General features: G+C 43.3%; 46 protein-coding genes (1 of these 46 running past the window's edge). 45 read left to right on the top strand and 1 reads right to left on the bottom strand.

The genetic code is table 11. From position 1 onward, the window contains the following. The 13 genes from NCY57_RS07025 to NCY57_RS06965 all read left to right on the top strand — a co-directional run. Positions 1–203: the 3' portion of a TIGR04086 family membrane protein gene (locus tag NCY57_RS07025; protein WP_021650373.1), read on the top strand. 148 nt of this gene lie to the left of the window's left edge; only the last 203 of its 351 coding nucleotides appear in the window; the start codon falls outside the window, past its left edge; its stop codon occupies positions 201–203. 82 nt (positions 204–285) lie between these two features. Then, positions 286–426 (top strand): six-cysteine ranthipeptide SCIFF, encoded by a 141-nt coding sequence (scfA, locus tag NCY57_RS07020; RefSeq protein WP_015524633.1) that lies wholly within the window; start codon positions 286–288, stop codon positions 424–426. A gap of 143 nt (positions 427–569) precedes the next feature. Then, complete coding sequence (gene scfB / locus NCY57_RS07015; protein ID WP_129975275.1) at positions 570–1934, top strand: thioether cross-link-forming SCIFF peptide maturase; 1365 nt, start codon at positions 570–572, stop codon at positions 1932–1934. Positions 1935–1949: 15 nt separating this feature from the next. Next, positions 1950–4373, top strand: coding sequence for a protein translocase subunit SecD (gene secD, locus NCY57_RS07010; protein ID WP_147603082.1), 2424 nt, complete (start codon positions 1950–1952; stop codon positions 4371–4373). A gap of 168 nt (positions 4374–4541) precedes the next feature. After that, positions 4542–6260, top strand: a complete 1719-nt coding sequence (recJ, locus tag NCY57_RS07005; RefSeq protein WP_173739885.1) for a single-stranded-DNA-specific exonuclease RecJ — start codon at positions 4542–4544, stop codon at positions 6258–6260. A gap of 202 nt (positions 6261–6462) precedes the next feature. Then, the gene (locus tag NCY57_RS07000; RefSeq protein WP_173739886.1) at positions 6463–6987 is read left to right on the top strand and encodes an adenine phosphoribosyltransferase; all 525 of its coding nucleotides are present in this window, start codon (positions 6463–6465) and stop codon (positions 6985–6987) included. 78 nt (positions 6988–7065) lie between these two features. Further along, complete coding sequence (locus NCY57_RS06995; protein WP_015524639.1) at positions 7066–9390, top strand: RelA/SpoT family protein; 2325 nt, start codon at positions 7066–7068, stop codon at positions 9388–9390. Positions 9391–9412: 22 nt separating this feature from the next. Next, the gene (locus NCY57_RS06990) at positions 9413–10042 is read left to right on the top strand and encodes an MBL fold metallo-hydrolase (RefSeq protein WP_114002781.1); all 630 of its coding nucleotides are present in this window, start codon (positions 9413–9415) and stop codon (positions 10040–10042) included. Further along, entirely contained in the window at positions 10014–11543 is a 1530-nt protein-coding gene (gene hemZ, locus NCY57_RS06985; RefSeq protein WP_173739887.1) for a coproporphyrinogen dehydrogenase HemZ, read from the top strand. Before NCY57_RS06990 ends, hemZ begins: the two co-directional genes overlap by 29 nt. A 21-nt stretch (positions 11544–11564) precedes the next feature. Continuing rightward, complete coding sequence (locus NCY57_RS06980; protein ID WP_021650382.1) at positions 11565–12200, top strand: HD-GYP domain-containing protein; 636 nt, start codon at positions 11565–11567, stop codon at positions 12198–12200. After that, positions 12133–13386 carry a histidine--tRNA ligase gene (hisS, locus tag NCY57_RS06975; RefSeq protein WP_114002783.1) on the top strand — a complete coding sequence of 418 codons (1254 nt, stop codon included), beginning with the start codon at positions 12133–12135 and terminating at the stop codon, positions 13384–13386. The genes NCY57_RS06980 and hisS overlap by 68 nt, the downstream gene beginning before the upstream one ends. A 77-nt stretch (positions 13387–13463) precedes the next feature. Further along, a complete protein-coding gene (gene aspS, locus NCY57_RS06970; RefSeq protein ID WP_173739888.1) occupies positions 13464–15263 on the top strand; it encodes an aspartate--tRNA ligase in 1800 nt (599 codons plus the stop codon). 6 nt (positions 15264–15269) lie between these two features. Continuing rightward, positions 15270–16025 (top strand): sulfite exporter TauE/SafE family protein, encoded by a 756-nt coding sequence (locus tag NCY57_RS06965; protein WP_021650384.1) that lies wholly within the window; start codon positions 15270–15272, stop codon positions 16023–16025. A gap of 84 nt (positions 16026–16109) precedes the next feature. Here the strand turns inward: NCY57_RS06965 and NCY57_RS06960 are convergent, their stop codons facing one another. Then, the gene (locus NCY57_RS06960; protein WP_022427125.1) at positions 16110–17243 is read right to left on the bottom strand and encodes a hypothetical protein; all 1134 of its coding nucleotides are present in this window, start codon (positions 17241–17243) and stop codon (positions 16110–16112) included. A gap of 443 nt (positions 17244–17686) precedes the next feature. Between NCY57_RS06960 and NCY57_RS06955 the strand changes: the two genes are divergently transcribed. The 32 genes from NCY57_RS06955 (at position 17687) to NCY57_RS06800 (ending at position 57574) form a co-directional block, all read left to right on the top strand. After that, positions 17687–18655, top strand: a complete 969-nt coding sequence (locus tag NCY57_RS06955; RefSeq protein ID WP_173739889.1) for an LCP family protein — start codon at positions 17687–17689, stop codon at positions 18653–18655. A 54-nt stretch (positions 18656–18709) separates the two neighbouring features. Continuing rightward, entirely contained in the window at positions 18710–19459 is a 750-nt protein-coding gene (locus tag NCY57_RS06950; protein WP_015524649.1) for a YveK family protein, read from the top strand. Next, positions 19452–20180 carry a CpsD/CapB family tyrosine-protein kinase gene (locus tag NCY57_RS06945; RefSeq protein ID WP_015524650.1) on the top strand — a complete coding sequence of 243 codons (729 nt, stop codon included), beginning with the start codon at positions 19452–19454 and terminating at the stop codon, positions 20178–20180. Before NCY57_RS06950 ends, NCY57_RS06945 begins: the two co-directional genes overlap by 8 nt. Before the next feature lie 111 nt (positions 20181–20291). Continuing rightward, a complete protein-coding gene (locus NCY57_RS06940; RefSeq protein WP_015524651.1) occupies positions 20292–20885 on the top strand; it encodes a hypothetical protein in 594 nt (197 codons plus the stop codon). 167 nt (positions 20886–21052) lie between these two features. Next, positions 21053–22495: an efflux RND transporter periplasmic adaptor subunit gene (locus tag NCY57_RS06935; RefSeq protein ID WP_015524652.1), complete on the top strand. Its 1443-nt coding sequence runs from the start codon at positions 21053–21055 to the stop codon at positions 22493–22495. Beyond that, the gene (locus NCY57_RS06930) at positions 22492–23163 is read left to right on the top strand and encodes an ABC transporter ATP-binding protein (RefSeq protein ID WP_015524653.1); all 672 of its coding nucleotides are present in this window, start codon (positions 22492–22494) and stop codon (positions 23161–23163) included. Before NCY57_RS06935 ends, NCY57_RS06930 begins: the two co-directional genes overlap by 4 nt. Positions 23164–23167: 4 nt before the next feature. Then, positions 23168–25249, top strand: coding sequence for a hypothetical protein (locus tag NCY57_RS06925; RefSeq protein ID WP_250789580.1), 2082 nt, complete (start codon positions 23168–23170; stop codon positions 25247–25249). Positions 25250–25270: 21 nt separating this feature from the next. Further along, positions 25271–26533 carry an ABC transporter permease gene (locus NCY57_RS06920; RefSeq protein WP_021650388.1) on the top strand — a complete coding sequence of 421 codons (1263 nt, stop codon included), beginning with the start codon at positions 25271–25273 and terminating at the stop codon, positions 26531–26533. 269 nt (positions 26534–26802) lie between these two features. Continuing rightward, positions 26803–28419 (top strand): phosphoenolpyruvate--protein phosphotransferase, encoded by a 1617-nt coding sequence (gene ptsP, locus NCY57_RS06915; RefSeq protein ID WP_015524657.1) that lies wholly within the window; start codon positions 26803–26805, stop codon positions 28417–28419. Positions 28420–28715: 296 nt separating this feature from the next. After that, a complete protein-coding gene (locus NCY57_RS06910; protein WP_015524658.1) occupies positions 28716–29585 on the top strand; it encodes a DegV family protein in 870 nt (289 codons plus the stop codon). Between the two features lie 39 nt (positions 29586–29624). Next, positions 29625–31391: an arginine--tRNA ligase gene (gene argS, locus NCY57_RS06905; RefSeq protein WP_059085563.1), complete on the top strand. Its 1767-nt coding sequence runs from the start codon at positions 29625–29627 to the stop codon at positions 31389–31391. Positions 31392–31642: 251 nt separating this feature from the next. Continuing rightward, the gene (locus NCY57_RS06900; protein ID WP_250789579.1) at positions 31643–32908 is read left to right on the top strand and encodes a serine/threonine protein kinase; all 1266 of its coding nucleotides are present in this window, start codon (positions 31643–31645) and stop codon (positions 32906–32908) included. Beyond that, complete coding sequence (locus NCY57_RS06895; protein WP_173739894.1) at positions 32886–33794, top strand: hypothetical protein; 909 nt, start codon at positions 32886–32888, stop codon at positions 33792–33794. The genes NCY57_RS06900 and NCY57_RS06895 overlap by 23 nt, the downstream gene beginning before the upstream one ends. A gap of 46 nt (positions 33795–33840) precedes the next feature. Further along, complete coding sequence (locus tag NCY57_RS06890; RefSeq protein ID WP_059085566.1) at positions 33841–34488, top strand: HAD family hydrolase; 648 nt, start codon at positions 33841–33843, stop codon at positions 34486–34488. Between the two features lie 32 nt (positions 34489–34520). After that, positions 34521–35315, top strand: a complete 795-nt coding sequence (locus tag NCY57_RS06885; RefSeq protein ID WP_242872534.1) for a CPBP family intramembrane glutamic endopeptidase — start codon at positions 34521–34523, stop codon at positions 35313–35315. 279 nt (positions 35316–35594) lie between these two features. Next, on the top strand, positions 35595–35969 hold the full coding sequence (locus NCY57_RS06880; protein WP_015524662.1) for a GntR family transcriptional regulator: 375 nt from the start codon (positions 35595–35597) through the stop codon (positions 35967–35969). Continuing rightward, the gene (locus NCY57_RS06875) at positions 35962–36864 is read left to right on the top strand and encodes an ABC transporter ATP-binding protein (RefSeq protein WP_021650396.1); all 903 of its coding nucleotides are present in this window, start codon (positions 35962–35964) and stop codon (positions 36862–36864) included. Before NCY57_RS06880 ends, NCY57_RS06875 begins: the two co-directional genes overlap by 8 nt. Next, positions 36839–39022: a DUF6449 domain-containing protein gene (locus NCY57_RS06870; protein WP_118752945.1), complete on the top strand. Its 2184-nt coding sequence runs from the start codon at positions 36839–36841 to the stop codon at positions 39020–39022. Before NCY57_RS06875 ends, NCY57_RS06870 begins: the two co-directional genes overlap by 26 nt. Further along, complete coding sequence (locus NCY57_RS06865; RefSeq protein ID WP_110102466.1) at positions 39022–39789, top strand: pseudouridine synthase; 768 nt, start codon at positions 39022–39024, stop codon at positions 39787–39789. The genes NCY57_RS06870 and NCY57_RS06865 overlap by 1 nt, the downstream gene beginning before the upstream one ends. Positions 39790–39968: 179 nt before the next feature. Then, on the top strand, positions 39969–40712 hold the full coding sequence (rpsB, locus tag NCY57_RS06860; RefSeq protein WP_044960678.1) for a 30S ribosomal protein S2: 744 nt from the start codon (positions 39969–39971) through the stop codon (positions 40710–40712). Between the two features lie 36 nt (positions 40713–40748). After that, the gene (gene tsf / locus NCY57_RS06855; protein WP_092068893.1) at positions 40749–41687 is read left to right on the top strand and encodes a translation elongation factor Ts; all 939 of its coding nucleotides are present in this window, start codon (positions 40749–40751) and stop codon (positions 41685–41687) included. Positions 41688–42141: 454 nt separating this feature from the next. Further along, complete coding sequence (locus tag NCY57_RS06850; RefSeq protein ID WP_173739895.1) at positions 42142–42807, top strand: hypothetical protein; 666 nt, start codon at positions 42142–42144, stop codon at positions 42805–42807. Positions 42808–42918: 111 nt separating this feature from the next. Beyond that, positions 42919–43746, top strand: coding sequence for a ParA family protein (locus NCY57_RS06845; RefSeq protein ID WP_064786785.1), 828 nt, complete (start codon positions 42919–42921; stop codon positions 43744–43746). Next, positions 43700–44635 (top strand): ParB/RepB/Spo0J family partition protein, encoded by a 936-nt coding sequence (locus NCY57_RS06840; protein ID WP_173739896.1) that lies wholly within the window; start codon positions 43700–43702, stop codon positions 44633–44635. Before NCY57_RS06845 ends, NCY57_RS06840 begins: the two co-directional genes overlap by 47 nt. A 264-nt stretch (positions 44636–44899) precedes the next feature. Continuing rightward, positions 44900–47974 carry a VaFE repeat-containing surface-anchored protein gene (locus tag NCY57_RS06835; RefSeq protein WP_250789578.1) on the top strand — a complete coding sequence of 1025 codons (3075 nt, stop codon included), beginning with the start codon at positions 44900–44902 and terminating at the stop codon, positions 47972–47974. 62 nt (positions 47975–48036) lie between these two features. Beyond that, complete coding sequence (locus tag NCY57_RS06830) at positions 48037–48243, top strand: hypothetical protein (protein ID WP_129900414.1); 207 nt, start codon at positions 48037–48039, stop codon at positions 48241–48243. Further along, positions 48240–48581: an LPD28 domain-containing protein gene (locus NCY57_RS06825; protein WP_005340070.1), complete on the top strand. Its 342-nt coding sequence runs from the start codon at positions 48240–48242 to the stop codon at positions 48579–48581. Before NCY57_RS06830 ends, NCY57_RS06825 begins: the two co-directional genes overlap by 4 nt. An 822-nt stretch (positions 48582–49403) precedes the next feature. After that, a complete protein-coding gene (locus NCY57_RS17015) occupies positions 49404–49802 on the top strand; it encodes a TnpV protein (protein WP_334303671.1) in 399 nt (132 codons plus the stop codon). A gap of 569 nt (positions 49803–50371) precedes the next feature. Next, positions 50372–55888, top strand: a complete 5517-nt coding sequence (locus NCY57_RS06815) for a DUF6908 domain-containing protein (RefSeq protein WP_420314165.1) — start codon at positions 50372–50374, stop codon at positions 55886–55888. Positions 55889–56001: 113 nt separating this feature from the next. Next, positions 56002–56352 (top strand): DUF6664 family protein, encoded by a 351-nt coding sequence (locus NCY57_RS06810; RefSeq protein WP_173739899.1) that lies wholly within the window; start codon positions 56002–56004, stop codon positions 56350–56352. Then, positions 56339–56677 (top strand): hypothetical protein, encoded by a 339-nt coding sequence (locus NCY57_RS06805; RefSeq protein WP_173739900.1) that lies wholly within the window; start codon positions 56339–56341, stop codon positions 56675–56677. The genes NCY57_RS06810 and NCY57_RS06805 overlap by 14 nt, the downstream gene beginning before the upstream one ends. Before the next feature lie 96 nt (positions 56678–56773). Further along, positions 56774–57574 carry an Rpn family recombination-promoting nuclease/putative transposase gene (locus NCY57_RS06800; RefSeq protein WP_173739917.1) on the top strand — a complete coding sequence of 267 codons (801 nt, stop codon included), beginning with the start codon at positions 56774–56776 and terminating at the stop codon, positions 57572–57574. Positions 57575–57671: the final 97 nt, after the last annotated feature.

Genomic DNA, 57671 nt, shown 5'->3' with positions numbered 1-57671 from the left:
GCCTGGTCGGAGGTTTTATGGCGGGAAAGATCATACGGAAAGACCGATATATATGGGGGATCGTTACCGGGCTTTCCTATTATGTTCTGCTGCTTCTGGTATCTTTTCTGGCACAGGGGAAATGGGATATGACCTTTGCCCATGCGTTGACTACTTTTTTCATGTGTCTTGGTGGCGGAGCCATTGGTGGGATGCTGTCGTAAAAGCTTACAAAAAAATGCTTTGAAAATTGATGATTTTATGCTATACTAGGCGAAGAATAGAATACATAAAGGAGGATATATCATGGAACATATCAAGACATTAAATACAAAGAACCTTCAGAACACGGTTAAGAAGGGTGGATGTGGCGAATGTCAGACATCCTGTCAGTCTGCTTGCAAGACTTCCTGTACAGTAGGAAACCAGAGCTGCGAGCATAAATAAGAAGCAGCCGTTGAATGAGTGGAAAGCAGCGGGAGATCCGCTGCTTCACTTGTTTTATCTGAAAGTAACAGGTATCCAGCAAAACGCGCCGGAGGGCGCGTTTTGTCGGGTTATAAAAGAATTTTAGAAAGGATTGCGGGAAGATGAGTCTGATTCACCGTTATCAAAGTAATGGATATAATATTGTGCTGGATATCAACAGCGGCTGTATCCACCTAGTAGATGAAGTAACCTATGAGGTGCTGCCGTATCTTGAAGAAGGCATGGAAGCGGCTGCCATTGCTGAGAAGCTTGGCGACCGTTTTAAGAAAGAGGATGTGGAAACCTCTGTAACTGAATGTAAGAAGCTTCAGGAACAGGGAATGCTTTTTACAAAAGATATTTATGAGAATATCATTGATGAATTTACCAAAAACCGCCAGACCGTTGTAAAGGCTCTTTGCCTTCATATTGCTCATGACTGTAATCTGGCATGCAGATATTGTTTTGCAGAAGAAGGAGAGTATCACGGAAGACGTGCGCTGATGTCTTTTGAGGTAGGAAAAAAAGCGTTGGATTTCCTGATCGCTAATTCCGGCTCCAGAAAGAATCTGGAAGTGGATTTCTTTGGCGGCGAGCCTCTTATGAACTGGCAGGTTGTAAAGGATCTTGTGAAATACGGAAGAGAACAGGAGAAACTTCATAACAAAAAATTCCGCTTCACACTGACAACCAACGGCGTTCTTTTAAATGATGAGGTGATGGAATTCTGCAATAAGGAAATGGGAAATGTTGTCTTAAGCGTGGACGGTAGAAAAGAAGTTCATGACTACATGCGCCCGTTCCGTAAGGGTGCAGGAAGCTATGATCTGATCATGCCGAAATTTGAGAAATTTGCGGAATCCAGAAATCAGGACAAGTATTATGTAAGAGGAACCTTTACTCATCATAATCTTGATTTCTCTCAGGATGTTCTGCATCTGGCAGATCTTGGCTTCAAGCAGATTTCTGTTGAGCCGGTCGTGGCAGCAGATACAGAAGAGTATGCGATCCGTGAGGAGGATATCCCACAGATCCTGGAACAGTATGATATTCTTGCAAAAGAAATGATCAAAAGAGAAAAAGAGGGAAAAGGATTCAACTTCTTCCACTTTATGATAGACCTTACCGGTGGTCCGTGTGTATACAAACGACTTTCCGGATGCGGCTCAGGAACCGAGTACCTGGCTGTTACTCCGTGGGGAGATTTTTATCCATGTCACCAGTTTGTGGGTGAGGAACAGTACCTTATGGGTAATGTAGACGAGGGAATCACAAAGCCTGAAATCGTAAAAGACTTTGGAAGATGTAACGTCTATACGAAACCGGACTGTAAAGACTGTTTTGCCAGGTTCTACTGCAGCGGCGGCTGTGCGGCAAATGGTTACCATTTCGGCGGAGATATCCGGGGGAATTATAAGATCGGATGCGAACTCCAGAGGAAGCGTGTGGAGTGCGCTATCATGATAAAAGCCGCTTTGGCGGAATAAGAGAGGAAAAAGAAAATGAAGAAAAGTAGAGGAATTGCAGTGCTGCTTCTGACAGCAATTGTCACAGTATTCTTCTGCTATGTGGCTGCGGTAGGCATTGGTCCTACAGGAACAGGTTCGGCTAAGAATATCAACACCGGACTTGATCTTGCCGGCGGTGTCAGCATCACATACCAGGCTAAGGACAGCAATCCGAGCAAGGAAGACATGTCCGATACTGTTTACAAGATGCAGCAGCGTGTTTCTCAGTACAGTACTGAGGCACAGGCATATCAGGAAGGTTCCAACCGTATCACCATTGAGATTCCAGGAGTATCAGATGCAAATGCGATCCTGGAAGAACTTGGAAAGCCAGGTTCTCTGTATTTTATCGATCAGACAGATGCAGACGGAAACCAGAATTTTACAACAGGAAACAGTGAGAGTGGATATGTTCTTGCAAGAAGTATTGAGGATATCCAGAAAGCCGGATCTGTTGTACTGGAAGGTACAGACGTTGCAGACGCTGAGGGAGGTGCTTATCAGGATTCATCCACAAGCTCCCAGAAATATGCGGTCAGTCTGACTCTTACAAAGAATGGAAAAACCAAATTTGCGGAAGCTACCAAGGCAAATGTTGGAAAGCAGATCGCAATCGTATATGACGATCAGGTTTTAAGCGCTCCGAATGTAAATGAGGAGATTTCCGGCGGAAAAGCTCAGATCACCGGAATGGCAAGTACAGAAGAGGCACAGAATCTTGCTTCTTACATAAGAATCGGTTCCTTAAGTCTTGAGCTTACCGAGCTTCGTTCCAGCGTAGTTGCTGCACAGCTTGGTGAAGAAGCCATCGCAACAAGTGTAAAAGCCGGAGCGATCGGTCTTGTGATCGTTATGCTGATTATGATCATCGCATACCGTATCCCAGGTCTGGTTGCATCTGTTGCACTGGTTCTTTATACAACCTTAATGCTGATCACGCTGAATGCCTTTGATATCACCCTTACGCTTCCGGGCATTGCAGGTATCATCCTGGGCATTGGTATGGCAGTGGATGCCAATGTTATCATCTACGCCAGAATCCGTGAGGAGATCGCGGCAGGCCTTTCTGTCCATGCAGCGATCAAAAGTGGATTCGGCAAAGCGTTTTCCGCTATTTTTGATGGAAACATCACAACACTGATCGCAGCTTGTGTGCTGATGTGGCTTGGCTCCGGTTCTGTTAAGGGGTTTGCCTACACGCTGGCAATGGGTATCGTGATCTCCATGTTTACAGCACTGGTTATATCCAGGCTTGTTATTAATGCGGTATACGCAATTGGTGTTCGTGACCCGAAATTCTATGGCATTGCCAAGGAACGTAAGGTTGTGGATTTCGTTGGAAAGAGAAAAATCTTCTTTGCTGTTTCCATTATCCTGATTCTTTGCGGACCTGTAGGAATGCTGGTCCACAGTAATGTGATCGGTGACAAAGCCATGAATTACAGTCTGGAGTTTTCCGGCGGTACTTCTACCAATGTAACCTTCAATAAAGAGATGGATATCAAGGAGATCGATTCCGAGGTAACACCGGTTGTTGAGGCAGTGACAGGTGATAAGAATGTACAGCCGACCAAGGTGCAGGGAACTAATCAGGTAGTGATCAAAACACGTTCTCTGGATCTTAAGGAACGAGAAGCACTGAATAAGGCATTGGAAGAAAATTTTGATGTAGATACAAGTCTGATCACATCGGAGAATATTTCCGCTACTGTCAGCAATGAGATGAGAAGAGACGCTATCGTAGCGGTTATCGTAGCTGCGATCTTCATGCTTCTTTACATCTGGTTCCGTTTCAAGGATATCCGTTTTGCAAGCAGTGCAGTACTTGCACTTCTTCATGATGTCCTGGTCGTACTTGCGTTTTATGTTATTTCCAGAACATCTGTGGGAAATACATTTATTGCGTGTATGCTGACGATCGTAGGTTATTCCATCAATGCTACTATTGTCATCTTCGACCGTATCCGTGAGAATATGAGAGGCAGAAAGAAAGTTGAGGATGAGAAACTGAAAGAGATCGTAAATACCAGTGTTACAGAAACTCTGACACGAAGCATTTACACATCCCTGACAACATTTGTAATGGTTGCAATTCTTTATGTAATGGGTGTTTCCTCAATTAAAGAATTTGCAGCACCGCTGATGGTAGGTATCATCGGTGGAGCATATTCTTCTGTATGCATCACTGGTGCTCTGTGGTACACCATGAAAACATTCAGAAAAAATCGTGTTGCAGCACCGGCAGCTGCAGCAGCTTCCGCAAAGATTTCTTCCGAGAAATCTGAGAAAAAGGTAAAACAGCCATCCGGACAGCAGACAGCTCAGCAGCCGAAGAAGAAAAACCGTAAAAGAGTTGCCGAGCGCCTTGCAGCGCAGGAGGCAGCAAAGCAGCAGAATGATGAGGAGAAATCTGAATAAAATTGCTGAATAACAGAAACGTTCCGTACCGGGAAAGAATATTTCCTGGCGGAACGTTTTTTTTTGTGTGGCATAAAAAACTTGCAGCTATGCAGGAGTATGAGTTACAATACGGTTATTGTGTTGCTTTGAAGAAAGAAAGCGGCAAAGCATCAAGGAGGAAACAACATGGAACGATGGGTTGTTGCTGCAAAACGGGCGGACTTTGCGGCAATTGGAAAAGAGTTCGGAATTGATCCGGTGATCGCCAGACTGATCCGAAACCGGGATGTACAGGACAGGGATGAAATTCGCAGATATCTTTATGGAAAGGTGGACGAACTGGCTTCTCCACATTTGATGAAAGATGTGGATAAGGCAGTGGAGATCCTGCGGAATAAAATAAAGGAAAAAAAACGCATCCGTATTATAGGCGATTATGACATTGATGGGGTAGTATCGACCTTCATTCTGATCAAAGGACTGAAGCGTGCAGGAGCTCTGGCAGATACATATATTCCGGACCGTGTGGCGGACGGATATGGAATCCATGAGCACCTGATCGAAAGAGCAGTGAATGATGGGATTGACGTAATTGTTACCTGTGATAATGGAATTGCGGCGTACAATGAAATCACTATGGCTAAAGAGAAGGGAATGACGGTGATAATAACCGATCATCATGAAATTCCCTATAAAGAAACGGAAGATGGAAGAAAACTGATCCTTCCGCCGGCTGATGCCATTGTAAATCCAAAACAGCCGGACTGTAATTATCCGGAGAAAAGATTGTGCGGAGCAGTTGTTGCGTTGAAGCTGGTGACAGCTCTCTATGAGGCATGCGGGATTCCGGAAAAAGAGCTGGAAGATTTTCTGGAATTAGGAGCCATTGCCACGGTGGGAGACGTGATGGATCTTCAGGGTGAAAACCGCATCCTTGTAAAGGAAGGCCTGAAACGACTTTCCCACACTTCTAACAAAGGTCTCCGTGAACTGATCCGTGCCAATGGCCTGGAGGATGGGCCGATCACTGCCTATCATGTAGGGTTTGTGCTGGGACCATGTATCAATGCCAGTGGAAGACTGGATACCGCTGCACGTTCCCTGAAACTGCTCTGTGCGGAGACGGAAGATGAAGCAGCAAAACTTGCCGGTGATCTGACTGCGCTGAATCAAAGCAGAAAAGCTCTCACAGAAGAGGGAAAGGAAGCAGCGATCCGTATTGTGGAAGAGACAGAAATTGGACAGGACAGGGTTCTTGTGATCTATTTACCGGACTGTCACGAAAGCCTGGCCGGAATTATTGCGGGACGTATCCGGGAAAAGTACAATAAACCGGTCTTTGTCCTAACAAAAGGTGAAACAATGGTGAAAGGCAGCGGACGTTCTATAGAAAGCTATTCCATGTTTGAGGAACTGGTAAAATGCGGAGATCTGATGGAACAGTATGGCGGTCATCCTATGGCGGCAGGATTATCCATTAAAGAAGAAAATGTGGAAGAGTTCCGCAGACGGTTAAACGAAAACTGTACTCTGACAGAAAAGGATCTGGCTCCAAAGATCCTGATCGATGTGCCAATGCCGGTTTCCTATATAAATAAGGAACTTGTGGAAGAGATATCCCTGCTGGAGCCTTTTGGAAAGGGAAATACCAAACCGATTTTTGCACAGAAGGGACTTCGGGTTTTAAGCAGCCGTATTCTTGGCAAAAATAGGAATGTGGCAAAGCTTCAGCTGTCAGACAGTACCGGCTGTGTAGTGGAAGCAGTATATTTTGGAGAAGCAGATGAATTTGTTGATAGAATAAAAAACTGTGGAAGTATTGCGGTCACATATTATCCTGAGATCAACCGTTATCAGGGAAGAGAGACCTTACAGATCGTAATCCGAAATTATATTACAGAATAACAGGAGAAGGTATCACTAAAATGCAGATCCTGACAGCGAGTAATTGACTGTAAAACGGGAAAGAAGGCTCTGTACTGGGCAATATGCAGTCCAGGGCCTGTCGTAATTCCGCGAGTTCTGTCGGGTTGCACATTGATTCCCTACAGAAAAAGTGCTATACTATCTAACATCTGATTGACAAATTAAATCATTGGAGGTTATTATGAAAAAAATAGAAGAATATGTAAGAAGTATCCCGGACTTTCCAGAGCCAGGGATTATTTTCCGTGACGTTACCAGCGTCCTTCAGGATGCGGATGGATTACAGCTTGCCATTGATTCTATGCAGGATTGTCTGGAGGGTGAGGAGTTCGATGTGATCACAGGTCTTGAATCCAGAGGATTTATCTTTGGTATGCCGCTCGCATATAATCTTCACAAACCCTTTGTTCTGGTCCGCAAAGCAGGAAAACTTCCATGTGAGACCGTTTCCAGAACCTATGATCTGGAGTATGGAAGTGCAACTATCGAGATGCATAAGGATTCCATCAAGCCGGGACAGAAGGTTGTTATTGTGGATGACCTGATCGCTACGGGCGGAAGCGTGGAAGCAGCCATCAAGCTTGTGGAGGAGCTTGGCGGCGAGGTTGTCAAGGTGGTTTTCCTTATGGAGCTTGCAGGTCTGAAGGGACGTGAGCGTCTCAAAGGTTATAATGTGGCATCTGTGATCTGTTACGACGGAAAATAATTTTTTGTCGGTGGAAGGGGATGTGAACTGTTGTAGTCATACGGCAGTATGAAATTGTGCACAGGCAGGTGGGATTTAATGGCAGAGACAAAAAATACGGAAAAACAAAACATTGAGATACAGAAGGAAGAAGAAAAAAGAGAGTCTGTCCGGAAGGCAGATGCGGCGGTGAAATCCATGCATGATTTTACAAGCCCTGAGGTTCTTTATCAGGAGCTGATAAAAAGTGTGAAGAAATATCATCCGTCTACAGATATTTCCATGATTGAAAAGGCCTATAAAGTGGCCAGTGAGGCACATAAGGATCAGAAACGTAAATCCGGTGAACCTTATATCATTCATCCTCTTTGTGTTGCGATCATCCTTGCGGATCTTGAGCTGGATAAGGAGACCATAGTGGCAGGTCTTCTTCATGATGCGGTAGAAGATACTTGGATGACGTATGAAGAAGTAGAAAAGGAATTTGGTTCTGAAGTAGCGCTTCTGGTAGATGGTGTTACCAAGCTGGGACAGCTGTCCTATTCCAAGGACAAGGTAGAGGTTCAGGCTGAGAATTTAAGAAAGATGTTCCTTGCAATGGCTAAGGATATCCGCGTCATCCTGATCAAGCTTGCGGACCGTCTTCATAATATGCGTACCCTGCAGTATATGAGGCCAGAGAAACAGCAGGAGAAGGCAAGGGAAACCATGGATATCTATGCTCCCATTGCTATGCGGCTTGGTATTTCCAAGATCAAGGTGGAACTGGATGATCTTTCTCTTAAGTATCTGAAGCCGGATGTTTACTATGATCTGGTAGAAAAGGTTGCTCTTCGCAAAAGTGCCCGTGAGGAATTTGTTAATTCTATCGTGAAACAGGTAAAGCAGCATATGGAGGATGCCAATATCAGGGCACAGGTGGATGGCCGCGTGAAGCATTTCTTCAGCATCTATAAGAAGATGGTCAATCAGGATAAAACCATTGATCAGATTTATGACCTGTTTGCTGTACGCATCATTGTAGATACTGTGAAGGACTGTTATGCAGCTCTTGGTGTTATCCATGAGATGTATAAGCCGATCCCCGGCAGATTTAAAGATTATATCGCAATGCCGAAGGCCAATATGTATCAGTCTCTGCATACAACGCTTATTGGTCCTAACGGACAGCCTTTCGAAATCCAGATCCGTACATTTGAAATGCATAAAACCGCAGAATACGGTATTGCAGCTCATTGGAAATATAAGGAAACTTCCGATGGTAAGAAACCTGGAAAGAGTGAGGAAGAGAAGCTGAACTGGCTGCGCCAGATCCTGGAGTGGCAGCGTGACATGTCCGATAACCGGGAGTTCATGAGCCTTCTGAAAAATGATCTGGATCTTTTTGCGGACAGTGTTTACTGTTTCACTCCCCAGGGAGATGTAAAAACACTCCCAAATGGTTCTACACCTATTGATTTTGCATACAGCGTGCACAGTGCAGTAGGAAACAAGATGGTAGGTGCCAGGGTCAATGGCAAACTTGTTCCTATTGAATATAAGATCAAAAACGGTGATCGTATTGAGATCATAACATCCCAGAATTCTCAGGGCCCCAGCCGTGACTGGCTGAAGATCGTAAAGAGCACACAGGCTAAGAATAAGATCAACCAGTGGTTTAAGAAAGAACTGAAGGAAGATAATATCCTGAAGGGTAAGGACATGCTGAATCAGTATGCCAAGACCAAGGGCTTTAAACCAGGCATATATACCAAGCCACAGTATATGGAATCGGTAATGCATAAATATGGTTTCCGAGACTGGGATTCTGTATTGGCAGCGATCGGACATGGCGGCCTGAAAGAAGGTCAGGTGTTTAACAAGCTGGTAGAAGCCTATGAGAGGGAGCATAAGAAGAATCTTACAGATGAACAGGTCCTGGAGGCAGCTTCCGAATCACAGGAGAAGCTTCACATTGCCAAGAGTAAGAGTGGCATTGTAGTAAAAGGCATTCATGATGTGGCAGTTCGTTTTTCCAAATGCTGTAGTCCGATCCCGGGAGATGAGATCGTAGGCTTTGTAACAAGAGGAAGAGGGATCACCATTCATCGTACAGACTGTGTGAATGTGCTCAACATGCCTGAGATTGACCGGAAACGTCTCATTGAAGCAGAGTGGCAGATGCCGGACAGAGCGGATTCCGAGAAATACGAAGCGGAGATCCAGGTTTATGCAAATAACCGTACCGGACTTCTGGTGGATATTTCCAAGATCTTTACAGAGAGGAAGATCGATCTTCGTTCCATTAACAGCCGTACCAACAAGCAGGAACGCGCCACGATTTCCATGTCCTTTAATGTATGCAGCAAACAGGAACTGAATTCTCTGATCGAAAAGATCCGTCAGGTTGAAAGTGTTCTTGATGTAGAGCGAACAACGGGCTGACCCGATAAACGGAGGAATTTTTATGAGTAAACTTGAAATGCAGCAGTGTGTGCTGGGCCAGGTGTTTACCAACTGCTATTTTCTGAAAAATAAAGAGACCGGAGAACTGCTGATCGTAGACCCGGGAGACTATGCAGAAAAAGTTTTTCAGAAAGTATCTCTTATGCAGGGAAAACCGGTGGGGATTCTTCTGACACATGGTCATTTTGATCACATCATGGCTGTAAAGGAAGTGAAGGAAAAATATCAGATCCCGGTTTATGCATGCAGGCAGGAAGAAGCAATGCTGGCAGAGCCCACGATAAATATGACTGCTGTTTATGGAAGTGCCTGTTCAATTAAGCCGGAGGTTCTTCTGGATGACGGGCAGATTTTCGAAGCGGCAGGATTTTCCATCCAGATGTTCCACACACCGGGACATACCAAAGGAAGCTGCTGCTATTATATCAAAGACGAAGGTGTGCTTTTCAGCGGAGATACATTGTTTTGCGGCTCTGTGGGAAGAACCGATTTTCCTGGCGGAAGTTCTGCTGAGATCGTAAGAAGCCTTCATAAGCTTGTGGATACTTTGCCGGAGGATACAGAGGTATTTCCGGGGCATGACGCATCCACAACCATTGGTTATGAAAAGAGGTATAATCCATTTGTATAAGATTGGCATTTTGTTTCAGAACAGAGATTTTGAGCATGATGTGTATGAACTGATCAAAGCGTTTTATCCCGGAAATGAGATCGTTTCTCTTTATGAAGAGGATGATGCGGATTATGATATCCGCTTCCGGATCTTACGTGATGAAGAAGGTTATACCATCAGTTACAACAACGGAATAGAGAAAAAAACAGCTCATGGGGCTGTGATAGAAGGGCAATCCAGTGGAGAAGCTTCGGATGCCCTTATTTCTTGCAATGATGCCCATGATATCCGCAGAAAAAATAAAGACGCGATCAAATACGCCCTGTATCAGATGCTTTCCAAAGCTACAGGAAAGACACTTCCCTGGGGAAATCTTACAGGCATCCGTCCTGTGAAAATGGCTATGGGAATGCTGGAGTCCGGAATGAAAAATACGGAGATCGCCAGATATATGAGAGATCAGTATCTGGTAAGTCCGGAGAAAACAGCTCTTGCAGTTACCATCGCAAATCGTGAGCGGGATATCCTGAAAAACATTGATTATGAAAACGGCTACAGCCTTTATGTTGGCATTCCTTTCTGTCCGAGTATCTGTCTGTACTGTTCATTCAGTTCCTATCCGCTGGAGAGATGGCGTAAATATGTGGAGGCGTATCTGGATGCGCTGGTAAAGGAAATCCGGGCTGTTTCCGGGATGATGAAAAACCGGAAGCTGGATACGGTCTATATCGGTGGGGGAACACCTACCACACTGGAGCCGGATCAGCTTCGGAGACTTCTTGGCGCGATCACGGAATATTTTCCCTGTGAGGAGCTGGAAGAATTTACGGTTGAGGCAGGAAGACCGGACAGTATAACCTTGGAAAAGCTTCAGGCGATCCGGGAGTTTCCGGTTACCAGGATTTCTGTAAATCCACAGACCATGAATCAGGAAACCCTGGATATCATTGGCAGACGTCATACAGTAGAACAGACAAAGAATGCGTTTCATCTGGCAAGAAAAGCCGGATTCGACAATATCAATATGGATCTGATCGTGGGTCTTCCCGGCGAAGATATCACAAAAGTGCAGCATACACTGGACGAGGTAAAAGCTCTCGGTCCGGACAGCCTGACCGTACATTCTCTTGCTGTGAAGCGTGCGGCAAGACTGAATATTTTCCGTGATAAATACCAGGAGATGACCTTTGAAAACAATCAGGAGATCATGGATCTGACTATGAAAACGGCCTACGAGATGGGAATGGGTCCTTATTATCTGTACAGACAGAAGAATATGAAGGGGAATTTTGAGAACGTCGGGTATTCTGAGGTTGACAAAGCAGGGATTTACAATATACTGATTATGGAGGAAAAGCAGCCGATCATCGCACTGGGTGCAGGTGGTTCCTCCAAGCTTGTGTTTGATCACGGACAGCGCATTGAGCGTGTGGAGAATGTGAAGGATGTTGTCAATTATATCACACGTATCGATGAAATGATCGAGAGAAAACGCGAGGGCATTGCAAAATGGCTGTAGACGGAAAGGAGAGACGGATCCTTGAAAAGCGTACAGAAGATAAGTGAAACTACGCAGGACCGGATCCTGGAAATGGATCTTTCCGCAGAGCTGAAGCATGGGGTTGTTGTCAGTAACCTTGCCTATGATGTGGCAAAGGAGCTTGGTCTTGGTGAGAAAGAATGTTATCAGCTGGCTATTGCCGGAATGCTCCATGATATAGGCAAGCTGAAACTGGAAGGATACATTAATGGCCAAGAGCAGAATCCGATGGTCATTGAAGAACTGAAATATGTTCGCATGCACTCCACATTAGGTTACGAGATCCTGAAAGACCAGGGATATTCCGATTATGTTCTGGAAAGTATTCTTTATCATCATGAGAATTTTGACGGCAGCGGTTATCCCAGCAACAGAAGCGGAAAGGATATCCCTATGGGTGCAAGGATCCTGAGAGTATGTGATGTATATGCGGCTTTGAGTATGGACAGACCATATCGGAAAGCTCTGGAAAATGATGAAGTTTTAAGACTGATGATCGATGAGATTAAAAACTTTGACATGCAGGTGTTTCTTGCATTTCAGAGGGTGATTCATAAAGGAGGAAACTATGGCATTAAAAAAGAAACCGGTTACAGGAATGAAGGACATTTTACCGAAGGAAATGGCAATCCGTAACTATGTGATGAATATGATCAGAGAGACGTACGGAACCTTTGGTTTTTCCGCAATTGAAACTCCCTGTGTAGAACATATTGAGAATCTCTGTAGCAAGCAGGGCGGTGAAAATGAAAAGCTGATCTTCAAGATCATGAAGAGAGGCGAGAAACTGAAACTGGATACTGCAAAAACAGAGAATGATCTGACAGATTCCGGACTTCGCTATGACCTGACCGTACCGCTTTCCAGATATTATTCCAATAATGCAAACGAGCTTCCGGCTCCGTTTAAGGCACTTCAGATGGGAAATGTATGGAGAGCTGACCGTCCGCAGAGAGGTCGTTTCCGTCAGTTTATGCAGTGTGATATCGATATCCTGGGTGAGCCGACCTATCTTGCTGAGATCGAGCTTGTACTTGCAACTACAACACTTCTTGGAAAACTGGATTTCCATAACTTTACGATCCGTATCAATGACAGAAGGATCCTGAAGGCAATGGCTCAGTACAGTGGATTCCCGGCAGAGAGCTTTGATACTGTCTTTATTATTCTTGACAAGATGGATAAGATCGGCATCGAGGGAGTTGCAGAGGAGCTTGAGAAAGAGGGCTTTGCGAAAGAGAGCATTGACACTTATCTTGGACTTTTCCGTGAGATCACCAACGATGTTGAGGGTGTCCGTTATATTAAAGAAAAACTTTCTGATGTTCTGGAAGCAGGTATTGCAGAGGATCTTGAAACGATCATCAACACTGTAGAATCTGTAAAAACAGCAGACTTCAAAATGTCCTTTGACCCTACACTGGTACGTGGAATGTCCTATTACACAGGTCCGATCTTTGAGATTTCCATGGATGAGTTCGGCGGAAGCGTCGGTGGAGGCGGACGTTACGATGAGATGATCGGTAAATTTACAGGAAATAATACCTGTGCTTGTGGTTTCTCCATTGGATTTGAGAGAATCGTTATGCTGCTTCTTGAGAGAGGCTATGAGATTCCAACCAAGAATGGCAAGAAAGCATATCTGATCGAGAAGAACATGCCGGCAGACAAGCTTCTGAACATCCTGAAACAGGCAACTGAGGAAAGAAGTGCAGGTACACAGATCAATATCTCTATTATGAAAAAGAACAAAAAATTCCAGAAAGACCAGCTGGCAGCAGATGGTTATACAGAGTATGTAGAATTTTTCAACAGAGACTGAAACTGCCCGTCTGAAAACGGAGATAGCAGAGTAAATTAAAATGACTATGAAAAAAATAGTCAGAGGAGGATAAAGAGATGGCTGAAAGCATGCAGGGACTGCACAGAACTTGCCGATGTGCAGAAGTGACCACAGAGATGGTCGGAAAAGAAGTAACATTAATGGGATGGGTGGCAAAAGCCAGAAATAAAGGAGGTCTTGTATTTGTGGATCTTCGTGACCGTTCCGGGATCATGCAGCTGATTTTTGAGAATGGCAGCATTGACGAAGAAGGCTTTACAAAAGCAGGTAAACTGCGTAGTGAGTTTGTTATTGCTGTAACCGGTACCGTAGAGAAACGTGGAGGAGCAGTAAACGAGAATCTTGCAACTGGCGAGATCGAGCTTCGTGTAAAATCCCTCCGTGTTCTTGCTGAGGCAGATGTTCCTCCATTCCCGATCGAGGAGAATAGCAAGACAAAAGATGAGATCCGACTTAAATATCGTTATCTTGATTTAAGAAGACCGGATCTTCAGAGAAATATCATGATGAAGAGCAAGGTTGCCCAGCTTACAAGACAGTTCTTTACAGAAGAGGGATTTCTTGAGATTGAGACACCGATGCTTGGAAAGAGTACTCCTGAGGGAGCCAGAGACTATCTGGTACCATCACGTGTTCATCCGGGAAGCTTCTATGGCCTTCCACAGTCTCCGCAGCTGTACAAGCAGCTTCTGATGTGCTCTGGATTTGATCGTTATATCCAGATCGCAAGATGCTTCCGTGATGAGGATCTTCGTGCTGACCGTCAGCCGGAGTTCACACAGATCGATATGGAGCTTTCCTTTGTTGATGTAGACGATGTTATCGATGTTAACGAGAGATATCTTGCATTCCTGTTCAAAAAAGTTCTGGATATCGATGTAAAACTCCCGATCCAGAGAATTACCTGGCAGGAAGCTATGGATCGTTTTGGTTCCGACAAGCCGGATATGCGTTTCGGTATGGAACTTCATGATGTCAGTGATATCGTAAAAGACTGCGGATTTGGTGTGTTCACAGGTGCGCTTGAGAACGGCGGAAGTGTTCGTGGTATCAATGCAGAAGGTCAGGGCGCAATGCCGAGAAAGAAGATCGATAAGCTTGTTGAGTTCGTAAAAGGTTATGGTGCAAAAGGTCTTGCATATATTGCCATTGCAGAGGACGGAACCAGAAAGTCTTCTTTCGCCAAGTTTATGACAGATGAAGAGATGGATGCTCTTGTAAAAGCTATGGACGGCAAGCCAGGAGATCTTCTTCTTTTTGCAGCAGATAAGACAAAATTGGTATACGATGTACTGGGAGCACTCCGTCTTGAGCTTGCAAAACAGATGGATCTTTTAGATAAAAATGAGTATCGTTTCGTATGGGTAACAGAGTTCCCGCTTCTTGAGTGGAGCGAGGAGGAGAACCGTTTTACAGCAATGCACCATCCGTTCACCATGCTTATGGAGGAGGATCTTCCGCTTCTTGACACAGATCCGGGAAAGGTTCGTGCAAAAGCATACGACATCGTTCTTAACGGAAATGAGATCGGCGGCGGCAGCGTGCGTATCCATCAGGATGATATTCAGGAAAGAATGTTTGAGGCACTTGGCTTCACAAAAGAAGCTGCACATGAGCAGTTCGGATTCCTTCTGGATGCCTTCAAATATGGAGTTCCGCCACACGCAGGACTTGCATATGGCCTTGACAGACTTGTTATGCTTATGGCAAAGGCAGATACGATCCGTGATGTTATTGCATTCCCGAAGGTTAAGGATGCCTCCTGTCTGATGACTCAGTCTCCTAGCCAGGTAAGTGAGGCACAGCTTCATGAGCTGGGACTTGACCTTGAGCCGCAGAAAGAAGAGGAAGAATAAAAGATCATGCAGCCGACAATCTATACATTTCTGATCGTTTGTCCACTTGTATTTCTTGCCGGATTTGTAGATGCTGTAGCAGGCGGGGGAGGACTGATCTCCCTGCCTGCTTATCTTTTGGCCGGAGTTCCTGTACATAATGCTGTTGCCACCAACAAGCTGTCATCAGCAACAGGAACATTGATCTCAACTGTCCGTCTGTGCAAAAATAAATTTGTGGACTGGATCCTGGTGCTTCCATGTATTCCAATGGCACTCCTGGGATCTTCCATAGGAGCTCACCTTGCTCTTATAGCCAGTGATAAGCTCCTGCGTTATATGCTGATCCCTGTTCTTCCGGTGGTTGCTTTTTATGTGCTGCGCAAGAAAAATATGGATGAGAAGGGTGGCGAGATCGCCAGAAAAAAACAGATCCTGCTCTGTGCCGTATGCTCTCTTGCTGTAGGATGCTACGATGGATTTTATGGACCAGGAACAGGAACTTTTCTCCTGCTTTTGTTTACAGGATTGGGAAAAATGAGTGTGGCAAAAGCATCCGGTACCATGAAGGTTACCAACCTCTCTTCTAATGTAGCGGCTCTTGTTGTATTTCTGCTCAGCGGAAAGATTGTGATCATGCTTGGAATTGCAGCGTCAGTGTTCTCGATCGCAGGACATTATACCGGTGCAGGTATGGTTATGAAAAACGGAAGCCGGATCATACGGCCTATTATTCTTATAGTCCTTGCATTGCTTTTTATAAAGATCATATCCGGAATATAAAAAAGAAGAATATAAAAAACCCGTGAAGATCACGCTTTCCTGTCAGAGAAAGCAGATATTCACGGGTTTTCTAGCTTTTATTCTTTATTCGTTATCTTCGGTAGAATCTTCAGGAACCGGTGAAGCGGTAAGAGTTCCGAAGATGGCATTGCCCAGTTCGGTACCTGCATTCTCAAGCTTCCAGGATGCACCATCGTTTGTGAGATGGAAGGTAGCAGTGGCAGTTATGGTTGCCTGATTATTCCTGATACTGTCCAGAAGCAGTTCATGTGATTTGTTGTAACGCTTCTGGGAACCGTCGATTACTGCATCAGCAGAAGCCAGATAAGTATTCAATTCTTTTTCGTACTGTGTAAGAATGGAATTACTGTCAAATGTGGTAAGCTCTGCGTCCACCTCAGCAAGATATCCGGAAACAGAGGTGCTTGATATTTTGTAGTTAAAACAGGAGTGAAACTGTTCCATAAGGGCAGAGGCAATGGCGTTTTTTGCCGAATCTGAAGTGTTCAGAATGGAATCCAGCCCTAAATAATTAGCCATCTGCTTTACATCCATTTCCTGAAGCGTTTTCAGATAGACGGTAAGCGTTTCGGCAGGCGGCACAAGATCAGGATCGGACAGATAGGTGATAAGGCCACCGACCAGATCATTTTCGAGAGAGGAACTGTGCGTAATCTCCCAGTCAGGTTCTGAAGAAGATCCAAGATTGTTTAGTTGGATGGAAGTATTGCGTTCTGCAGAACTGTACGTGTTATTCTTGAGAAGCTTGTACAGGAGCAGATAACGCTGCTCCAGGGAATTTCCGTTATCATTTTCTTTACCGGAGGCGGTTTCCAGTATTTCTTCCTGAAGGCTTGCAGAAACAAAATCACTGGCAAGAGCCTCAGCATCCAGAGTAGTAAGCTTAAGCTGCGCAGAAGCATTTTTTTCGTCGCTATCAACGGATATACCTAGGATTTTGTAATCGAAATTCTGAAAGAAGAGAGAAAATACTTCTTTTATGTCAGCAGAAAGCTTTGTGCTGTCATCAGAATCCGGAAACAGTTCCTGATAGGATATGTACTGCATGGTTGTTTCAGAGTCCAGATTTTTAAGAAGATCCAGATCTTTTTTGATCGCCTTCTCCGCATGAGCTTTGGCCGACTGGGAGCAGCTACATAAAAAAACTGAGAGAAGAATGATCATCAAGAAAGCCAGCAGATGTTTCACTGTCTTCATATTGTTCTTTCCTTTCAAAAAAGTTATATTATAACATTCTAGCAGATAAAGCACTGAAAGTCAAAATATCGCAAAAAAGGAGAAATTAAGAAAAATGCAATATAATTACAAATATGTTACACAGGTTGAAATCGGATTATTATGGTGCTATAATAAAACCCGTTTTTGCGGAACTTTTTTATCCGCTTGATTCAAAGCAGAGCTTATAACGAATGAAATATAGGAGGGGACAGGATGTCAAAGAAAACAGCAGTAGTGCTTAGTTGTGTGATATTTGTGCTTCTGATAGTGTTGATGATCTGTGAAGTAATGAATCCTGCAGGCGGACCAGCACTTTTAAGGAAGATTTTCTGATAAGAAGATACATCCTGCTGAACATAAAGTATTAAAAAACTGGAGTGAGATTTATGTCCCAATACAGAAAAAAACAGGACAAAAAAAGATTGTACAAAGGTATAGCGATCGCAGCGGTGGTTCTCGCAGCAGGAACTGTTTTTGTCAATATTATACTGGGAATGGCAGATCATCATACTGTAGATCAGAACAGCAGTATTGAAGCAGAGGAAACAGTTACATATAAAGATCAGATATATGTTCCGAAGGGAAATCTGGAAACATATCTGATTGCCGGAGTTGATGATCCTGGCAAAGTACAGGAAGTAACCGAATATGACGGTACCGGCCAGTGTGATGTTCTGGTTGTTATTGTGAGAGACAGAAGTACAGACACGTGCAAGCTTCTTTCTGTTGACCGGAATACTGTCACACCTGTCAGAAGCCTTGCCGATGACGGAACCTATTTGGCAACAACAGATATCCAGCTGTCCCTTGCGCATTCCATGGGGCTTGATCAGAATATAAGGGCTGAAAACACGGTGGATGCAGTGTCCACTCTTCTGAAGGGACAGAAGATCGATGGCTATGCAATGATCAACATGAGTGCGATCCAGGTAGTGAATGATATGGTCGGAGGTGTGACTGTTACCATCGAGGATGATTTTTCGGAGAGAGATCCTTCTCTAAAAAAAGGTGAAACAGTTAAGCTGATGGGAGCGCATGCTGAAAATTATGTCAGAGGCAGAATGGATGTTGCGGATGGTACTAACCAGAACCGCATGCAGCGTCAGAATGATTATGAAGAGGCATTTAAACCTGCTTTCAGATCCAAATGTGATTCAGACAGTAAATTTCCATTGCAGGTATATCATGCACTTGAGGACTATATGACTACCAATATCGGCGCAAAGAAGTTCTGCCGTCTGGCACTTCTTCTGTCAGATAACAAAAAAGATGACAGAGTTTCCATAAGTGGAACTTACGGTTCGGACGAGGAAGGCTGGCAGACGTTTACGCCTGATGAGGACAGTCTGCAGCAGGCTGTTCTGGAGCTGTTTTATAAAAAAAAGGATTAAAAGAAAAATCCAGGTGCAGGCCACCTGCGGAAATATAAAACAAGGAGAAAAGCTATGAATCAGAAAGATATGAATGACGAGATGGAAATAGATCTTTTGGATCTTGCGTATATGCTTATGGATCACTGGCACCATTTGCTTCTCTGTCTTCTTGCCGGGGCACTGGCTTTGAATGCATTTGCATTCTTTTTCATTGAGCCAACCTATGAATCAACGGCAAAACTTTATGTGGTTTCAACATCTGATGATTCAGTTGTCAATCTGAATGATCTGAATCTGGGAACTTCGCTGACATCCGATTACGAAGAGCTGATGTTCAGTTACCCGGTGCTGAACCGCGTAATTGAAAAACTGAAACTCGATATGGATTACGAAGATCTTGCGAAGCTGTATACACTGAACAATCCGTCCGATACGCGTGTGCTCCAGATCACAGCAACAACAACAGATCCTCAGCTGTCTATGGACCTTGCAGAGACAATGGCAGAGGAAGCTGTTTCCTATCTGCCGGATACAATGAGTACCAAGGCTCCGAATATTGCACAGCATGCAAAACTACCTGAACACAAGGCCGCACCAAGCTATTTCAAGTTTACGGTGATAGGAGGACTTCTGGGGCTTCTCATCTGCGCAGGTATCCTGATCGTCAGATATCTGATGGATGATACGATCCATACGGCAGAAGAAATGGAAAAATATTTTGGCCTTGTGCCGCTGACTACGATTCCTGAAAGCAGTAAGGTGAAAAGCTATGACGGAGAGGAAGAGTATAGCAGCAGAAAAAGGAGAAAGAGAAATGAATAAACTGAAAGTAGTGTTTCCGGATCTTCCCTATGCAGTAGAAGAGGCAATGAACCGTCTCAGGATCAATGTTAAATTCTGTGGCAAAAACACAAAAAAGATCCTTCTTACAAGCTGCATGCCAAATGAAGGTAAAAGTACTGTTTCCTCATATCTCTGGAAGATGCTTGCAGAAGCAGGTTTTTCTACTGTTATGGTGGATGTGGATCTGCGTAAATCTGTTCAGATGCAGAGAATGCAGGTGGAAAATGCGTCAGAAACAAAGGGCTTGAACCATTATCTCTCCGGCATGGCAGAATATGAAGATGTAGTCTATAAAACAAATATTGAAAATGCATACATAGTTCCGTGTACACAGCTTCTTGAGAATCCGTCCCCTCTTCTTGAGGATGCCAGATTCAGAGAACTGCTTGACAGACTTGCCGGAGAATATCGTTTTGTGATCGTAGATACACCTCCCCTTGGAAGTGTGTCAGACGGAGCACTGATCGCTTCCCTGTGTGATGGCGCGATATTGGTGGTCAGAGCCGGTCAAACACCGAAGGCAATGATAAAACAGTCTTTATATGAGATCGAACAGTCCGGATGTAAGCTTCTTGGCACAGTGCTGAACCGCGCGGAAGTTTCTACCAGAGGCTATGGTAAATATGGAAAATACGGAAACTATGGATATGGATACGGTTATGAGCCGGATACGAAACATAAGAAGCACTCAGAGAAATGATCGTTATCTTTTTATATCGTTATAAAGGATCAGACGTGGCGGGATCGTTTATAAATAAATCAAAAACACCAGGCGTATACCTGTGATAATTTAAGGGAGAGGTGAATCAAAATGAAGTCTATCAAAAAACTTGCAGTTATTATGCTTTCAGCTATGGTTCTGTTCGGAACAATGACCGTTCCGACAATGGCAGCTGCAAAATCACCAACAAAGCAGACTTTCAACACTGTGTCACTGAAAAAGAAAACTACAACTTACAATGGAAAAACCCAGCATCCGGTATTAACTGTAAAAGCTGGTAAAAAAACTCTGAAAAATGGTAAAGATTATGTTATAACATACAAGTATGGACAGAGTATGAAAACCGCCGGTAAAAAAATAGTTTATATCAACGGTATCGGCCGTTATGCAGGTTTCTATAAAACTGTAGCATATACGATCAACCCTGCTGTTCAGAAAAATGTAAAAGTTTCCAGGAGCAGTGTTGCAGTTAAAAGAGGAAAAGCTACAACCATCAAGCTTACAAAGGCAAAAGCTGCAAAAGCAACATGGACTTCCAGCAACTCCAAAGCTGTAAAAGTAAGTAAAACAGGTAAGATCATAGTAGCAAAAAATGCTAAAAAAGGCAAATATACTGTAAAAGTTACTGTTAAGCTGGCTAATCACAAGACTGTAACAAGGACAGTTAAAGTAACAGTTAAATAATCATTATTACATAAAAAAATCTCCTGGCCACGAAGGGGATTTTTTTTTATGAAAAATCTGTGAAATCTGCATCGTTTTCTTCAGGGACTTTTCTTTTTAGAGTGAATCTGCTATGATGTTTGAAGCAACAGATAGTTTCAGTACGATGCTGAGAAAAGGGGACAGATATGAAAAAACGTATTTTGATCGCACTTGGGGTCCTTGTACTTGCAGCCGGTATCGGAGCCGGTGGATGGTATTATTATACACATCATGCAGGGTCCGCAGGAGGCAGCGATATTGTATATGTAACAAAGATAAGCAAGCTTTCGGAAATGGATTCCGGAGTGGAAAACCGATATGCAGGTGTTGTGGAACCGCAGGAAACGGTTCAGGTAAAGATCGAAAGCGGCCGAAAGGTAAAAGAAGTTCAGGTAAAGACCGGTCAGGAAGTCAAGAAAGGGCAGCTTCTTTTTCAGTATGATCTTGGAAGTATCCAGCAAAGTCTTCAGGAAGCACAGCTGGCCTTGGACCGCCTGAAAAACGAACAGTTAAGTATATCTGATCAGATCACTACACTGGAAGCTGAGAAAAAGAAAGCTACAGCAGATAATCAGCTTTCCTATACAATAGAGATCGAAACACAGAAAATGAATCTCAAGAAGAATGAATATGATCAGAAAAGCAAACAGGCAGAGATCGATAAGCTTTCCCAGGCAACGCAGAATACCGAGGTGCGCAGTGAGATCGATGGAGTGATCCAGAAGATCGATACCTCCAAGATGGGCGGTGATGATTCTGAGGGCGTGGAGGATACGCTGACAGAAGGCACGACGGATTCCACAGATTCCAGTTCCGGAAACAGCTCCGGCAATGCATTTATCACGATCCTGAGTACAGGTGCTTATCGTGTAAAGGGAACGGTAAATGAAATAAACCGTGATTCGATCATAGAGGGAACTCCTGTGATCATTCGTTCCAGGGTGGATTCTTCAAAAACCTGGAAGGGCACCATGGGCTCTGTTGACATGGATAATTCTACCAGCAACAGCAGTTCGGATATGGCAATGTTCGGAATGTCCAGTGCCAGTGATGATCAGACATCATCCAGTACCTATCCGTTTTATGTGAATCTGGATTCATCTGAGGGTCTGATGCTGGGGCAGCATGTGTATATTGAACCGGACGAAGGACAGGATGAGAAGAAGTCCGGTATCTGGCTGAACGATTATTTTATCGTGGATGCGGATACAGACAGCCCATATGTCTGGATCGCAAACGGTCAGAACAAGCTGGAGAAGAGAGATGTCATATTAGGACAGTATGATGAAGATCTTGGGGAATATGAGATCGCAGACGGACTTTCTGAAAAAGATAAGATCGCATTTCCGACAGATGAGCTGAAAGAAGGTATGTCTGTCACAGAAGGTACTGCAGATCAGACTACAGCGGCGATGTGGGATGATTCCGAGGATGATGAAAGTATTGATGATTCTGCGTACACGGAAAGTGATGGCTCAGAGCCTGAAATGATCGAAGATGGAGCTGTAGACAGTGATATGATGGATGCGACAGACGATATTTCTTCGGGAGATGACCTTGTTCCGATGGAAGGAGCGCCGACAGAATGATTTTGGATTTAAAAGGAATATATAAGGATTATCAACAGGGGAAAATGACGGTACCTGTATTGAAAGATGTAGATTTTTCCATGGAGGAGGGAGAATATGTGGCGATCATGGGACCTTCCGGTTCCGGAAAGACTACACTGATGAATATTATCGGATGTCTGGATAAACCTACCAAGGGAACTTTTCTCCTGAATGGAGAAGATATTGCCAAATGTACAGAAAATGAGATGTCAGATATCCGTCTGAAAACGATCGGATTTGTATTTCAGAGCTTTCATCTCCTTCCAAGGCAGAGTGCGCTGACAAATGTGGAACTGCCGCTGAATTATGCAAGGGTTCCCAAAAAGGAGCGCCGGGAACGTGCACGAAAAGCTCTGGAGCGTGTAGGCCTTGCCGACAGGGTGGATTTTAAGCCCAACCAGCTTTCCGGAGGACAGATGCAGAGAGTGGCTATTGCAAGAGCAATCGTAAACAATCCCAAGCTTTTGCTGGCAGATGAGCCTACCGGGGCACTGGATACGAAATCGGGAGCACAGGTTATGGAACTGTTTCAGAAGCTGAACGATGAGGGAGTTTCTGTGCTGATGATCACACATGACCCGGAGATCGCGGCACATGCCAAACGGGTTGTTATGATCCGTGACGGTGAGCTGCAGGAAAAGAGGTGATAGAATGAAAGTGGTGAAGAGAGTGATCGTTGGTGTACTGGTTGCGGCATTGGCAGCCGGAGGAATCTACACAGGGCTTATGCATGTGAAAGAATCCAAGGTAACAGAGGTGCCGGTAACCAGCGTCAGCAATCTTCAGACGGACTGGTATTCGGAGACAACACTGGATGGAACCATCACCACGAATGTTTCTCAGAATGTAAATATGGACAAAGATATGATCATCGAGAAAATATATGTATCCCAGGGTGATGATGTAAAAAAAGGCGATAATCTGATCTCCTTTGATATGACACTTGTAGAGATGGAACTGAATATTGCAAAGCTGAAACAGCAGAAGCAGGAGCAGGATCTGACCAAAGCACAGAACCGTCTGACAAGTCTTCAGAATGGAGGTCCCATCGAAGACAGTACAGACAGTACTGATGATACGGACTTGAATCTTACAGGTGATGATACAGGAGGTGACGGAGAAATGACAAATACCGATACACCTTCCGGAAGTGACGGAGACGAGGATATGCAGTCAACTACCGGTTCCGCGGCTACTGCAGATGGCAGCTATCTTGCAGCGGCTTCCTCCAGGCCATTACTTCTCAGTGCCTTTACAGATACAGAAGGAGATCTTGAAGATTCTGCAGAGAAAGTTACCGAAGAAATGCCGTCCGGAGAAACGACGGACAGTGAAACAGAGCAGATGACCGGAGATGACACAGCGGATATGGAAGAGGATACAACTGCATCCGATGAGGATCTGATCATGGATCCGACCTACCAGGATCCTACTGCCAATGATATTACAGACGGAGAGACTACGGACTGGGGTTCCGGAGAAGATGACACCCCAACGGTATCTCCGACACCGACTCCCACACTGGGACCCAATGAGCTTCCTGATCCCAATATAACAGAACCGGAAATTCCGGGGATCACAGATGGTGAACCGGAATTTTATCAGAAGCTGGATTATACTTCTCAGCCGTTTACAGGAACTGGTACGGAAGAAGATCCCTATGTTTTTCTTGTAAGCAGTGCCAAAGGCAAAGTTACGGTGATGGGATCTTTCTTTAACAGAATGGCGGGATACAGTGAGGATGGAACCAAAGTGGTCCAGAAAGGCGGCAGCTGGTTCCAGCTGGAGTTTCATGAGAATGATACCATTGCTGATTTTCAGGACAGAACACTTTCCTGTACAGGATATTATCTGATCGATGGAAGTCTTCTTGAAAATCCGGTATATATGTATGCGGAAACAGAATTTACACTGGACGAGGCTTCCAAATATGACAAAAATGATGATGAGATACCGGATGACAGCGGTGATGGAGATGACGGTACTGATGGCACAACCATGTCAAGAGAGGATGCGATCAAGATCCAGAAAAACAAGATCGCAAGTTTGAAACTGGATATTGAGGAAAATAATCTGAAAATCACTAAGCTGGAGAACAAAATAAAAAACAAGCTGATAACAAGCAAACTGGATGGAACGGTTGCTTACATCGGAGATGAAGTCACAGGTTCTTATAATGGAGATGCTTTTCTGAAAGTAAAAAGCAAAGATGGTTTTTATGTTACCGGAACGGTCAGCGAACTGATGCTGGATCAGATGAAGGAGGGAACACTTCTTCAGTGTACCAGTTATAATTCCGGCAGCTTTGAGGCGAAGGTACTGAATGTATCCGATTACCCGGTGGATTCTTCAAATGCTTATTATGGTGGAGATTCTAATCCCAATGTATCGTATTACACCTTTAATGCAGAGATCACAGATCGTTCATTGCAGTTTACCGACCAGGATTATGTGACGGTATCTCTGAAGTCAAATAAACTTGCCGAAGGCAGTATGGTTGTGATGAAGGCATTTATCCGTACGGAAAATGGAACCAGCTATGTATACAAAGACGTGAAGGGAACACTGAAAAAGCAGCAGATCACAGTGGGAAGCATTGTGAACAGCGGATATTATGCAGTTGTAACTTCAGGTCTGAAATCCGATGATCTTCTTGCTTTCCCATATGGTGATGCCGTGAAGGAGGGAGCCAAGACAAAAGAAGTAACTTTGGATGATATGTACAATGAATAAATAACAGGAAGGAGAAATTTCATGTTTGAAAATATACGCCTGGCTTTTCAGGGAATATGGTCACATAAGATGAGATCCTTTCTGACCATGCTGGGTATTATTATTGGTATTGCATCTATTATTGCAATTGTATCTACGATCAAAGGTACCAGTGAGCAGATCAAGGAAGATCTGATCGGGTCCGGAAACAATACCGTACAGGTTATGCTCTATGACGGAGACAGTACATACGATATGGATTATGGTTCTTACGGAAGCTCGGCCACACCGCCGGTTATTTCTGATTCCCAGAAAACGGCGATCGGAGACTTGGATCATGTGATCAGTTCTACATTTTATTACAGCAGCCAGTCTGCCAGTGTTTATTATAAAAACACAAGCTTTCAGGGCGGAACCGTGTACGGGATCGACAGCAATTATCTGAAAACGATGGGATACCTGGTCCAGTCCGGGCGGGGATTTGTACAAAAAGATTATGACAGCTACCGAAAGGTTGCTCTTGTGGATTCCAATGCTGCACAGAATATTTTCGGAAGTGAGAGCCCTGTAGGGAAAACCATTGAGGTGGGATCAGAACCGTATATCATTGTAGGTGTGATCACTCAGAGTGAGGACAGCATGCCGAAGATCAATACGATTTCTGAGTACGAGGAATATTCGCAGACGATCATGGGAAGCGTGATGATCCCAGATACTACCTGGCCTGTTGCATTTAAATTTGATCAGCCGCAAAATGTGACAGTCCGTGCAGACAGCACAGATAATATGAGTTCTGTAGGAAAAGCAGCAGAGGATATTCTGAATACAGGGATCCAGAATGAAAAAAACAAATCGAACTTTAAATATAAAGCGGAAGACATTATGGAGAAGGTCAAGAATCTCCAGAAGCTCAGCGAAAGTACCAATCAGCAGCTGATTTGGATCGCAAGTATCTCCCTGCTTGTTGGTGGTATCGGTGTTATGAATATCATGCTTGTATCTGTCACAGAACGTACCAGCGAGATCGGACTGAAAAAAGCTATCGGAGCAAGAAAAAAAGTGATCCTGGGACAGTTTCTGACGGAAGCTTCGGTGCTGACCAGTATCGGAGGAATCATTGGTGTGGTCCTTGGGATCATCCTGTCAAAAATGGTGTCTCAGGTGTCAGGAGCACCAACAGCCATCAGCGTTCCGGCAATTATCGGTTCTGTGGTATTTTCCATGCTGATCGGTCTGATCTTCGGACTTCTCCCATCTGTAAAGGCAGCTAATCTTAATCCGATCGATGCCCTTCGCAGTGAATAAAAAGATATACATACATATAGCATCTGCAATTGCCGGAAGGATTCCGGCGGCAGATGCTTATTTTTATATCTGAAAGTATTGTTCAGGTTTTATGAAGCTCTGCGGTCTTTATTTTGTCACTTTTGCTGTATATATGACAAAAAAAGAAAGTATAAATAGAGTTTTTACAGGTTTTTTAGAGATCATAAAAAAATCGTGGCAGAATCTTTGGATAGTGTGATATAATACATCATAAGTGGGCAAATATAAAAACAGAAGGAGATAATTTCATGAAGGTTTTGGAAGGTAAATCTGTATTTTCCGGTATTGCGATCGGTAAGATCTCAATCCTCCAGAAAGTTGACGCCAGTGTTAAACGTGTTCACGTGGAGGATCCGGAAGAAGAGGTAAAGCGTGTGGAGGCAGCCAGAGAGCAGGCTGTGGCACAGCTTCAGAAGCTTTATGACAAGGCTCTTCAGGAAGTTGGAGAGTCCGGAGCGGCAATCTTTGAGGTTCATCAGATGATGCTGGATGATGATGACTATCTGGATTCCATCCACAACATTATCCGTACAGAGTCTGTAAATGCAGAATATGCGGTTGCAACAACTGGTGATAACTTCTCATCAATGTTCGCACAGATGGACGATGATTATATGAAAGCAAGAGCAGCTGATGTAAAGGATATCTCAGACCGTCTGGTACGTGTGCTTTCCGGCCATGGAGATGGAGAGCTTGAAGCATCCGAGCCGGTGATCGTAGTTGCAGAGGATCTTGCACCAAGTGAGACTGTACAGATGGATAAGAGCAAGGTTCTTGCTTTTGTCACAAGAAAAGGTTCTTCTAACTCACATACTGCGATTCTTGCGAGAACCATGAATATTCCGGCGCTGATCAATATTGAATACGATGAGTCCATGGACGGTAAGATGGCAGTCGTAGACGGAAAGAGCGGAAATCTGATCGTTGAGCCGGATGCAGAGACCCTTAAAAAATATGAGGATATGCGTGCCGATGAACTTGCACAGCGTGCAATGCTCAAAGAACTGAAAGGTAAAGAAACTGTTACCAAGAGCGGTCGTAAGCTCCACCTTTATGCCAACATCGGAAGTACAGGTGATGTTGCGAATGTACTTGCCAATGATGCGGAAGGCATCGGACTTTTCCGAAGTGAGTTCGTATACCTGGAAAAAGAAGACTATCCTACAGAGGAAGAGCAGTTCCAGGTTTACAAGACCGTAGCTCAGAATATGGCCGGCAAAAAAGTTATCATTCGTACTCTGGATATCGGAGCGGACAAGCAGATCGATTATTTCAATATGGCGCATGAGGAAAACCCTGCAATGGGATATCGTGCGATCCGTATCTGTCTGGACCGTCCGGAAGTATTTAAGACACAGCTGAGAGCGCTTTTCCGCGCAAGCATGTTCGGAAATATTTCCATCATGTATCCGATGATCATCTCTGTAACAGAGGTGAAGCAGATCAAGGCTATTGTAGCAGAAGTAAAAGCAGAGCTTAAGGAACAGGGGATCCCGTTCCGTGATGACGTGGAGCAGGGTATCATGATCGAGACTCCGGCAGCTGTTATGATCAGTGATCTTCTTGCAAAAGAGGTTGATTTCTTCAGTATCGGAACCAATGATCTGACCCAGTATACACTGGCTATTGACCGTCAGAATGCAAAGCTTGACAACATTTATGATTCCCATCATGAGGCAGTTCTCCGTATGATCCAGATGGTTGTGGATAATGCACACAAAGAAGGTATCTGGGCCGGAATCTGTGGTGAGCTTGGTGCGGACACTACACTTACTGAGAGATTTGTAGAGATGGGACTGGATGAATTGTCCGTATCTCCGACATTTGTTCTTCCGGTTCGAAAGATCGTAAGAGAAATGAAATAAAACACAGATCATAAATAGATAAGGATATTTTTGATAAATAGTGTGACAGCTGCTGTGCATAAATATTTGTATGGCAGCTGTTTTTTAGTTACTGTTTGCGGTTACTGTTCACTGGTAATATTCCGCGAGGTGTTTTTTGTGAGCGAAGGTCACAGAAAATTTCCAATTGTGATATAGAAAAAAATATGATACACTAACATCATGGCTTTCTACAGCAGTTCAAAGAATTAGTTCATCAGGGGCTGATGCATTAATTCTTTGAACTGTGAGATAACAGACCAGGAGGAGAGAAAAGAATGGGCAAAATTGCCATTGTAACAGACAGCAACAGCGGTATCACACAGGCCCAGGCCGAAGAGCTTGGCGTTTATGTGATACCGATGCCGTTTTATATTAATGAAAAAATGTATCTTGAAGGTGTAACTCTCACACAGGAAGAGTTTTATGAGAAGCTTAAGAAGGATGAACCGATCTCCACATCTCAGCCAAGTCCGGCTGATCTCTGTGATCTGTGGGACAAGCTTCTGAGAGATTATGAGGAAATCGTTCATATTCCGATGTCAAGCGGACTGAGTGCATCCTGTTCTACTGCAATGGGACTTGCTATTGATTATAATGGTCGTGTTCAGGTAGTGGACAATCAGCGGATTTCCGTAACACAGAGACAGTCTGTAATGGATGCTAAGATGCTTGCCGAGGCAGGAAAAAGTGCTGCAGAGATCAAGAAGATCCTTACAGATCAGAAACTCGATTCCAGTATTTATATCACACTTGACACCCTGAAATATCTGAAAAAAGGTGGCAGGATCACACCGGCAGCAGCAGCCATCGGAACGGTTCTGAACCTGAAGCCTGTACTTCAGATCCAGGGAGAGAAGCTGGATGCCTACGCCAAGGTCCGTGGCAAGAAGCAGGCCAAACGTGCCATGCTGAAGGCAATGAAGAATGATTGGGAAACACGTTTTAAGGAATACGCATCTGACGGTGAGATGTGTCTTCAGGCTGCTTATACAGGAAATCTGGAAGAAGCAGAAGAATTTAAAAAAGAGATCCAGGAGGTATTTCCGGGAATGGAGATACATATGGATCCCCTTTCCTTAAGTGTTGCCTGCCATATCGGTTATGGTGCCCTTGCAGTCGCATGTTCAAGAAAAGTGACGTTATAAGCATAAAATACAGAAACAAAGATATGAGGAGTTTGAAACATGAAGAAGATTATGGAACAGATGGCGGAAGAACTTTCCGCAGCATTTGAAAAAGCAGGTTATGATCCGTCCTACGGAAAAGTTACTGTTTCCAACAGACCGGACTTATGTGAGTATCAGTGTAACGGTGCTATGGCAGGAGCCAAAGCATATCACAAGGCACCGTTTATGATCGCTGATGATGTGGTAGCACAGCTGTCAGACAGCCGGATCTTTTCCAGAGCAGAAGTTGTAAAGCCTGGATTTATCAACCTGGATGTGAAACCGGAATTTGTTGCAGAATACATGAATAAGATGGCAGAGGACGAGAAGCTTTCTGTTGAGACTGCCAAGAATCCGAAGACGATCATTATCGACTATGGCGGACCAAACGTTGCCAAGCCGCTTCACGTAGGACATCTCCGTTCTGCGATCATCGGTGAGAGCATCAAGCGTATCGGACGTTTTGTAGGACATAAGGTGATCGGTGATGTACATCTTGGAGACTGGGGCCTTCAGATGGGACTGATCATCACCGAGCTGAAACACCGGAAACCGGAGCTGGTATATTTTGATGACAGCTTTACCGGTGAATATCCGGCAGAAGCACCGTTTACTATCAGCGAGCTGGAAGAGATCTATCCATGTGCCAGTGGGAAGTCCAAAGAGGATGAGGCTTACCGTAATGAGGCACTGGAGGCAACCCACCTTCTTCAGCAGGGTAAACCCGGATACATGGCTCTCTGGAACCACATCATGAATGTATCTGTAACAGACCTTAAGAGAAACTACGCGAATCTGAACGTAGACTTTGACCTCTGGAAAAAAGAATCCGATGCACAGCCATACATTCCGGATATGGTAGAGGATATGAAGAAGCGAGGATTTGCCTATGAGGACCAGGGTGCTCTTGTTGTAGATGTAAAAGAAGAGAGTGATACCAAGGAGATCCCTCCATGTATGCTTTTGAAATCAGACGGAGCTTCTCTCTATACGACCACAGACCTTGCTACTATCGTAGAGCGTATGAAACTCTTTCAGCCGGATGAGATCCTTTATGTTGTTGACAAGCGTCAGGAGCTGCATTTTATCCAGGTATTCCGCTGCGCAAGAAAAACCGGTCTTGTAAATCCGGAGACCAAGCTTTCCTTCCTTGGTTTCGGTACCATGAATGGAAAAGACGGTAAACCGTTTAAGACAAGAGAAGGCGGTGTTATGCGTCTGGAGAACCTGATCGCAGATATTGATGAGGAAATGTATCGTAAGATCGTGGAGAATCGCAGTGTAAAAGATAAAGATGCAAAGGATACTGCCAAGATTGTAGGACTTTCCGCAATCAAATACGGAGATCTTTCCAACCAGGCGACCAAGGATTACATCTTTGATGTTGACCGCTTTACATCCTTTGAGGGAAATACAGGTCCGTATATCCTTTATACTATCGTTCGTATTAAGTCGATCCTGAACCGTTATGTACAGGAGGGGGGAGATTTAAGTACAGGTAAGATCCTTCCGGCAGTCAATGCCAGTGAGAAGAACCTGATGCTTCAGCTTTCCGGCTTTGCGGCAATGGTTGAGAACGCTTTTGAAGAAAAAGCACCACATAAGATCTGTGCATATATCTATGAGGTATCCAATGCATTTAACAGCTTTTACCATGAGACCAAGATCTTAAGCGAAGAGGATCAGGCACAGAAGGAATCCTTCCTTCAGCTACTCCAGCTTACAAGAAGAGTGCTTGAGACAAGCATCGATCTTCTTGGATTCTCTGCACCGGATCGTATGTAAGGTATAGCTTTGCAGATACAAACACTATGAATAATGACAGACCGCCGGATAAAGAGACATTTTTGTCTGCTATATTCGGCGGACTTTTTTATATAGAAAGTTCTTTGCAAAAAGAACAGGACGTGCTATAATAGGACTTATCCTAAACGAGGGCAGATCACGAATTTCTGCCTGACTATAAGTTATCTGATTTTTTTCAAACCGGAATTCACCGGATTATCCCAAATCAATAAGAAACGTAATTATAAATATTGTCTGACAGAAATGAGAGGAAGGTGATCTGTCTGATCGGAAATGTTCTGAAAGAACGTTATTGCATTGTAGAACAAATTGGACATGGCGGAGGTGGAAGCCTTTATCTGGCAAAAGATATGGAGCTTGGTATCTGCCGTGCAGTGAAAGAGATACCGATCGCAAAGAAAAAAGAAGCCAGACTCATGCAGCATCTGGAATATCCTGCAATACCGAAGATTATCGATTATGTGGAAACAGGGGAGTACTGTTATCTGATCATGGAATATATCAAGGGTCAGTCGCTGGGAGAACTTCTCCGTTCAGGAAAACGGTTTTCTTTACGGGAAATCCTTGCTCTGGGAAAGGAGATTGCCAGAGTATTGGAATATCTTCACAGTCGGAAGCCACCGGTCTGTTACGGGGACCTGAAACCGGATAATCTTATGTTTTCTGAAACCGGGCATCTGTATCTGATAGATCTTGGAAGTGCCATGTTCGATCATGGAAAAAGAAAACAGATCTGTGAAGGAACGAAAGGCTATGCGGCGCCGGAGCAGTATCAGGGCTACTTAAGACCGGGAAGTGATATTTATGCTCTGGGGAAGACCCTGGAAAAGCTTTGCGGAAAAAAGAAATGGCAGTGGATTTTATATCCGGATTTTTTCTTGCTTCTGTTCCGATGTACCAGAAAACAGGAAAAATACAGATATTCGGATATGTCAGTGGTTCAGAAGAAAATCCAAAAGCTGGAAAACAGATATCGGATGATCACTTGGAGAAAACGATTTCTGGAAGCGGCAGCTGCAGGGATTCTGATAGGAACACTGATCTTGATAGCAGGATTGCTGAAAACGGAAGAATTTTCTGTGGCGATCTCAGAAGTAACAGATTTGTATTACGAAGCCAGACAGTATCCGGAAGACTCAAAAGATCGGGAAAAGTGCTGTATGGCAGCGGAAAAGAGACTCCAGAGGTTAAGTAGAAATTATGGGGAAAAAGAACAGCTGCGTCGTATTGAGCTATTGCTGGCATGGAATGCGGAGCTTTTGTGTGAACCGGAAAAAGCGGCTTTATATTATGAAAATCTTCTTCTGTATGATGCAGAATATCCTGTGGCCTACGGGGAATATGGGATGTTTCTTATTCGGACCGGTCAGAAAGAGGCCAGCAGAAAGCTGTGGGAAGATTATAAAGAGAAAGAAAAAGCGGAATTACTGGATGACAGTGAAAGCAGAAATCTGCAGCTTTGGGAGGAAATCAATGAGAAAAAGAAGAGAAAGTGATCAGAAAAAACCAAAAGAAATGAAAATTCCTAGTAGGAAAACCTGTTTTATTGTTTTGTTTCTGCTGGTCTTATGCAGCTGGATGATCCCTTCCATTGCTGTCTATGGATTTGATGTGTCAGGAATGGATAGTTTTGATACCGGCGGATTTGATATGAATGTGGGAGAAGGAACCGGACAGCTGCCGGAAGACTGGGAAGAAAGCTATGCAGGAGAAGGAAGTGATGATAGTAATTGGAACAGAGAAGAAGGAAATACTGAGGAGTATTCCGCTGCCTGGGCAGAATCAGAGAATGATCAGGGGGAGTCTGCACAATGGAATTTAGATTTTCAGACAGATGAGGTACGCTCTCAGGAAGAAAGCTTTATGGAAAATGGAAATACTGCGGCAGAAGTAGAGATAGCTGATACACCTGCGGAAAAACTGACGGAAACGCCGATACCAACAAAACTGCCAATACTGACTGAACAACCAATCCCCATACAGACAGTGACAGCAAGTCCATCTGTAACGTTGACTCAAAAACCAGTTCGAAAGTCAGTGACAGATGCATCAAAGAGGGAGAAGAAGCAAAATCCGGCATTATCTTACTATCGGACAGAACCAACAGGAACGTCGGATAGGAAAAAAGAAAAAGAGCAAAAACCGGTGATCCGAATGAAAACAGACGGTAACAGGATCCGGATAGAGATCAGTCCGGATATTCCGTTCCAGATCCTTTCATTTCGGATCAATGGAAAAGAATGTGATTTTTACTGGCAAGGAAAAAAGCTTCTGGCGGAATTACCGAAAAAAAGTAGAAATCCCTGGAAAGTAGAACTCATAGGTTTTGTGAAATCCGGGAAGCTGTACTATGAAACCATGGACTTACCAGAAAAACAGTGATACAATAGGCATACTTACTGATTATTTTATACAACAGGAGGAATTTATGTATAAGGCAATCTTTTTTGATCTGGACGGAACACTGACAGAATCCGGAGAGGGGATTACGAAATCTGTACAGTATGCACTGGAGAAGCTTGGAGTTTCGGCACCGGAGCTGGAGCCATTGAAGGTTTTTGTGGGTCCGCCGCTTCTGGAACAGTTTATGAAATATGCGGGATTTGATAAAGAGACAGCACAGAAGGGAATCGAATATTACAGAGAGCGGTATTCAGAAAAAGGAATGTATGAGAATACCGTTTATCCGGGCGTGGAAAACACTCTGGCAGAACTGAAACGTCGTGGCTACAGACTGGCTGTGGCGTCTGCGAAACCGACCTTTTACGTAACACAGATCATGGACCATTTTAATCTGAGTCGGTATTTTGAGGTGATCGCCGGGACGGACCTCAATGGACCGAAAGTAACCAAATCTCAGGTGATCGAGGAAGCTCTGGAAAGAATGAGCCTTTCTGACCACCGTGACCAGGTAATCATGGTGGGTGACAGAGAACATGACATTCTCGGAGCCAGACGATGCGGGATCCAGTGTGTGGCTGTATCTTACGGATATGGAAGCAGAGAAGAACTGGAAAAGGCACAGCCTCTTCAGATCGTAGCTTCCGCAGATGAACTTCTGAATTTTTTCGTCTGACCCCTCTGCACAGACAGAATATTTTTCAAATAGTGTGGAGGGAGCTTTATCCGGCAGGAATCCATTATCTTATCGGACAGATCCTCGGAAGCGCCGTGCTTCTCTGGCTGGCAGGGCATGTCGGCAACGCACAGGAAAGGTACTATAGTTATACGCTGGTGATCACCGGACTTACCGGAGTGCTGGTTATGTTTCCGGCAGTATATTTTTACCGGAAGGATCGTATAGGAAGGCTGATCGGCGGTTTGACTTCCGTTGAGGAACAAAGGCTATCTATTCCTGAAATGCTGCTTCTTCTTGCTGCTGGAGCCGGATTTGCCCAGTATGCCAATGTGCTGGTGGCGATCCTGCAGAACTGGATCTCATCCAGCTATGGAGAGACGATGACGAAGATTACCTCAGGAAAGAGTTTGTTTATGATGATCTTCTGGATGGGGATCATAGCGCCTGTTGCAGAAGAAATGATCTTTCGCTGGCTGATCTATCTGCGACTTCGGGATCACTTTTCTGTACTGTTTTCCGCTGTGATCTCTGCGGCGTTTTTCGGAATTTATCACGGAAATGTCCTGCAGGCTGTGTATGCGTTTGTTCTGGGAGGGATTTTTGCGTGGTTTCTGGAGATGGGCGGTAATAAGTGGACCAGTGTGCTGATGCACATCGGAGCCAATACCTGGATACTTATTTTCAGTGAATATGCCCAGACTCTGGTGGAAAAAGCCGGAGCAGGAAGCCTTCTGATGATCTATGGTGTTTTTGCGGCAACGATGATTGGAGGATATCAGTATTTTGCACGCCGGGGAGAAAAACGTGGCTACCGGGCTGTTTGATCCAATGTGGATCACGAATACCTGCCTGCTACTGGATCAGGCAGAGTGATAGATGAATATTTGCTTTACAGAGAATCTGTAGTGGAATCATAGTATAAGGATGCCATTACAGATTTTTTTATAAAAATATACCGGAATCTTTTGCTGCCGGTAAATTTATATAGATTTTATATTTATTTAAGAGACCATTTCTTGCGTACCTTTGTATCATGTGCTATCATAAGTGTATTAAAAGAATTAATACACTTAATACACAGATTACAGAGAAAGGAGCGTCGTATGTTATTCTTGGACTATCAGGACAGACGTCCCATTTACGAGCAGATCGTAGAGAAATTCCGGATGCTGATCCTGTCAGGAGCTGTGGAGCCATCTTCCAAGATGCCGTCTGTGCGGCAGCTGGCCGTGGAATTATCCATCAATCCCAATACCATCCAGCGGGCATATATGGAACTGGAGCAGCAGGGGCTGATCTGTCCGGTGAAGGGAAAAGGCAGTTTTGTCACAGACAGCAGCAGGATCAGGCAGATCGGTATGGAAGAAACCTTAAGTGAGCTGAAAAAGATCACAGAAAAGGGAATGGCTCTGGGAGTAGGGGAGGAAGAAATGATCGGTGTGATCCGCTTATGCTATAAGGAGGGAAACAATGATTGAGATAAAAAACTGCAGCAAAGCTTTTGGTAAGATACAGGCAGTAAATAAGGTCACCATGGATATCGGGGAACGGGAGGTTTTTGGACTGATTGGCTCCAACGGTGCGGGAAAAAGTACTCTGCTCCGTATCATGGCCGGGATCATCCGTCAGGACAGAGGAGAGGTGCTGATGGATGAAGAACCGGTTTTTGAAAATGAAAGGATCAAAGAGCATTTTTTCTACATCCCGGACGATGCATATATTCCGGCAAATTACAATGCTCTGGACATGGCAGAATTTTACCGTTGTATTTATCCGGGATTTCAGCAGGCGCGTTTTGAGACAATGATGAAGCAGTTTCATCTGGATGGAAAACGAAAAATCAGCACTTTTTCCAAGGGAATGAAGAAACAGCTTCTGGTGATCCTGGGAATCAGTACAGGAACGAAATATCTGTTTTGTGATGAAACCTTTGATGGCCTGGACCCGGTAATGCGCCAGGCAGTAAAAAGTATTTTTGCATCGGAGATCATGAGTCGTGAATTTACGCCGGTGATCGCTTCCCACAATCTTCGTGAGCTGGAAGATATCTGCGATCACATCGGGCTTCTTCATCAGGGAGGAATTCTCCTTTCCAGAGATCTGGAGGATATGAAATTCCACATCCATAAGATCCAGTGTGTACTTACTGACAAAAAGAAAGAAGAAGAATTAAAGAAAGAGCTGGATGTTTTGAAAACAGAGCATCAGGGCTCCCTGCTGCTTATTACTGCAAGGGGAACAAGAAGAGAGATCATGGAGAAGATACAGGCAAAAAATCCTCTTTTCTGCGAAGTGCTCCCACTGACTCTGGAAGAAATATTTATCAGCGAAACGGAGGTGGCAGGCTATGAAGTCAAAAATTTATTCCAGTGAGTATATGAAATCCTCTTCTAAAGGACAAAGATGGATCCCGGCATTTGCCATGATCGCATTTCTCCTTGCATTTCCGGTAGCGGAACTTATTCTGATGGGAAAATGGAATGAGCGCAGTTATACTCAGAGTCAGCTTTCCTATCTGTATTCCAGCCTGTGGAGCAGTGACTTTCTCACAATGGGAGCAGCTGTGGCTGCGGTAACCGCATGTTTTGCAGCAGTAAGCGGCTTCTGGTATCTGTATTCCCCGAGAAAAGTGGATTTCTATCACAGCCTTCCGGTAAAGCGAAGTGCACTGTTTCTGCACAGAGTATTGTTGGCTGTTCTTTATTATCTGGTGCCATATGTGATCATGGAATTTGCTGCGGTATGCATCGGGGCAGCCAGAGGATATTACAGCCTTTCCATTATGAAAAAGGCACTGATCCTGCTGGTGCTCCATCTCCTGATGTATCTTCTGGTGTATTTTTCCACAGTGCTGGTGATCGCCTGCACCGGTACCATGTTGATGGGAGCACTTGCATGGGCAGGGCTTTTTACCTACAGTATCGTTCTGGCAGTGATGCTGCAGTTAAGCGGACATTTATTTTTTGATACCTGGTACGAGGGCAGTTACGGAATTCTGGCAGCAGTGCGGAATCTGGGATCTCCTCTTATGGTGATCGTAAGCTTTATAGATAGATACAGCAGCGGAAGCTTTGGAAAGCAGTTGCTGATACTGATCCTCACGCTGTTTATCATGGCAGCACTTTCCTGGATGGCATTTTGCAGACGAAGGTCAGAGAATACCGGAAAAGCTCTGGTATATACCTGGATGGAGCCGGTCTTAAGTGCCCTGATCACAATACCATCCGGACTGGGGATCGGTCTGATCTTTTATATGATTCCGGAAGATTCATCCAAAACAGCATGGTGGATCTTCGGAATGATACTGGGAACGATCCTGGTCCATGGAATTCTGGAAGTGATCTATGAAATGGATTTTCGCAGATTTTTCCGCAGAAAAGTGCAGCTTATGATCCTTGGAGGTGTTGTGGCAATCTGTGCGCTGACCATGAAAATGGATCTTCTGGGATATGACAGTTATTTTCCGGCTTATGACAATCTTCAGGGAGTTGTGATAAATGTAAGCAATCTTTCATATACAGAGCAGCTTTGCAATGTGGAAAAAAAAGAAAGCGGAATCTATAAGATCCGGTATACTGCCACCTCAGACAATAGTTCCGGTCTGCTGGATCAGCCGGTGATGAAGAGTAAAGCATTGTATAACAGTCTGAAGGATATCAGGCTTCAGAATGAAAAAGAAAAAAGATCCGGAAGGCGTATGTATGTACGCTACATAAATAAACAAGGGTTCAGTGTCTGCAGAAGCTATAGTGTATCTTCTGCACAGGCGCAGAATCTTATGGAAGCCCTGTATGATGAGCAGACATGGAAAGAAGACAGATATTCATTTTTCCAGCTGGACAAACAGTATCTGAAAGAGGTTACCGGTATTTTCTGTGACGGAGATATTCATTCTTTATTTGAAAAAAATGCAGAGAAGCGTCAGGCACTGGCAGAGGCACTGAGAAAGGACATTCTGGAAAACGGCGGTCAGACAGTAAAAGACCAGCCATGTGCAATGCTGATGTTCGATTATACGGGAATTCCGTCAGAAGGCTACATGGATGAATGGGGAATGAATGTACCGGCTGTGCAGGAAGGAGAGAATGTGTCCACCTCCGTTCTGGTGTATCCGTCATATAAGAGAACACTTGCAATTTTGGAAGAAACAGGATATCCTCTTTCTATGGATGAGCTGTCTGTTGAGTATATTGATGTTTATTACTTCAGCTCCGAAGCTGCCGGCGAAGATGATGAAGCTTTTTCCGACACTGAGCCCATTTCGGATCTTGAAGAAACAGAGAACGGTTATAAAGTCCGTTACGATAAAAAGGAACAGCTGGAAGCCCTGAAAAAATGTATCCGTCCATCACAGCTGGTAAACGGATGGACTATCTGGAATGCAGATGCCACAATGGAAGTGGTTCTGGAAGGACAAGAGAGCACCGGCGGGGATTCCGGACTTTATATGACATTTGTCGGTGAGATCCCGGATTTTATCAGAGCAGATGCAAAGGCAGCCCATGTAACAGAATGGGAGGTAAATGATTAATGGAAAAACCAGTCCGGCTGGATAAATTTCTGGCAGATGCCGGCGCAGGTACAAGAAGCGAGGTAAAAAAATACATACAGAAGGGTCAGGTGCAGGTTAACGGGAAATCTGTGAAGAAACCGGAGCTGAAGGTAACAGAAGAAGATCAGGTGGTTATGAACGGGCAGGAGCTCCATGCTGCACCGGAATATGTATACTATCTTTTTAACAAGCCGGCAGGCTGTGTCAGCGCAACGGAGGACTTCAGAGATAAAACGGTTCTCGACTACATTGAAGAGAAAGACAGAAGAAAGGGTCTTTTTCCGGTGGGACGCTTGGATAAAGATACAGAAGGCTTTCTTCTGATCACAGATGACGGTCCTCTGGCACACGAGCTTCTTTCTCCGAAAAAGCATGTGGATAAGACCTACTATGCAAAAGTATCTGGGAAAGTGACAGAAGAAGATGTTGTGAAGCTGGCAGAAGGCGTGGATATCGGGGAAAAAGATCTCACACGACCGGCAAGGCTGGAGATCCTTTCTACCTGGGAGTCCGGTACAGAATCTGCAGAAGCCGGTAAGAATTGGGAATCTGAGATCCGACTTACTATCCACGAGGGAAAATTCCATCAGGTAAAACGGATGATGGAGGCACTGGGAAAAAAAGTAACTTATTTGAAAAGACTATCCATGGGGCCGCTGGCGCTTCCTTCAGATCTTCCGACAGGAAAATATCGTTCGCTCACCGAAAAAGAGCTGGAGCTTCTGAAGTCTGCCGGAAACCGCTGAAAAACAGAAAAAAATTGGAAAAATCCCCTTTACATAAGGGGATTTTCTATGCTATAATTCAGAAGTTGCAAAAATAAGCACGCACGGCGATTCTATAAGGATGGTGCCCTACGGTGTGAGGATGGGTCCAGAGAGAAGGCGACCTGTGCGGAAGAATTTAACCAAAAAGGAGAAAAGACATGAGCGTTATTTCAATGAAGCAGCTTTTAGAGGCAGGTGTTCATTTCGGACATCAGACAAGAAGATGGAACCCTAAAATGGCTCCGTACATCTACACAGAGAGAAATGGTATCTATATCATTGATCTTCAGCAGTCTGTAGGAATGGTTGACGATGCTTACAATGCAGTAGCAGATATCGTTGCCAACGGTGGACACATCCTTTTCGTAGGAACTAAGAAACAGGCTCAGGATGCTATCCGTACAGAGGCAGAGCGTTGTGGAGAGTTCTTCGTAAATGAGAGATGGCTTGGTGGTATGCTTACAAACTTCAAGACAATCCAGAGCCGTATCGCAAGACTGAAAGAGATCGAGACAATGGAAGCTGACGGAACATTCGACGTACTTCCTAAGAAAGAAGTTATCGAGCTTCGCAAAGAGCTTGTTAAGCTTCAGAAGAACCTTGGCGGAATCAAAGAGATGAAGAGAATCCCGGATGCTATCTTTATCGTAGATCCTAAGAAAGAGAGAATCTGCGTACAGGAGGCTCATACACTTGGAATCCCGCTTATCGGTATCTGCGATACTAACTGTGATCCGGAAGAGCTTGACTATGTGATCCCGGGAAATGACGATGCTATCCGTGCAGTAAAACTCATCGTTTCCAAGATGGCTGACGCTGTTATCGAGGCTAAGCAGGGAACTGCTGAGGCAGATGGCGAGATCGAGGCTGAGTCTGAGGAGTTTGCAGCTACAGAGGAATAATTCGTATAAACAGAATATTTCAGGAGGAAACGAACAATGGCTATTACAGCAGCACAGGTAAAAGAGTTAAGAGAGATGACCGGCGCCGGAATGATGGATTGTAAGAAAGCTCTTACATCTACAGATGGTGATATGGATAAAGCAGTTGAGTTCCTGCGTGAGAAGGGTCTTGCTACAGCACAGAAGAAAGCAAGCCGTATCGCAGCAGAGGGTCTTTGCAAAACTCTGGTAACAGAGGATGGAAAGAAAGCAGTCGTTGTTGAGGTTAATGCTGAGACAGACTTCGTTGCAAAGAACGAGAAGTTCCAGGGCTATGTTGCAGATGTTGCAGCACAGGCACTTAACACAACAGCAGCTGATATCGATGCTTTCCTTGCTGAGGCATGGGCACTTGATACAACCAAGACTGTAAAAGAGGCTCTTGCAGCTCAGATCGCAGTAATCGGCGAGAACATGAACATCCGTAGATTTGCTCAGGTTGAGGAGCAGAACGGATTCATCGCTTCCTACACTCATATGGGTGGAAAGATCGGCGTTCTTGTAGACGTTGAGACAGATGTTGTTAACGATGCTGTTAAAGAGATGGCTAAGAACGTAGCTATGCAGATCGCAGCTCTGAAACCGCAGTACACAAGCGACAAGGAAGTAAGCGCTGACTATATCGAGCATGAGAAAGAGATCCTTATGGCTCAGATCCAGAACGACCCGAAGGAGTCCCAGAAACCGGCTAAGGTTATCGAGGGAATGATCACAGGACGTATTAAGAAAGAGCTCAAAGAGATCTGTCTTCTTGACCAGACATACGTAAAAGCAGAGGACGGAAAACAGTCCGTTGCTAAATACGTAGAGCAGGTAGCAAAAGAGAACGGCGCTAAGATCCAGATCAAAGGCTTCGTTCGCTACGAGACAGGCGATGGTCTTGAGAAGAAAGAAGAGAACTTCGCTGAGGAAGTTGCAAAACAGATGAACGCATAATCTTACAGTTCGCATAAGAATTTGAACCGTATTATTATCATGTAAATCAACGAAAAACCTTGAATTTCCTATGAAAATGGGATAATTCAAGGTTTTTTTGCGTGTTGGGGAATAAATTTTGACTTATCGTAAATTATCGCTATTTATGCATGAAATTGGGTAAAAGTTGGGGAGTGAGTTGGGGAATTTCAATTCCCCAACTGTCGTATGAAACTTCGCCTCATTCTTCTGAAATAAGTAGGCGCAGATTGCCTGTTTTATTTTGTTGGGGAGTAGTGTAATTACCCAATATTTACCCAACTTTTGATGTATGATAGCGTAAGATTCCCCAACTTTTCATAAGCTATCGTGGAAAATAATAAATTGAAATATTAAAAAAGAGAGATTATAATGAGGACACAGATTTTCGATTATTTGCATAAAGAACCATTTAGTAGTAAAAAGGGGAATAGAATTGATTTTATATCATGTAACATTATTTAATAAGCCAACACAGGAAATACTGATTCCACGAATACCAGGAGATACTTCTATAGGGGAAGAAGTTAAAACAAATAGAATATGTTTGGCACCAAGTATTATTCAATGTTTGCGTGCATTGGAGATATATAAGTATTTTCAAGAAGATACGCTAGATGTTAAAGTTTATAAGATAGTCGTTGATGAAAATGATGAACAGTTAATTTCATGGGAACAGTTATATTTAAATGGTTTGGTTGATGATGCTGCACTTACACATGAATATTGGTATAAAAGTAAGCTTATTCCAGCAGAATATAATGAATATAGAATTAGTGAATGTGTAAAAAAGAGGTATATTATTATTCCATCAAAAGAGAAAATGCGGATAAAAGAAATCATAGAAACAATGGGAGTATGCTTTGATAGACTGGAGAAATATAATGCATTTCAAATTATGAATGAATGGCTTCCACGACAATCAGAAACATTTCAAGAGCAAGTAAAAAAGAAATTAACACATAAAGTTGAAGAATATACAGAAGGGTCTGCTGAAATTTATAAGAAAATATTTGGAAATATTCCGGAACGTTTTCGTGAAGAAAAAGATTTTCGAGAAATTGAATATCTTGAAAAATGTAAAATAGAATATATTACATAGCCGATTGATTCAAATTGAAAGTCAGTCGGCTTTTTTCATGCTCATTTTTATACATAGCCAGTCTCGTAAAAAGGATTGGCTATTAAATTTTTCAAGGAAGGAGGAAATCATATGACAAAATGTAAAGTAATCGCCCTTGCAAATCAGAAGGGAGGAACAGCCAAGACCACAACAACATTAAATCTGGGAATAGGTCTTGCACATCAGGGACGAAAAGTATTATTGGTCGATGCTGATCCACAGGGAGATTTAACAACTGCATTGGGTTGGATAAATGCAGATAGTCTTCCGATTACATTGGAAACACAAATGAAGAAGATATTACAAGACGAACCGTTTGTGTATAATGAAGGCATTTTGCACCATGAAGAAGGAGTAGACATTATTCCAACCAATATCGAGCTATCGGGCATGGAAATCTCACTAGTAAATGCCATGAGCAGAGAGCAGACTTTAAAGCTGTATCTGTCAGATTTGAAAAAGGATTATGATTATATCCTGATTGATTGTATGCCTAGTTTGGGAATGTTGACTATCAATGCATTAGCTGCCGCAGACAGTGTAATTGTTCCAGTTCAGGCTCATTATCTTCCATTAAAGGGTATGACGCAGTTAATGAAAACAATCGGTAAGGTACAAAGACAGCTAAATCCTAATCTGAAGATTGATGGAGTATTGCTGACACTTGCAGATATGAGGACAAAACTGGCAAGGACAACAGAGGATAGCCTTCGAGAAAATTACGGGAAACATATCCGAATTTTCAAAACGGTTATTCCGGTGGCTATCACAGCGGCAGAAAGCAGTGCAGCAGGACAGAGCATTTATGAGTATGACAAGAATGGAACTGTTGCAAAGGCGTATGCAGAATTTACGAGGGAGGTGATTCAGTGTGGCGAAAAGCAAAGAAATAAACATGAATCTTCCCTCAGCCGATGACCTTTTTACCACGCAGGAAGAAAGAGACCAGAAGAATCAGGAGCATGTAAAAAATATTTCTGTTTATGACATCAGTGATTTTCCGAATCATCCATTTAAAGTAAAAATGGATGACAAAATGATGGAGACCATTGAAAGTATTCGAGAACATGGTGTATTGGTTCCTGCTCTTGTCAGAGAGAAGCCAACAGGTGGGTATGAAATGATTTCTGGACACCGTAGAAAAATGGCAAGTGAACTGGCAGGGTTAGAAAATATACCTTGTATTGTAAGAAATCTCAGTGATGACGAAGCAGTTATTGTCATGGTTGACAGCAATCTTCAAAGGGAAGAAATATTACCATCAGAAAAAGCATTTGCTTACAAAATGAAGTTAGATGTCATGAAAAGACAGGGACAAAGAACTGATTTAACTTCGTCGCCACTGGCGACAAAGTTGAAAGGGAAACGTTCTGATGAATTATTGGGTGAGGAGGTTGGAGAAAGTAAAGACCAAATCAGAAGATATATTCGATTAACCTACTTAATACCGGAAATTCTTGATATGGTCGATAACAAGAAAATTGCCATGCGTCCGGCGGTGGAGCTGTCTTATTTGCCAAAAGAAGAACAGGAGATATTGTACGATACCATGGAATCGGAAGATTGCACTCCAAGTCATGCACAGGCAATCAAAATCCGCAAATTTTCAGCAGAGGGCAGATTGAATGAAGATGTTTTGTTGTCGATTATGGCAGAGGAAAAGCCAAATCAGGTAGAGCAATGGAAAATCCCTAAGAACCGACTGAAGAAATATTTTCCATCGGGGACTTCACAACAAAAAATGGAAGAAACCATTATCAAAGCACTGGAATTATACCGGAAACGGGAAAAAAGCAGGGAACGATAGGCGTTTTGACACCAAGGGAGAAGTCTATCCGTTGGCGGTCAATGAGAAATCAGTCTTTTTCTGTTTCCCCTCCCCACACCCTACCCCTTTGGTTTACCAGCAGATTACCAGCCGAAAAGACAATAAGGAGCCGGGAACATCTTCTCTTTCGGAAGGTCAGAGATTCCCACACCCTGCATGACAGCAGGGAACAAACAGCATAAAGCAACAGCAGACGTTCCAGACGGACGTCTTTTTTGATTGAAAAGAAAGGAATTGTAGAAAATGAAGAATATATGGAAACGAGTGTGTACAGGGATTCTTGCCCTGACCACGATTTTAACTGCATTACCGATCACATCGGTTCAGGCAGCGGAAACACAGTATTGGACGGAATCCTCAGAGAGAGTCGGATATATTGAACATGTGATGAATGATGGAACCATTCATTCTACATTCAATGAAGGTCACATGCGAGTAGAGGGCGAAACCGCCTATTGTGTAGATATTAACACCGGATTTAAAAATGGGTATAAAACCAGGCACGATGCGAGGTCCAGTATGAGTGCTGCACAGATCGAAGATGTGGCATTGTCACTGGAGTATGTAAAGCAGTATAGGGGCAGTCACAGCAACCTGAATGCGAATCAGGGATATCTGTTGGAACAGTGTGTGGTATGGCAGAGATTGAGTGAGTATTTAGGCTGGCAGTGTGATAATGTCAGAGCTGCATATTCTGAGATTTCACAGGATATTCAGAATGAAGTGTATGCAGGAGCGAGAGCATTTGTACAGGCGAACAAAGGTCGGTATAAATGTGGAGGATATATCTATACTGGAGAGGGACAGGATCTCGGACAGTTTTGGGCAGAACTGAATGTCGGAAATGCAAAAGTAAAAAAGACAACCGCAAATGAGATTGTCACAAATGGAAATGCGATGTATTCCATTGCCGGAGCAACCTTTGGCATATTCTCAGACCAGAATTGCAGCAATCAGATTGGAACACTTACAACAAATGAGAATGGTGAGACAAATGAGGTTGAAGTGACTGCAGGGAATGTTTACATCAAAGAGCTTTCTGCACCGAAGGGATATAAGCTGGATACGACAGTACACAGTCTGAAGGTTGAAGCCGGAAAAACAGCCGTATTAAATGTTTCCGATGTTCCGAAAGTGACAGAGACACTGGTAGACCTGTTTAAGATTGATATGGAGACAGGAAAAGCAACCGCACAGGGTAATGCAGCACTGACAGGAGCAGAATTTACCTGGCATTATTATGACGGATTTTATACAAAAGATAACTTACCAGAGAAAGCAACACGTACCTGGGTTACAAAAACGGTGGCAGAAAAGAGCAGTGACGGAAGTATTCATTATGTGACAAAACTGTCAGATGCTTACAAAGTATCGGGAGATGCATTTTACATTCAGAATGAAAAAAGCGTATTACCACTTGGAACACTGACTGTTGAGGAGACAAAAGCACCGGACGGATATTTACTGGACGGAGCTTATATGCAGGCAGGGGACAGCACAGAGCAGATAAAAGGAATGTATCTGACACAGATTACAGAGGACGGAGAGCTTGCAGTCCTTTCCGGAAGCAACCAGTATTCCGTATCAGATCAGGTAATCCGAGGTGGTGTGAAGATTCAGAAACGTGATTTGGAGACAAAAGACACCAAAGCACAGGGAAGTGCCACATTAAAAGATGCAGCATTTGCAATTATTTCACTGAACGAGAATCCGGTTCTGGTAGAAGGAAAACTGTACAAGAAGAATGAGACAGTTAAGATGATTCAGACAGGAATTGACGGAATTGCAACAACGACGGCAGATTTACTTCCGTATGGTAAATACAAAATGGAAGAAACCAAAGCACCGGAAGGTTATCTGACTGACGGGGCAAAAGCGATTGAATTTTCGATTACAGAAAATGGAAAAATCGTGGATTTAACAGACGAAAGTCATTCCATTTACAACCAGATTAAACGTGGAGATCTGGAAGGCGTAAAGATTGGAGCAGGTACACATAAGAGACTTGCGAATGTTCCTTTTAAGATTACGAGTAAAACAACCGGAGAGAGCCATATCGTAGTGACAGATAAAAATGGTCAGTTTTCAACCGCTTCCGATTGGGCGTCTCATAAGAAAAATACAAATGCAGGAAAATCCAGTGAGGACGGTATCTGGTTCGGAACTTCTGAGCCGGACGATAGCAAAGGTGCATTGCTTTATGATACTTATGAGATTGAGGAATTATCTTGTGAATCCAATAAAGGCATGAAGCTGATCCCTGCATTTGAAGTTGTTGTCAGCAGAAATAAAGTGAAAATCGACCTTGGAACACTGACCGATGAGTATGAGAAAGAGATTAGCATTCATACAACCGCAACAGACAAGAAAACGGGCGAAAAGATAATTGTTGCAGGAAAGAAAGTAACGATTGTGGATACAGTTACTCTGGACGGTCTGGAAGAAGGAAGAAAGTACCAGTTAAAAGGCTGGCAGATGCTGAAAGAGGAAAATGCTGAACTGCTCATTGATGGAAAGCGTGTGGAAAGTGATTATACTTTTGTTGCTGACAGCGAGAAAATGAAAGTAGAGATTTCTTATACGTTCGATGCATCAGAACTTGGCGGACAGAATCTGGTTACATTTGAAGAATTATATGACCTGAAGAATCCGGAAGAACCTGTAAAAGTTGCAGAGCATAAGGACATTGACGATGAAGGACAGACGGTCCTGATTACAGAGCGAAAGATTTCGATTCATACCACAGCAACTGATAAGAACGGTAAGAAAGAAATCGAAGCCGGAAAAGATCTGACGATTGTAGATACAGTTACTTTAGATGGATTGGAAATCGGTACAAAGTATAAATTGTCTGGTTGGCAGATGGTTAAGGCAGAAAATGCAAAGCTGATTATTGATGGCAAAGAAGTTACCAATGATTATGAATTTATTGCTGATAAGGAAAACATGGAAGTGCAGGTTGAGTTTACTTTCGACGGCAGCACTCTTGGAGGAAAGCAGCTTGTAACTTTTGAAGAACTGTATGATATGACAAATCCGGAAGAACCGAAAAAGGTAACAGAGCATAAGGATATCAACGATGAAGGACAGACCGTAACCATCAAAGAAGTACCGGAAACACCAACCCCAGAGACACCGGGTACTACTACAAAGACAAGCAATCCTCCAAAAACAGGAGACACCGCAAAAGCAGGATTGTGGCTAGCCATTGCTGCATTGTCTGCAATGGGCGTTGGTGGAGTGGCTATCCATGCAAGAAAAAAGAAGAAAGCACCACTGGCGATTGAAGAAAAGAAAGAAGAAAGCGAGGACGAATAAGGATTACAGGGTGGTGAAATACCACCCTCTTACATAGCGAAACAGGCAAGGAGGACAAAAGAATGGTAGTGAACCAGAAAGCGGTAAAAGTTATCAATAAGATATTTGAAGCAGGAATTACAGAGGAAAAAGATATTTCTGCAATGACCTTGGACGAGATTTTGGAAATTCAAGGGATTACGGTTGCAGAGATTGGAATGATCAATGATTTGCAGAAAGCAATCAAAGCCAATAAAGTGATTACTTTTTTGGGAGGTGGAGCAGTATGAGATATGATGTTATGAATGAGTATTATACGGAAATCCGTTTGTTTGGAAAACCTGCATTATTTAACGATATGCGTTTGGATCAGGAGACAGTTCCGAAAGGGTTATATTTATATGAAGTCAGATATGATGATGAAACGTGGGAACCAGTCCAGATTGCAAAAGGCATTTTAGCGAATCATTTGGGTTCGGTTCTTACACGCGAACGGTTAAAAATACCAGCGAATGGTTATCTTGACCTGGAAGCGAAAACGGACTGGAAATATAAAGATAAGGGGTGCCGGACAGTGCAGGAGTTTTTAGAAAAATATCCAATCAGACAAAAAGAAAGAGAACGATAGGAGGAAGGTACGTGGTAAAGAAATTTGATGTCATTACAAAACTGTATGAGGAAGCAACGCAGGAAGTGACAGAGTCACCGGAAAAGTGGATAGCCTTTCTTCAGTCAGCCAGTAAAAATTACCGATTGCCATTTGATGAACAGCTTTTGATTCATGTGCAGCGTCCAGAAGCAACCGCAGTACTTCCTATGGAAAAATGGAATGAAAAGTTTGGACGGTGGGTAAAACGAGATTCTAAAGGAATTGCTGTATTTGATAAGAGTTCCGATAGATTAAAGTTAAAATATTATTTTGATGTATCCGATACCAGAGAAGGAAAGTATAAGCGTCTGGTGCGTCCGGTCTCTTTGTGGAGTGTGGCAGAAGAACAACAGGAACCAGTAAAAGAAGCCTTGGTAAATACATTTGGCGTGACGGACGGAGACAGAAAAGAGTTTGCGATGGTGATTCTGGAAGCGTCTCTGAATATTGCAGAGGATAACATTGGAGATTATCTTCCGGATATCCTACTTGCGACAAAGGATAGTCCGTTAGAAGAAATTGATGAGTTTAATATCCGGTTGAAAATGAAACAACTGCTTGCAAACAGCATTTCTTATATGCTTTTTTTGCGTTGTGGAATTGAACCGGACATTTATCTGGAGACAAGGGACTTTCAAAATATTCGGGACTTTCATACAAAGGAGTTAGTCAATCTCTTTGGCGTGGCTGCGAGTGATATGTCAGAAATGGCATTAGGAGAAGTTGCGGACACAATACGAAAGTTAAAGATACAGGAACGGAAGCAACGCACATTTGTTGAACAGAAAACAACAGATTATAATGTGGATAACAAACAGGAAATCGCAACAGAAAGGGGACAGGACAATGGCAGCAATCACATACAGCAGACAGGGAGATTATCTCCTGCCGAATCTTACAATTCCAGAGGGCGAGGAAGTTCACCTTGGGAAGTACGCATATCTCCGAAAACAATATCTGATGAAGAATCGGTACGGAATGTATCTGAATCTTCTGACAGCGGGAACATTGAACCAGCATCTGATTCAGACGGAGAAAGAAGCACAGAACAGAATGGAGACACTTATTCAGCAGATGGCAGAGAACGAGGGCGTGACAGAAGAACTGAAAGCCAGAGATCAGATGGAGTGGATCGGGAGAATGAACAATATCCGGCAGAGAGCGCAGGAAATCGTGAGGAACGAAATCCTGGAGAATTAGAAGAAAATAATAGGAGTAGTGACATACTTCCAAGTGAGGAAGAACAACTTCAAATATTAGAAGAGAAGGCAGAGGAAAAATCCCCTGCTTTTTCTTTTTCACAGGAATTGATTGATGAGGTTCTTCAAGACGGTCCGCATTTTGCAGATGGAAAATACGATATCTATTCTTATCTTAAACAGGAACATAGCACATCAGAAAATGTGAAATTCTTGCAGGGTGCATATGGCATAGGTGGAAGAACATTAAATATAAATGGAATAAAACTTGATGAAAACTATGACAGTAAAGGAATAAAACTACGGAAAGGATATGAAGTAGATTCACCAGAAATTTTACTGAAATGGAACGTAGTCGTAAAAAGAGTTGGAGAACTTATTGCTGTTGGAAGGTATCTTTCAGAGCAGGAACAGAAAGAATTTCCAGAGTATGAAAAAAGAAAAATTGCCAGAGGAAGACCTTTGCAGGAAGAATCTGAGCAACAATTAATATCAGACAGAGCTGTAACAGAATCGGAAAACGAATCGGCAGATTATGACATTTCTGAGGATACTGTTGTTACGATAGGAATGAAAGATTATGAAGTTGAGTTCCTGTCAGCAGAGAGAGTGGTACTTCGGGATCAGCAATATCCGATTTTTAGCGAAGAACTATCCAGAGAAGAATTTGACCGTAAGATATGTGAGAATCCGGCAAATGACCATTTGAAAATCAAACGGCCATTGCCGGAATTACCAGCCGAAGAAGAAAAAGAGGCACAGCCGACAGATGTTCCATCAGAAGAAACAGAGACAGAGCTGAGTATTCCGGAGCAGAATTATCAGTTTGTGATGAAGATGGCAGGCGAAGTTTTACGGGGAGAAGTGGATTCCAAAACCTTTGAGGCAGGAGCAGGCTTCATGCCCCTTACGATTGAGCAGGTTGGTGACAACTTTATTGCAATCTCTCATTACTATGAGCAGAATGGAGATGCCATGGCAGATCCGGATATGGAATTTGCTTATGATAATGACAGGAAAACGCTTCAGGCAAGAACTTATCAGCAGGACGCATTACAAAGATACGATGAAGTTTATGGCGATGACGGATATAATGAGGAGCTGGAAGAAGAACTGAATCTATTTGCACATGAGTGGTTCCAGACAATCGAGAAACAGGGATATGTTCCGGTACAGGAAGCAGCGGAATTGGAAGCAGGCGAATTACCAGCCGAAGAAGAAAATACTTTGGAATTAGCCCCTTCCTGGGAACAGGGCGAACCTGCAAAGAAAGCGCAGAGCTACGATTTGTATCCGGAAGTTTCCGGGCAGAACAGACATCAGTATCAGATTATGGAGGAAGTGCCGGAGTATGGCTCAGCCAAAGAAAAGTTCAGGGCAAATATTGCAGCGATTCAACTTCTGAAGAAATGTGAAAACGAACATCGTTATGCAACACCGGAAGAACAGGAAATGCTGGCAAAATATGTTGGTTGGGGCGGTCTTTCAGATGCATTTGATCCAAAGAAATCCGCATGGGCAGCCGAGTATCTGGAATTGCAGACTGTATTAAGTGAAGAAGAATACGAATCTGCAAGAGAATCAACGCTGACAGCGTTCTATACTCCGCCGATTGTAATCAAGAGTATGTATCAGGCACTGGAAAACATGGGACTAAAGAGTGGAAATATTCTGGAACCAAGTTGTGGTGTCGGTAACTTTATCGGTATGAAACCAGAATCTCTTTCGGACTGTAAGATGTATGGTGTGGAATTGGATTCTGTTTCAGGAAGAATTGCTGCACAACTTTATCAGAAATCCAAGATAGCGGTTGAGGGTTATGAGAAAGTAAATCTTCCAGACAGTTTTTTCGATGTTGCAATCGGCAATGTACCGTTTGGGGAGTTTAAAGTATTTGACAGCAGATATGACAGGTACAATTTCTTCATTCACGATTATTTCTTTGCGAAAACATTGGACAAGGTAAGACCGGGCGGTGTGATTGCATTTATTACTTCATCAGGAACCATGGATAAGAAGAATCCATATGTCAGAAGATACCTGGCACAGAGAGCAGAGCTGATCGGTGCAATCCGTCTGCCGAATGATACCTTTACCAAAAACGCAGGAACGAAAGTAACATCGGATATTTTATTCCTTCAGAAGCGTGACCATATGACACTGGAGGAACCGGACTGGGTATATCTGGATTATGATGACAACGGCATTGAACAGAACCGCTATTATGTACAGCACCCGGAAATGATACTGGGAGAAATGGTTATGGAATCCGGTCCGTATGGCATGAGAAGTACTTGCAGACCGTATGAGGGCAGAGAACTGTCAGAACTTCTTTCAGTTGCAGTTGAAGCGTTAAAGGGTACGATTGAAGAAGTAGAAATGGAAGAACTGGTGGAGGAAGAAGACCATACGATTCCTGCAGATCCATCGGTGAGCAATTATTCTTACACATTGGTAGATGGAAAGATTTACTATCGGGAAAACAGTCGTATGAAGCCGGTAACACTTCCGGTGACTGGAGTAAATCGTGTGAAAGGTATGATTGCAATCCGGGATTGTGCAAGAGAACTGATCCGGTATCAGACAGAAGGATATTCTGATGCAGTAATCGAAGGACAACAGAAGGAATTAAACCGTCTGTATGATCTCTTCCGCAGTAAATACGGACTGTTAAATGATCGTGCCAATATGCGTGTATTTGCAGACGATAATAGTTATCCATTGCTGAGTTCACTGGAGATTCTTGCAGAAGACGGAACACTGGAACGGAAAGCGGATATGTTTTCTAAGCGGACAATCAAAGCACATAAGGTAGTGAACAGTGTGGATACTGCCAGTGAAGCATTGTCAATTTCTCTTGCAGAAAAAGCAAAAGTGGATATGCCTTTCATGGCGAAACTGACCGGGAAAACAGAAGAAGAACTGGAACAGGAGTTGTCCGGCGTTGTTTTTCGTTTACCGGAAAGTGATACAGAGAATCCAAAGTATGTTTCCGAAGACGAATATTTGTCAGGGAATGTAAGAGAGAAGTTGAAAGTGGCAGAACTTGCGGCACAGGCAGATGTAAGGTATCAGGTCAATGCAACTGCTTTGCAAAAAGTACAGCCAAAGGATTTAAGTGCTTCAGAAATCAATATCCGACTGGGGACAACGTGGCTTCCGGAGAGTGATGTTGAAGATTTTATGTTCCAGTTATTGAATACGCCCAATTATATGCAGTGGAAAATAAAAGTACATTTTTCTAAATATACGGGAGAATGGCAGGTAGAGGGAAGAAGTCTGGATAAGGGGAATGTAAAGGCAAACAATACCTATGGAACAACAAGAGTCAGTGCGTATCGGATTATTGAAGATACCTTGAATCTAAGAGACGTTCGGATTTACGATTATGTGGAGGACGATGACGGAAAGAAAAAAGCTGTTCTAAATAAGAAAGAAACTGCCATAGCACAGGGAAAACAAGATCTGATCAAGCAGGCATTTCAGGATTGGATTTGGAAAGAACCGGAGCGCAGGCAGAGACTTACTGATTATTACAATGAAAATTTCAATGCAATCCGACCAAGGGAATATGATGGAAGTCATCTGAACTTTTATGGAATGAATCCGGAAATCCGGCTACGGGAACATCAGAAAAATGGTGTTGCAAGAATCCTGTACGGCGGGAACACGCTGCTTGCCTATGTAGTTGGAGCAGGAAAGACGTATACGATGGTTGCGGCTGCAATGGAGAGTAAACGACTGGGACTTTGTCACAAGTCCATGGTTGTTGTACCGAACCACATCATTGAACAGTTTGCAGCCGAGTGGTTACAGCTTTATCCGGCAGCAAATTTACTGGTGGCAACCAAGAAAGACTTTGAAACCAAAAACCGAAAAAGATTCTGTGCCAGAATTGCTACCAGTGATATAGATGCGGTAATTATCGGGCATAGTCAGTTTGAACGTATTCCATTGAGCATTGAACGTCAGCAAAGGACAATCCGCAGTCAGATTGAGGAACTTGTGCAGGGAATTACAGAGGAAAAAGCAAGGAATGGAAACAAATTTACAATCAAGCAGTTGGAAAAGACGAAGAAGTCATTGCTTGTGCGACTGGAAAAACTGAATGACCAGAGTAAAAAAGACCAGGTGATCAACTTTGAAGAATTGGGAATTGACCGCTTATTTGTTGATGAAGCGGATGGATACAAGAATTTGTATCTATATACGAAAATGAGAAATGTAGCAGGCATTGCCCAGACAGAAGCGTTGAAGTCCTCTGATATGTTTATGAAATGCCAGTACCTTGACGAACTGACTGGAGGAAAAGGTGTGGTATTCGCTACAGGAACACCAGTCAGCAACAGTATGGTGGAACTATATACCATGCAGAGATACTTGCAGCATCATACATTGGTGGAGCATAACCTACAGCATTTTGACGCATGGGCATCAACTTTCGGAGAAACAGTGACAGCAATCGAGCTTGCCCCGGAAGGGACAGGCTACCGTCTAAAAACGAGATTCGCAAAGTTTTATAATCTTCCGGAGCTTATGCAGATGTTTCGGGAGGTGGCAGATATTCAGACCGCTGACATGTTGAATCTTCCAGTACCGGAAGTAGAGTACCGGGTTGTATCTGTAAAACCAAGTGAAATGCAGCGTGACATGGTTGCAGAACTGGGAGAACGTGCGGAGCGTGTAAGGGATGGAATGGTCAATGCCACTGAAGATAACATGCTGCTGATTACCAATGACGGAAGAAAACTGGCTCTGGATCAGCGAATGATGAATGAATTGTTACCGGATTATCCAGAGAGTAAAGTCAATGCGTGTGTAGAGGAAGTCTATAACTTCTGGGAGCATGAGCAGGAAAAGAGATTGACGCAGTTGGTATTTTGTGATTTATCTACCCCGAAAACAGATGGAAGTTTCAGTGTTTATAACGATGTAAGGGATAAGTTGATTGCCAAAGGGATTCCGCCGGAGGAGATTGCATTTATTCATGATGCTAATACCGAAGTACGAAAAAAAGAATTATTTTCAAAAGTAAGAAGAGGTGCTGTCCGTATTTTAATGGGCAGCACTTTTAAAATGGGAGCCGGTACGAATGTGCAGGATTTGATTATTGCAAGCCATGACCTGGACTGTCCATGGCGTCCGAGAGACTTGGAGCAGAGAGCAGGACGAACCGTCCGGCAGGGAAACAAAAATCCGAAAGTAGATATTGTCCGTTACGTTACAGAAGGAACTTTCGATGCTTATCTATATCAGATTATAGAGAATAAGCAGAAATTCATCTCTCAAATCATGACCAGTAAAAGTCCGGCAAGGTCAGTGGAGGATATTGATGAAGTGGCACTGTCTTATGCAGAAATCAAAGCCTTAGCAGTTGGAAATCCGTATATAAAAGAGAAGATGGATTTGGATATTCAGGTATCAAAGCTTCAGTTATTGAAACAGAGTTTTCTCAGCCAGAAGTATGAAATGGAAGATAAAGCAGTGCGATATTTCCCAAATGAAATCAAACAGTGCGAACAACGGATTGCGGATTACGAATCAGATATTGCATTGGCAAAGGAAAATACGCCGCCAGACCGGGAGACCTTTCCGGCGATGCAGATTCATGATGTTGTATATACAGAAAAGAAAGAGGCAGGACAGGCAATCATAGAAGCCTGTAAAGCAATGAAGTCAGCAGAAGCGGTGCTGCTTGGAAGGTATCGTGGCTTCCCAATGAAACTATCTTATGATTCTTTTCAAAAGGTATTTATCATTTCCATGTATGGAAAACAAGTATATCATGTACCGCTTGGTTCAGATATTCATGGTAATATTACCCGTCTGGATAATAAGATTCAGGAACTGCCTGACAAGATGTTACGGTGGCAGGACGAGTTAGAAAACCTCAAGGTACAGTTGGAAAATGCCAAAGAGGAAGCACAGAAAGAGTTTCCACAGGAAGAAGAACTGGCAGAAAAGGTAGCAAGGCTTGGAGAATTAAACGTACTTCTGGATATGGATAAGAAAGACCAGGTGCTGTTGGACGATGGAGAAGGAGTGGAGATAGAACCGGAACAAAAGGAAAAAGAGCGTGAGCGGTAAAAGGGATTCAGTCTGCCAGAGAGTTTCTGGCAGATTGAATGTGAAAATCGCACAGTCGTTTTCTCCTGAGAAACTTGTTATAGTTAGCAAAAAAGAACAGGAGGAAGTAGAGCATGAAATCATTATTTTCAGAAAACGATATTGTTTTACCTGAGTGGTTGGGAATTCTATTGGAAAAAGTAGACAGAGATACGGTTCAGGAATTACTTGCAGAACACGAGGAATATCAGACTTTCTGCGCAAAGAGAAAAGAATTGCTGAACCAGTATCCAGTTATAGAAAAATTATTAGATGATAACGGTGAAGTTAGAATATCAGAGCAGGAACATCAGGCAGTATTGGAGTATTTGCAAGTCAGAGATAAAATAGAGAACAAAGAACGCTTGTACCATTATTTGTACGGACATATCCATTGTTATGAATATATGAAAAAGATTGGAGTGATAAAACATGAAAATCAGTGATTTTGATATTTATCACTTACCGCCTTTAATGGGAATGTTTGTAGATTATCTTGAAAATGAATGTGAAAGATTGCTGCAGGAATCGCCACAATTTATTGAGTTGCAGAGAGAAGACCATGCATTACTGGATGAATATCCATTCTTAAATATGATTACCGACAGCAATGGGGTCACGAAAGCATTGGATTTGAATTATGCAGAGACAGAAGCTTTGGCGAAATTTTGTTTAGTGGAAGACGATATAAACTGTTGGAAACGGTTGCAGATGTATTTATTAGGGATTGCACATGCGATGGAGATTATTGAGTTATTGAAGTTGGATTAGTAAAAACATGGAGCTTGTATAGGAGAAGAAACTATGTTAATCTGTTATAAACAAACGGAAGAAAAGGAAGATACGGAAAAAGAAAGAGGTGATACTATGGCAGAGAATACTACAAAAGAATTAGATTTTGACCGGAAGCATGAAGAAGATTTACAGCGTCTGAGGGGACTGAGATTGTTGGACGATGATTTCATGCAAAAAGTATTTGAGGATAAAGCGTGTACAGAATTTTTGCTTCAAATTATTTTAAACAGGACAGATTTGAAAGTATTGCGAGTGAACGGACAGCAGGATATTAAGAATTTGCAGGGACGTTCGGTAAGACTGGACATCTTGGCTGTTGATGCGAATAACAGAGTGTACAATATCGAGATACAAAGAAGTGATAAGGGTGCCGGAGTGAAAAGAGCAAGATATAACAGCAGCCTTATCGACGCAAATGTGACAGAGCCTGGTGAAAAATATGAAAATTTGTGTGAATCCTATGTTATTTTTATTACAGAAAATGATATAATGAAAGCGGGATTACCAATCTATCATATTGACAGAACGGTAAAAGAAACAGGCGAATTATTTGGCGATGAATCACATATTATATATGTGAACTCACAAATTAAAGACGAATCCGCATTAGGAATGTTGATGCATGATTTTTCCTGTACCGATGCCAAGGATATGAAATATAAAATCTTGGCAGATCGAGTCCGATATTTCAAAGAAGATGAGAAAGGAGTTGCGACTATGTGCAAAGCGATGGAAGAAATGCGAAAAGAAGAATTGATAGAAGTAGCAGAGCGTTTGTTGAAATTAAAAAAATTGTCATATGAAGAAATTGCAGAAATAGCAAAACTGACAGTAGAAGAAGTCAAAGCTCTGGACGAGAAAGAAATTGCTTAGCATGAAAATGCTACATAACCGGGTGGTTTTCTGAATGGGAAATTATCCGGTTATTTTAGTATTTATAAAGGCTTTGGTACAACTATAAATATTGGCG

Origin of the sequence: Blautia sp. MB18-30 (assembly GCF_023669475.1) — a bacterium.
In the GTDB taxonomy this organism is placed as follows: Bacteria; Bacillota; Clostridia; order Lachnospirales; family Lachnospiraceae; genus Blautia_A; species Blautia_A fusiformis.
Note: the sequence above shows the minus strand (reverse complement) of the source record. Positions and strands in the feature narration are given on the sequence as shown.

Bases quoted from the DNA above. Each gene is read 5' to 3' on its own strand.
- NCY57_RS06945 (WP_015524650.1), top strand. From the start codon at position 19,452: ATGAATAAACTGAAAGTAGTGTTTCCGGATCTTCCCTATGCAGTAGAA.
- NCY57_RS06925 (WP_250789580.1), top strand. From the start codon at position 23,168: ATGAAAGTGGTGAAGAGAGTGATCGTTGGTGTACTGGTTGCGGCATTG.
- NCY57_RS17015 (WP_334303671.1), top strand. From the start codon at position 49,404: ATGTGGATAACAAACAGGAAATCGCAACAGAAAGGGGACAGGACAATG.
- hisS (WP_114002783.1), top strand. From the start codon at position 12,133: ATGGCATTAAAAAAGAAACCGGTTACAGGAATGAAGGACATTTTACCG.
- NCY57_RS06815 (WP_420314165.1), top strand. From the start codon at position 50,372: ATGAAAGATTATGAAGTTGAGTTCCTGTCAGCAGAGAGAGTGGTACTT.
- NCY57_RS06870 (WP_118752945.1), top strand. From the start codon at position 36,839: ATGAAGTCAAAAATTTATTCCAGTGAGTATATGAAATCCTCTTCTAAA.
- NCY57_RS07000 (WP_173739886.1), top strand. From the start codon at position 6,463: ATGAAAAAAATAGAAGAATATGTAAGAAGTATCCCGGACTTTCCAGAG.
- ptsP (WP_015524657.1), top strand. From the start codon at position 26,803: ATGAAGGTTTTGGAAGGTAAATCTGTATTTTCCGGTATTGCGATCGGT.
- NCY57_RS06800 (WP_173739917.1), top strand. From the start codon at position 56,774: ATGGCAGAGAATACTACAAAAGAATTAGATTTTGACCGGAAGCATGAA.
- NCY57_RS06845 (WP_064786785.1), top strand. From the start codon at position 42,919: ATGACAAAATGTAAAGTAATCGCCCTTGCAAATCAGAAGGGAGGAACA.
- recJ (WP_173739885.1), top strand. From the start codon at position 4,542: ATGGAACGATGGGTTGTTGCTGCAAAACGGGCGGACTTTGCGGCAATT.
- rpsB (WP_044960678.1), top strand. From the start codon at position 39,969: ATGAGCGTTATTTCAATGAAGCAGCTTTTAGAGGCAGGTGTTCATTTC.
- NCY57_RS06835 (WP_250789578.1), top strand. From the start codon at position 44,900: ATGAAGAATATATGGAAACGAGTGTGTACAGGGATTCTTGCCCTGACC.
- NCY57_RS06810 (WP_173739899.1), top strand. From the start codon at position 56,002: ATGAAATCATTATTTTCAGAAAACGATATTGTTTTACCTGAGTGGTTG.
- NCY57_RS06875 (WP_021650396.1), top strand. From the start codon at position 35,962: ATGATTGAGATAAAAAACTGCAGCAAAGCTTTTGGTAAGATACAGGCA.
- NCY57_RS06940 (WP_015524651.1), top strand. From the start codon at position 20,292: ATGAAGTCTATCAAAAAACTTGCAGTTATTATGCTTTCAGCTATGGTT.
- NCY57_RS06930 (WP_015524653.1), top strand. From the start codon at position 22,492: ATGATTTTGGATTTAAAAGGAATATATAAGGATTATCAACAGGGGAAA.
- NCY57_RS06890 (WP_059085566.1), top strand. From the start codon at position 33,841: ATGTATAAGGCAATCTTTTTTGATCTGGACGGAACACTGACAGAATCC.
- scfB (WP_129975275.1), top strand. From the start codon at position 570: ATGAGTCTGATTCACCGTTATCAAAGTAATGGATATAATATTGTGCTG.
- NCY57_RS06825 (WP_005340070.1), top strand. From the start codon at position 48,240: ATGAGATATGATGTTATGAATGAGTATTATACGGAAATCCGTTTGTTT.
- NCY57_RS06880 (WP_015524662.1), top strand. From the start codon at position 35,595: ATGTTATTCTTGGACTATCAGGACAGACGTCCCATTTACGAGCAGATC.
- aspS (WP_173739888.1), top strand. From the start codon at position 13,464: ATGGCTGAAAGCATGCAGGGACTGCACAGAACTTGCCGATGTGCAGAA.
- NCY57_RS06910 (WP_015524658.1), top strand. From the start codon at position 28,716: ATGGGCAAAATTGCCATTGTAACAGACAGCAACAGCGGTATCACACAG.
- hemZ (WP_173739887.1), top strand. From the start codon at position 10,014: ATGAAAAGAGGTATAATCCATTTGTATAAGATTGGCATTTTGTTTCAG.
- NCY57_RS06830 (WP_129900414.1), top strand. From the start codon at position 48,037: ATGGTAGTGAACCAGAAAGCGGTAAAAGTTATCAATAAGATATTTGAA.
- NCY57_RS06950 (WP_015524649.1), top strand. From the start codon at position 18,710: ATGAATCAGAAAGATATGAATGACGAGATGGAAATAGATCTTTTGGAT.
- NCY57_RS06920 (WP_021650388.1), top strand. From the start codon at position 25,271: ATGTTTGAAAATATACGCCTGGCTTTTCAGGGAATATGGTCACATAAG.
- tsf (WP_092068893.1), top strand. From the start codon at position 40,749: ATGGCTATTACAGCAGCACAGGTAAAAGAGTTAAGAGAGATGACCGGC.
- NCY57_RS06965 (WP_021650384.1), top strand. From the start codon at position 15,270: ATGCAGCCGACAATCTATACATTTCTGATCGTTTGTCCACTTGTATTT.
- NCY57_RS06960 (WP_022427125.1), bottom strand. From the start codon at position 17,243: ATGAAGACAGTGAAACATCTGCTGGCTTTCTTGATGATCATTCTTCTC.
- scfA (WP_015524633.1), top strand. From the start codon at position 286: ATGGAACATATCAAGACATTAAATACAAAGAACCTTCAGAACACGGTT.
- secD (WP_147603082.1), top strand. From the start codon at position 1,950: ATGAAGAAAAGTAGAGGAATTGCAGTGCTGCTTCTGACAGCAATTGTC.
- NCY57_RS06805 (WP_173739900.1), top strand. From the start codon at position 56,339: ATGAAAATCAGTGATTTTGATATTTATCACTTACCGCCTTTAATGGGA.
- NCY57_RS06895 (WP_173739894.1), top strand. From the start codon at position 32,886: ATGAGAAAAAGAAGAGAAAGTGATCAGAAAAAACCAAAAGAAATGAAA.
- NCY57_RS06865 (WP_110102466.1), top strand. From the start codon at position 39,022: ATGGAAAAACCAGTCCGGCTGGATAAATTTCTGGCAGATGCCGGCGCA.
- NCY57_RS06995 (WP_015524639.1), top strand. From the start codon at position 7,066: ATGGCAGAGACAAAAAATACGGAAAAACAAAACATTGAGATACAGAAG.
- NCY57_RS06990 (WP_114002781.1), top strand. From the start codon at position 9,413: ATGAGTAAACTTGAAATGCAGCAGTGTGTGCTGGGCCAGGTGTTTACC.
- argS (WP_059085563.1), top strand. From the start codon at position 29,625: ATGAAGAAGATTATGGAACAGATGGCGGAAGAACTTTCCGCAGCATTT.
- NCY57_RS06935 (WP_015524652.1), top strand. From the start codon at position 21,053: ATGAAAAAACGTATTTTGATCGCACTTGGGGTCCTTGTACTTGCAGCC.